At 53.5% G+C, this 57,671-nt stretch carries 47 protein-coding genes (1 of these 47 only partly in view); 29 read left to right on the forward strand and 18 right to left on the reverse strand.

Annotated features, from left to right (window positions below):
- Window positions 1-246: 246 nt before the first annotated feature.
- The 5 genes from L2097_RS18840 to gntU all read left to right on the forward strand — a co-directional run bounded on the left by L2097_RS18840 (window position 247) and on the right by gntU (window position 5,212).
- Window positions 247-1,284, forward strand: coding sequence for an oxidoreductase (locus tag L2097_RS18840; RefSeq protein WP_250353487.1), 1,038 nt, complete (start codon window positions 247-249; stop codon window positions 1,282-1,284).
- Window positions 1,285-1,407: 123 nt separating this feature from the next.
- The gene (locus tag L2097_RS18845) at window positions 1,408-2,103 is read left to right on the forward strand and encodes a pirin family protein (RefSeq protein WP_047372798.1); all 696 of its coding nucleotides are present in this window, start codon (window positions 1,408-1,410) and stop codon (window positions 2,101-2,103) included.
- Window positions 2,104-2,205: 102 nt separating this feature from the next.
- On the forward strand, window positions 2,206-3,201 hold the full coding sequence (gntR, locus tag L2097_RS18850) for a gluconate operon transcriptional repressor GntR (protein ID WP_047372799.1): 996 nt from the start codon (window positions 2,206-2,208) through the stop codon (window positions 3,199-3,201).
- Window positions 3,202-3,337: 136 nt separating this feature from the next.
- The gene (gene gntK, locus L2097_RS18855; RefSeq protein ID WP_250353488.1) at window positions 3,338-3,859 is read left to right on the forward strand and encodes a gluconokinase; all 522 of its coding nucleotides are present in this window, start codon (window positions 3,338-3,340) and stop codon (window positions 3,857-3,859) included.
- A 12-nt stretch (window positions 3,860-3,871) separates the two neighbouring features.
- Entirely contained in the window at window positions 3,872-5,212 is a 1,341-nt protein-coding gene (gntU, locus tag L2097_RS18860; protein WP_106672548.1) for a gluconate transporter, read from the forward strand.
- A gap of 228 nt (window positions 5,213-5,440) precedes the next feature.
- On the opposite strand, the gene L2097_RS18865 is transcribed toward gntU, so the two are convergent.
- Window positions 5,441-6,034, reverse strand: a complete 594-nt coding sequence (locus L2097_RS18865) for a YhgN family NAAT transporter (protein ID WP_041851355.1) — start codon at window positions 6,032-6,034, stop codon at window positions 5,441-5,443.
- A 162-nt stretch (window positions 6,035-6,196) separates the two neighbouring features.
- On the opposite strand from L2097_RS18865, the gene asd reads away from it, so the two are divergent.
- The 6 genes from asd to glgP all read left to right on the forward strand — a co-directional run bounded on the left by asd (window position 6,197) and on the right by glgP (window position 17,018).
- Window positions 6,197-7,303, forward strand: coding sequence for an aspartate-semialdehyde dehydrogenase (gene asd / locus L2097_RS18870; protein ID WP_047372802.1), 1,107 nt, complete (start codon window positions 6,197-6,199; stop codon window positions 7,301-7,303).
- 262 nt (window positions 7,304-7,565) lie between these two features.
- Complete coding sequence (gene glgB, locus L2097_RS18875; RefSeq protein ID WP_047372803.1) at window positions 7,566-9,749, forward strand: 1,4-alpha-glucan branching enzyme; 2,184 nt, start codon at window positions 7,566-7,568, stop codon at window positions 9,747-9,749.
- Window positions 9,749-11,725, forward strand: coding sequence for a glycogen debranching protein GlgX (gene glgX / locus L2097_RS18880; protein ID WP_250353489.1), 1,977 nt, complete (start codon window positions 9,749-9,751; stop codon window positions 11,723-11,725). The genes glgB and glgX overlap by 1 nt, the downstream gene beginning before the upstream one ends.
- A 14-nt stretch (window positions 11,726-11,739) precedes the next feature.
- On the forward strand, window positions 11,740-13,026 hold the full coding sequence (gene glgC / locus L2097_RS18885; protein WP_085006299.1) for a glucose-1-phosphate adenylyltransferase: 1,287 nt from the start codon (window positions 11,740-11,742) through the stop codon (window positions 13,024-13,026).
- Between the two features lie 91 nt (window positions 13,027-13,117).
- Entirely contained in the window at window positions 13,118-14,551 is a 1,434-nt protein-coding gene (glgA, locus tag L2097_RS18890) for a glycogen synthase GlgA (protein ID WP_047372806.1), read from the forward strand.
- A 19-nt stretch (window positions 14,552-14,570) separates the two neighbouring features.
- Window positions 14,571-17,018 carry a glycogen phosphorylase gene (gene glgP / locus L2097_RS18895; RefSeq protein ID WP_142517314.1) on the forward strand — a complete coding sequence of 816 codons (2,448 nt, stop codon included), beginning with the start codon at window positions 14,571-14,573 and terminating at the stop codon, window positions 17,016-17,018.
- A gap of 243 nt (window positions 17,019-17,261) precedes the next feature.
- Here glgP and glpD read toward each other — a convergent pair whose 3' ends face one another.
- Window positions 17,262-18,767: a glycerol-3-phosphate dehydrogenase gene (glpD, locus tag L2097_RS18900; RefSeq protein WP_250353490.1), complete on the reverse strand. Its 1,506-nt coding sequence runs from the start codon at window positions 18,765-18,767 to the stop codon at window positions 17,262-17,264.
- 241 nt (window positions 18,768-19,008) lie between these two features.
- On the opposite strand from glpD, the gene glpE reads away from it, so the two are divergent.
- From glpE to L2097_RS18915, 3 genes are read left to right on the forward strand one after another with little or no spacing between them, the layout of a single operon-like run.
- Window positions 19,009-19,338: a thiosulfate sulfurtransferase GlpE gene (gene glpE, locus L2097_RS18905; RefSeq protein WP_047372809.1), complete on the forward strand. Its 330-nt coding sequence runs from the start codon at window positions 19,009-19,011 to the stop codon at window positions 19,336-19,338.
- Window positions 19,339-19,397: 59 nt separating this feature from the next.
- Entirely contained in the window at window positions 19,398-20,228 is an 831-nt protein-coding gene (gene glpG / locus L2097_RS18910; RefSeq protein WP_085006295.1) for a rhomboid family intramembrane serine protease GlpG, read from the forward strand.
- A 17-nt stretch (window positions 20,229-20,245) separates the two neighbouring features.
- Window positions 20,246-21,004 carry a DeoR/GlpR family transcriptional regulator gene (locus L2097_RS18915; protein ID WP_047372811.1) on the forward strand — a complete coding sequence of 253 codons (759 nt, stop codon included), beginning with the start codon at window positions 20,246-20,248 and terminating at the stop codon, window positions 21,002-21,004.
- 40 nt (window positions 21,005-21,044) lie between these two features.
- On the opposite strand, the gene malT is transcribed toward L2097_RS18915, so the two are convergent.
- Both malT and L2097_RS18925 read right to left on the reverse strand, forming a co-directional pair.
- The gene (malT, locus tag L2097_RS18920) at window positions 21,045-23,750 is read right to left on the reverse strand and encodes an HTH-type transcriptional regulator MalT (RefSeq protein ID WP_047372812.1); all 2,706 of its coding nucleotides are present in this window, start codon (window positions 23,748-23,750) and stop codon (window positions 21,045-21,047) included.
- A 328-nt stretch (window positions 23,751-24,078) separates the two neighbouring features.
- Window positions 24,079-24,282, reverse strand: a complete 204-nt coding sequence (locus L2097_RS18925) for a hypothetical protein (protein ID WP_250353491.1) — start codon at window positions 24,280-24,282, stop codon at window positions 24,079-24,081.
- Between the two features lie 108 nt (window positions 24,283-24,390).
- Between L2097_RS18925 and malP the strand changes: the two genes are divergently transcribed.
- Window positions 24,391-26,784 carry a maltodextrin phosphorylase gene (malP, locus tag L2097_RS18930; RefSeq protein WP_047372814.1) on the forward strand — a complete coding sequence of 798 codons (2,394 nt, stop codon included), beginning with the start codon at window positions 24,391-24,393 and terminating at the stop codon, window positions 26,782-26,784.
- A 9-nt stretch (window positions 26,785-26,793) separates the two neighbouring features.
- On the forward strand, window positions 26,794-28,881 hold the full coding sequence (gene malQ, locus L2097_RS18935) for a 4-alpha-glucanotransferase (protein WP_085006291.1): 2,088 nt from the start codon (window positions 26,794-26,796) through the stop codon (window positions 28,879-28,881).
- Between the two features lie 58 nt (window positions 28,882-28,939).
- Here the strand turns inward: malQ and gntT are convergent, their stop codons facing one another.
- From gntT to gntX, 3 genes are all read right to left on the reverse strand, one after another.
- A complete protein-coding gene (gntT, locus tag L2097_RS18940; RefSeq protein ID WP_142517319.1) occupies window positions 28,940-30,256 on the reverse strand; it encodes a gluconate transporter in 1,317 nt (438 codons plus the stop codon).
- A gap of 332 nt (window positions 30,257-30,588) precedes the next feature.
- On the reverse strand, window positions 30,589-31,164 hold the full coding sequence (gene nfuA, locus L2097_RS18945) for a Fe-S biogenesis protein NfuA (RefSeq protein ID WP_041851371.1): 576 nt from the start codon (window positions 31,162-31,164) through the stop codon (window positions 30,589-30,591).
- Between the two features lie 58 nt (window positions 31,165-31,222).
- Window positions 31,223-31,906 (reverse strand): DNA utilization protein GntX, encoded by a 684-nt coding sequence (gntX, locus tag L2097_RS18950; RefSeq protein WP_250353492.1) that lies wholly within the window; start codon window positions 31,904-31,906, stop codon window positions 31,223-31,225.
- Between the two features lie 38 nt (window positions 31,907-31,944).
- Here gntX and bioH point away from each other — a divergent pair, with 38 nt between their 5' ends.
- Entirely contained in the window at window positions 31,945-32,718 is a 774-nt protein-coding gene (gene bioH / locus L2097_RS18955; RefSeq protein WP_250353493.1) for a pimeloyl-ACP methyl ester esterase BioH, read from the forward strand.
- Between the two features lie 117 nt (window positions 32,719-32,835).
- Entirely contained in the window at window positions 32,836-33,105 is a 270-nt protein-coding gene (locus L2097_RS18960; protein WP_047372818.1) for a YdgH/BhsA/McbA-like domain containing protein, read from the forward strand.
- A 28-nt stretch (window positions 33,106-33,133) separates the two neighbouring features.
- Here L2097_RS18960 and feoC read toward each other — a convergent pair whose 3' ends face one another.
- The 5 genes from feoC to greB all read right to left on the reverse strand — a co-directional run bounded on the left by feoC (window position 33,134) and on the right by greB (window position 39,353).
- Complete coding sequence (gene feoC / locus L2097_RS18965) at window positions 33,134-33,379, reverse strand: [Fe-S]-dependent transcriptional repressor FeoC (RefSeq protein ID WP_047372819.1); 246 nt, start codon at window positions 33,377-33,379, stop codon at window positions 33,134-33,136.
- 11 nt (window positions 33,380-33,390) lie between these two features.
- Window positions 33,391-35,709: a Fe(2+) transporter permease subunit FeoB gene (gene feoB, locus L2097_RS18970; RefSeq protein WP_047372820.1), complete on the reverse strand. Its 2,319-nt coding sequence runs from the start codon at window positions 35,707-35,709 to the stop codon at window positions 33,391-33,393.
- A 30-nt stretch (window positions 35,710-35,739) separates the two neighbouring features.
- The gene (feoA, locus tag L2097_RS18975; RefSeq protein ID WP_047372821.1) at window positions 35,740-35,967 is read right to left on the reverse strand and encodes a ferrous iron transporter A; all 228 of its coding nucleotides are present in this window, start codon (window positions 35,965-35,967) and stop codon (window positions 35,740-35,742) included.
- A gap of 483 nt (window positions 35,968-36,450) precedes the next feature.
- Window positions 36,451-38,781, reverse strand: a complete 2,331-nt coding sequence (locus L2097_RS18980) for a Tex family protein (RefSeq protein ID WP_250353494.1) — start codon at window positions 38,779-38,781, stop codon at window positions 36,451-36,453.
- Window positions 38,782-38,879: 98 nt separating this feature from the next.
- Complete coding sequence (gene greB, locus L2097_RS18985) at window positions 38,880-39,353, reverse strand: transcription elongation factor GreB (RefSeq protein ID WP_047372823.1); 474 nt, start codon at window positions 39,351-39,353, stop codon at window positions 38,880-38,882.
- Window positions 39,354-39,569: 216 nt separating this feature from the next.
- On the opposite strand from greB, the gene ompR reads away from it, so the two are divergent.
- Together ompR and envZ are read left to right on the forward strand one after the other, a co-directional pair.
- Complete coding sequence (ompR, locus tag L2097_RS18990) at window positions 39,570-40,289, forward strand: osmolarity response regulator transcription factor OmpR (protein WP_001157751.1); 720 nt, start codon at window positions 39,570-39,572, stop codon at window positions 40,287-40,289.
- Window positions 40,286-41,638, forward strand: a complete 1,353-nt coding sequence (envZ, locus tag L2097_RS18995; protein WP_047372824.1) for a two-component system sensor histidine kinase EnvZ — start codon at window positions 40,286-40,288, stop codon at window positions 41,636-41,638. Before ompR ends, envZ begins: the two co-directional genes overlap by 4 nt.
- A 47-nt stretch (window positions 41,639-41,685) precedes the next feature.
- Here the strand turns inward: envZ and pckA are convergent, their stop codons facing one another.
- The 5 genes from pckA to L2097_RS19020 all read right to left on the reverse strand — a co-directional run bounded on the left by pckA (window position 41,686) and on the right by L2097_RS19020 (window position 47,843).
- A complete protein-coding gene (pckA, locus tag L2097_RS19000) occupies window positions 41,686-43,305 on the reverse strand; it encodes a phosphoenolpyruvate carboxykinase (ATP) (RefSeq protein ID WP_047372825.1) in 1,620 nt (539 codons plus the stop codon).
- A gap of 350 nt (window positions 43,306-43,655) precedes the next feature.
- Complete coding sequence (gene hslO, locus L2097_RS19005) at window positions 43,656-44,534, reverse strand: Hsp33 family molecular chaperone HslO (RefSeq protein WP_047372826.1); 879 nt, start codon at window positions 44,532-44,534, stop codon at window positions 43,656-43,658.
- Between the two features lie 24 nt (window positions 44,535-44,558).
- The gene (gene hslR / locus L2097_RS19010; RefSeq protein WP_041851383.1) at window positions 44,559-44,960 is read right to left on the reverse strand and encodes a ribosome-associated heat shock protein Hsp15; all 402 of its coding nucleotides are present in this window, start codon (window positions 44,958-44,960) and stop codon (window positions 44,559-44,561) included.
- On the reverse strand, window positions 44,960-45,640 hold the full coding sequence (gene yrfG, locus L2097_RS19015) for a GMP/IMP nucleotidase (protein ID WP_047372827.1): 681 nt from the start codon (window positions 45,638-45,640) through the stop codon (window positions 44,960-44,962). The genes hslR and yrfG overlap by 1 nt, the downstream gene beginning before the upstream one ends.
- A 64-nt stretch (window positions 45,641-45,704) precedes the next feature.
- Window positions 45,705-47,843, reverse strand: coding sequence for an intracellular growth attenuator family protein (locus L2097_RS19020; RefSeq protein ID WP_250353495.1), 2,139 nt, complete (start codon window positions 47,841-47,843; stop codon window positions 45,705-45,707).
- A gap of 320 nt (window positions 47,844-48,163) precedes the next feature.
- On the opposite strand from L2097_RS19020, the gene nudE reads away from it, so the two are divergent.
- On the forward strand, window positions 48,164-48,724 hold the full coding sequence (nudE, locus tag L2097_RS19025; RefSeq protein WP_041851386.1) for an ADP compounds hydrolase NudE: 561 nt from the start codon (window positions 48,164-48,166) through the stop codon (window positions 48,722-48,724).
- A gap of 88 nt (window positions 48,725-48,812) precedes the next feature.
- Here nudE and mrcA read toward each other — a convergent pair whose 3' ends face one another.
- Complete coding sequence (gene mrcA, locus L2097_RS19030) at window positions 48,813-51,365, reverse strand: peptidoglycan glycosyltransferase/peptidoglycan DD-transpeptidase MrcA (protein WP_047372829.1); 2,553 nt, start codon at window positions 51,363-51,365, stop codon at window positions 48,813-48,815.
- A gap of 120 nt (window positions 51,366-51,485) precedes the next feature.
- On the opposite strand from mrcA, the gene L2097_RS19035 reads away from it, so the two are divergent.
- The 8 genes from L2097_RS19035 to damX all read left to right on the forward strand — a co-directional run.
- Window positions 51,486-52,271 (forward strand): type IV pilus biogenesis protein PilM, encoded by a 786-nt coding sequence (locus L2097_RS19035; RefSeq protein WP_250353496.1) that lies wholly within the window; start codon window positions 51,486-51,488, stop codon window positions 52,269-52,271.
- Window positions 52,271-52,810 (forward strand): PilN domain-containing protein, encoded by a 540-nt coding sequence (locus tag L2097_RS19040; RefSeq protein ID WP_250353497.1) that lies wholly within the window; start codon window positions 52,271-52,273, stop codon window positions 52,808-52,810. The genes L2097_RS19035 and L2097_RS19040 overlap by 1 nt, the downstream gene beginning before the upstream one ends.
- Window positions 52,794-53,258, forward strand: coding sequence for a HofO family protein (locus tag L2097_RS19045; protein WP_052958934.1), 465 nt, complete (start codon window positions 52,794-52,796; stop codon window positions 53,256-53,258). The genes L2097_RS19040 and L2097_RS19045 overlap by 17 nt, the downstream gene beginning before the upstream one ends.
- Window positions 53,245-53,601 (forward strand): HofP DNA utilization family protein, encoded by a 357-nt coding sequence (locus tag L2097_RS19050; RefSeq protein WP_223883568.1) that lies wholly within the window; start codon window positions 53,245-53,247, stop codon window positions 53,599-53,601. Before L2097_RS19045 ends, L2097_RS19050 begins: the two co-directional genes overlap by 14 nt.
- A 19-nt stretch (window positions 53,602-53,620) precedes the next feature.
- Entirely contained in the window at window positions 53,621-54,802 is a 1,182-nt protein-coding gene (gene hofQ / locus L2097_RS19055; protein WP_250353525.1) for a DNA uptake porin HofQ, read from the forward strand.
- A gap of 294 nt (window positions 54,803-55,096) precedes the next feature.
- Window positions 55,097-55,618 carry a shikimate kinase AroK gene (gene aroK / locus L2097_RS19060; RefSeq protein ID WP_035892101.1) on the forward strand — a complete coding sequence of 174 codons (522 nt, stop codon included), beginning with the start codon at window positions 55,097-55,099 and terminating at the stop codon, window positions 55,616-55,618.
- Between the two features lie 55 nt (window positions 55,619-55,673).
- On the forward strand, window positions 55,674-56,762 hold the full coding sequence (gene aroB, locus L2097_RS19065) for a 3-dehydroquinate synthase (RefSeq protein ID WP_047372833.1): 1,089 nt from the start codon (window positions 55,674-55,676) through the stop codon (window positions 56,760-56,762).
- A 90-nt stretch (window positions 56,763-56,852) separates the two neighbouring features.
- A protein-coding gene (gene damX, locus L2097_RS19070) for a cell division protein DamX (protein ID WP_250353498.1) crosses the window boundary here: on the forward strand, window positions 56,853-57,671 show its 5' portion. 498 nt of this gene lie beyond the right edge of the window; the window shows 819 of its 1,317 coding nt (coding positions 1-819); the start codon lies at window positions 56,853-56,855; its stop codon lies off the right edge, out of view.

The following is a 57,671-nucleotide window of genomic DNA, read 5'->3' on the forward strand; positions in this document are numbered from 1 at the left end:
CTGTTATCGCGAGAAACATCCTGCTTTTCGCGGCACTTTTATCAGCAATTTGGGCGAAGAGATCAAGATGTGGTAGGGGATTTTAAGAATGGAAGTGATTGTTTATTCTGCTTTTATAATTCCAGAATATAGATGGTAAGGTTGCAATGCTGTGGCTGAATATCTTGTTCATTGATGGCGGCGGTTTTTATCCGTGGGCGTCTTGCGCTAAGGTTTAAGGCTGCGACGCTAAACAAGGACAGCATTATGACTCTGCATTGCGCATTTATCGGCTTTGGTAAAAGTACCACCCGCTACCACCTCCCTTACGTTCTCAATCGCAAAGATACCTGGCATGTGGCGCATATCTTTCGCCGCCATGCGAAACCGGAAGAACAGCAGCCGCAGTATCAGCACATTCACTTCACCAGCGATCTTGATGAGGTTCTTAATGATCCGCAGGTCAGGCTGGTCATCGTTTGTACCCACGCGGACAGCCATTTTGAGTATGCGAAACGGGCGCTGGAAGCCGGGAAAAATGTGCTGGTTGAGAAGCCATTTACACCGACGATTGCCGAAGCAGTGACTCTCTTTGAACTGGCGAAAAGTAAAGGTCTGATCGTTACGCCGTATCAGAATCGCCGCTTTGACTCCTGTTTTTTGACGGCCAAAAAAGCCATTGAAAGCGGCAAGTTAGGCGAAATCGTTGAAGTAGAGAGCCATTTTGATTACTACCGCCCGGTTGCAGAAACGAAACCGGGTCTGCCGCAGGACGGGTCGTTCTATGGCCTTGGCGTGCATACGATGGATCAAATTATTTCACTGTTTGGTCGCCCGGACCATGTGGCATATGACATTCGTAGCCTGCGTAACAAGGCCAATCCGGATGATACCTTTGAAGCTCAGCTCTTTTATGGCGACCTGAAAGCTATCGTGAAAACCAGCTACCTGGTCAAAATCGACTATCCGAAGTTTATTGTCCATGGCCGCAAAGGATCATTCATCAAGTACGGCATCGACCAGCAGGAGACCAGCCTGAAGGCCAATATCATGCCCGGCGATGCGGGGTTTGCGGCAGATGACAGTGTCGGTGTGCTGGAGTATGTGAATGACGCAGGTGAAACGGTGCGTGAGGAACTGAAACCGGAAATCGGTGACTATGGCCGGGTCTATGATGCGCTCTATGCCACATTGACTGCCGGGGCGGATAATTACGTCAAGGAATCTGATGTTCTGACCAACCTGGAGATCCTGGAGCGTGCCTTTGAACAGGCCTCTCCCGCGACGGTAACCCTCGCAAAATGAGCGGTCTTCCGCTATCGGAAGTCATTCATAATTTTTGAACAGAGGAGTCAATTTTCACCCTCTATGATTGGTCAGCGATCGGGTCCACACTTACCCCATCGAAACGAACATGAGGGTGAAAACATGATTTACTTACGCAAAGCAAACGACCGTGGCCATGCAAATCATGGCTGGCTGGACTCCTGGCATACCTTTTCGTTTGCCAACTATTACGATGCAAACTTTATGGGTTTTTCTGCACTGCGCGTGATTAATGACGACGTGATTGACGCCGGGCAGGGGTTTGGTACTCATCCCCATAAAGATATGGAAATCCTGACATATGTACTGCAAGGCGCGGTTGAACATCAGGACAGCATGGGCAATAAAGAGCAGGTCCCGGCAGGCGAATTCCAGATAATGAGCGCAGGTACTGGCGTGCGGCACTCAGAGTACAACCCGAGCGCTACTGAACCGCTGCGTCTGTACCAGATCTGGATTATTCCGCAAGAAAATGGCATCACGCCGCGTTATGAACAGCGTCGCTTTGATGCAACGCAGGGCCGCCAACTGGTTCTGTCGCCGGACGCGCGTGATGGTTCGCTGAAAGTGCATCAGGACATGGAGCTTTATCGCTGGGCGCTGTTGAAAGATGAGCAGTCTGTGTATCAGGTTTCAGCAGACCGCAAAATCTGGATTCAGGTGGTGAAAGGCGAGGTTTCCATTAACGGAACGAAAGCGACCACCAGCGATGGCCTGGCTATCTGGGACGAGCAGGCTCTGTCCATTCATGCCGATAGCGACAGCGAAATTTTACTCTTCGACCTGCCGCCAGTTTGATCGGGCTTAAATAAATGACGCAACCTTCCGGTTAACACCAGAAGGTTGCGCTTTGTCCGTGATAAACTGGCCTGATGTTTCCCCGTTTATCAATTCAGGACGATGAAAAAGAAAAGACCCGTACTTCAGGATGTGGCCGATCGCGTTGGCGTGACCAAAATGACGGTCAGCCGATTTTTACGCAACCCGGAGCAGGTCTCCGTGGCGCTTCGGTCTAAAATAGCGGCTGCACTTGATGAACTGGGCTACATTCCGAATCGGGCTCCGGATATCCTCTCCAATGCCACCAGCCGTGCGGTTGGCGTGCTGCTTCCCTCTTTAACTAACCAGGTTTTCGCAGAGGTTCTGCGCGGTATCGAAAGCGTGACGGATGCGTTTGGCTATCAAACCATGCTGGCACACTTTGGCTATAAACCTGAACTGGAAGAAGAGCGGCTTGAATCCATGCTGTCATGGAATATCGACGGTCTTATCCTTACTGAACGTACGCATACCCCTCGCACGCTGAAAATGATTGAAGTGGCCGGTATCCCGGTGGTTGAACTGATGGACAGCAAATCGCCTTGTCTGGATATCGCCGTTGGCTTCGACAACTTTGAAGCGGCACGGCAGATGACGGCAGCCATTATTGAACGTGGTCATCGCCGGGTGGCCTACCTGGGCGCACGTCTCGACGAACGTACTATTATCAAACAGAAGGGGTATGAGCAGGCGATGCTTGATGCGGGTCTGACGCCATACAGCGTGATGGTAGAACAGTCCTCCTCCTATACCGCGGGCATTGAGCTCATGCGGCAGGCGCGTCGCGAATACTCGCAACTGGACGGAATTTTTTGTACCAACGACGACCTGGCGGTCGGCGCGGCGTTCGAATGCCAGCGTCTGGGACTCAAAATTCCTGATGATATGGCGATCGCCGGGTTCCACGGTCACGACATTGGCCAGGTAATGGAGCCGCGTCTTGCGAGCGTGCTTACGCCGCGTGAACGCATGGGGCGTATTGGCGCAGAACGCCTGCTGGCGCGCATTCGTGGTGAATCTGTTACGCCAAAATTGTTAGATTTAGGTTTCACATTGTCACCGGGTGGATCTATTTAGTCTGACAAATTTGAAGTAGCTCACACTTATTCACTTCTGGCACGAATGGTTATTGCTTATCCATTATCCCGGCAGGACAATGTTACCGATAACTGTTACCCGTAACAATTCACTTTGTACCTGTGGGAGCTACGCTTTGAGCACGACTAACCATGATCACCACGTCTATGTCCTGATGGGCGTATCTGGCAGTGGTAAATCCGCCGTCGCCAGTGAAGTGGCGCATCAACTCCATGCCGCGTTTCTTGACGGCGACTTCCTTCATCCACGCGCTAATATCATGAAAATGGCCGCAGGCGAGCCGTTGAATGACGATGACCGCGAACCCTGGTTGCAGGCGCTCAACGATGCGGCCTTTGCAATGCAGCGTACCAACAAAGTGTCGCTGATTGTCTGTTCGGCGCTGAAAAAGCGTTACCGCGACCTGCTCCGTGATGGTAACCCTAACCTCTCCTTTATCTACCTGAAAGGGGACTTCGATGTTATCGAAAGCCGCCTGAAAGCGCGTAAAGGACACTTCTTTAAAACGCAAATGCTGGTGACCCAGTTTGAAGCCCTGGAAGAGCCGGGTGCGGATGAGCGCGACGTGTTGATCGTCGATATTGACCAGCCACTGGACGGTGTTGTCGCCAGCACGATTGAAGTGATTAACAAATAAAGGCAGTTCGTTGTGAGTACATTGACGCTTGTTTTAACAGCAGTTGGCTCTGTGTTGCTGCTGCTGTTTTTAGTGATGAAAGCGCGTATGCATGCTTTCGTTGCTTTGATGGTGGTTTCTATTGGTGCAGGACTTTTTTCCGGTATGCCGTTAATCAAGATTGCGGCGACGATGGAAAAAGGGATGGGTGGGACGCTGGGCTTCCTTGCCATTGTGGTGGCTTTGGGAGCGATGTTCGGCAAAATTCTGCATGAGACCGGCGCGGTCGATCAGATAGCCGTGAAGATGCTCAAATCATTTGGTCACAACCGCGCGCATTTCGCGATTGGCCTGGCCGGTCTGATTTGCGCGCTGCCGCTGTTCTTTGAAGTGGCGGTCGTGCTGCTGATTAGCGTTGCCTTCTCTATGGCGCGTCATACCGGTACGAACCTTGTGAAGCTGGTGATTCCGCTGTTTGCGGGTGTAGCGGCGGCCGCAGCATTTCTGCTGCCGGGGCCTGCACCGATGCTGCTGGCTTCGCAGATGCACGCCGACTTTGGCTGGATGATCCTGATTGGGCTGTGCGCTGCCGTTCCAGGAATGCTGATTGCCGGGCCGCTGTGGGGCAACTTTATCAGCCGCTATGTTGAGCTGCATATCCCCGACGACGTCACTGAGCCGCATCTGGGCGAGGGTAAAATGCCGTCATTCGGCTTTAGCCTGTCGCTGATTCTGCTGCCGCTGGTGCTGGTAGGTCTGAAAACTATCGCAGCGCGTTTTGTTGCAGAAGGTTCAGATCTCTACAACTGGCTGGAGTTTATCGGTCACCCGTTCACCGCGATTCTGGTGGCGTGCCTGGTGGCGATTTATGGCCTGGCCATTCGTCAGGGCATGGCAAAAGATCGGGTCATGGAGATCTGCGGTCAGGCACTGCAGCCGGCGGGTATCATCCTGCTGGTGATTGGGGCTGGCGGTGTGTTCAAGCAGGTGCTGGTGGATTCGGGTGTTGGCCCGGCATTAGGTGAAGCGTTGACCGGTATGGGTCTGCCGATTGCGGTGACCTGTTTTGTGCTGGCCGCAGCGGTGCGCATTATTCAGGGGTCTGCGACTGTCGCCTGTTTAACCGCAGTGGGTCTGGTCATGCCGGTGATTGAACAATTGCATTTTTCCGGTGCGCAACTGGCGGCCCTGTCTATTTGTATCGCGGGTGGTTCCATTGTGGTCAGTCACGTGAACGATGCGGGATTCTGGCTGTTCGGTAAATTTACCGGCGCCACCGAAGCGCAGACGCTGAAAACCTGGACCTTAATGGAAACGATTCTGGGCACCACGGGTGCGATTGTCGGGATGATTGCGTTTACGTTGTTGAGTTAAGGTATTGCAGGGAGAGGTGCGGTTTGATGCCCTCACCCTTGTGGAGCGGTGCGGTTTGATGCCCTCACCCCAACCCTCTCCCACGGGGAGAGGGAGCAAACACCAAAAACGGCAACTAAGGTTGCCGTTTTGCTTTTACCTCCACGGGGAGAGGGAGCAAACACTAAAAAAGGCAACTTGTGTTGCCTTTTTGCTTTTGTTCCCGCCGCCGTTTTGCTTTTTGCCTTGCTAACCCTTCATCCACAAGCGGATGCCATCCAGGAACATCTGGGTTGCGAGCATCACCAGCACCAGTCCCATTAAACGCTCAAGCGCGTTCACCCCTTTTTCACCGAGCAGGCGCAGGAACAGCGATGATTGCAGCAATATCGCCACGGTACCGCCCCAGGCAATCAACAATGCAATAACCAGATGGCCCATCTGATTAGGGTACTGGTGTGAAAGCAGCATCAGGGTGGCAAGCAGTGTCGGCCCGGCCACCAGCGGAACCGCAAGCGGTACAATAAAAGGTTCTTCACCTGCGGGCAGACCCATACTGCTGCCGGACTCGCTGGGGAAAATCATTTTAATGGCGATCAGAAACAGGATGATGCCGCCGGAAATCGAAACGGTTTCGGCGCGCAGGTTGAGAAATGCCAGAATATTTTCGCCCGCGAAGAGGAAAACCAACATCAGCACCAGTGCGATGAGGAGCTCGCGAATCATGATTTTTCGGCGGCGCTTCGGCTCAGTGTGCTTAAGAACTGACATAAAAATCGGCAGGTTCCCGAGAGGGTCCATAATCAGGATCAACAACACTGCCACCGAAATGATTTCGCTCATTATCAATTACCCATATTGCCGCTGATAAGCGGTATTTCTGATGGCTTGCCCATCATTGATTAATTTCACTTGCGACTTTGCGTGCATTTTGTAAGGTGGACTATTAGCGCCAGTTGGATACTGGCTCGCACTAACAGCACACACCTTCGCAGGAAATACGCTATGAAAAATGTTGGTTTTATCGGTTGGCGCGGAATGGTCGGCTCCGTACTCATGCAACGCATGGTAGAAGAGCGCGACTTCGACGCCATTCGCCCGGTCTTCTTCTCTACTTCCCAGCTTGGTCAGGCAGCCCCGACGTTCGGCGGTAAGTCTACCGGTACGTTGCAGGACGCATTCGATCTGGAAGCACTGAAGGCCCTCGACATCATTGTCACCTGCCAGGGCGGCGATTATACCAACGAAATTTATCCAAAGCTTCGTGAAAGCGGTTGGCAGGGTTACTGGATCGATGCTGCCTCTTCCCTGCGTATGAAAGATGACGCCATCATTATTCTTGACCCGGTGAACCAGGCGGTGATTACCGACGGCCTGAACAAAGGCATCAAAACCTTCGTGGGCGGCAACTGTACTGTCAGCCTGATGCTGATGTCACTGGGCGGTCTGTTCGCCAACGATCTGGTGGAATGGGTTTCTGTGGCGACTTATCAGGCTGCTTCCGGCGGCGGTGCGCGTCATATGCGTGAATTGCTGGCGCAAATGGGGCAACTGCATGGTCACGTGGCGGCTGAGCTGGCAGACCCGGCTTCTGCCATCCTCGATATCGAACGTAAAGTTACCCAGCTCTCTCGCAGCGGCGAACTGCCCGTCGATAACTTCGGCGTGCCGCTGGCTGGTAGCCTGATCCCCTGGATCGACAAACAGCTGGATAACGGTCAAAGCCGTGAAGAGTGGAAAGGCCAGGCTGAAACCAACAAAATTCTCGCGACAACCACCACAATTCCGGTTGATGGCTTGTGTGTTCGCGTCGGCGCGCTGCGCTGCCACAGCCAGGCATTTACCATTAAATTGAAAAAAGATGTGTCTATCCCGACCATCGAAGAGCTGCTGGCGGCCCATAACCCATGGGCGAAAGTGGTACCGAACGACCGTGAAATCACCATGCGTGAACTGACGCCAGCTGCCGTAACAGGCACGCTGACCACCCCTGTAGGGCGTCTGCGTAAGCTGAATATGGGGTCGGACTTCCTCTCTGCATTTACCGTAGGGGACCAGCTCCTGTGGGGCGCAGCGGAGCCGCTACGCCGCGTATTACGCCAGCTCGCATAATCTTAATTTGTTTAAAAAGGGGTGCTTGTCACCCCTTTTTTTTGCGTATTAACGGAGTGTACGCAGATGTTGATATTTTTCTCGGGAGTCAGATAAAGCGTTGGCTATGCTTTAAGTGGGGTGTTTACGCATTCTGCCTGAAGGTAGGACGGAGCAGAGAGGATGCACATTATGTGCTGCGCCGTTCAGGTCAAAAAAAATGTCACAGCTGGGCGTATAACCTTGCCGGGAAAGGTGTGACATAAATAACAAGGATTAAACCATGTCTGTTTTTGTAGATAGAGACGTGATTAATGCGCTCATTGAAGGCCATTTTGCAGACCCCTTTTCCGTCCTCGGCATGCACCAGACGGAAGCCGGGCTGGAAGTCCGCGCATTATTACCTGACGCGACCGAGGTCTGGGTTATTGAACCCAAAACCGGGCGCAAAGTAGGCAATCTTGATTGCCTTGATTCACGCGGTTTCTTTAGTGGCGTTCTGCCGCGACGCAAAAACCCCTTTCGCTACCAGTTGGCCGTTATCTGGCATGGGCAGCAGAACCTTATCGACGATCCTTACCGCTTTGGTCCATTGATTCAGGATATGGACGCCTGGCTGCTTTCCGAAGGCACCCACCTGAGACCTTACGAAACGCTGGGCGCTCACGCAGATACAATGGACGGCGTGACCGGGACCCGCTTCTCTGTGTGGGCGCCAAATGCCCGCCGGGTTTCCGTCGTCGGGCAATTTAACTACTGGGATGGTCGCCGCCATCCCATGCGCCTGCGCCGTGAAAGTGGTATCTGGGAACTTTTCATTCCGGGTGCGCACAATGGGCAGCTCTATAAATTTGAGATGATTGATGCGCACGGCAAGCTGCGGATTAAATCTGATCCTTATGCTTTTGAAGCGCAGATGCGCCCGGAAACAGCATCCATGATCTGCGATCTGCCGGAAAAGATAGCGCAGACGCAAGAGCGTAAAAAGGCCAACGAATTTGATGCGCCCATCTCCATCTACGAGGTCCATCTGGGGTCATGGCGTCGCCACACGGACAATAATTTCTGGCTGAGCTACCGTGAGCTGGCGGACCAACTGGTGCCGTATGCAAAATGGATGGGCTTTACCCATCTGGAGTTGCTGCCCGTTAATGAGCATCCGTTTGACGGAAGCTGGGGTTATCAGCCAACGGGCCTCTATGCCCCGACGCGCCGTTTTGGCACCCGTGATGATTTTATCTACTTTATCAAAGCGGCTCATGCCGCTGGGTTGAATGTGATTCTGGACTGGGTACCAGGTCATTTCCCGTCCGATGACTTTGCTCTGGCCGAATTTGACGGCACCGCGCTCTATGAACACAGCGATCCGCGTGAAGGTTACCATCAGGACTGGAATACCCTGATTTATAACTATGGTCGCCGTGAAGTCAGCAACTATCTGGTGGGGAATGCGCTCTACTGGGTTGAGCGTTTTGGTATTGATGCCCTGCGCGTGGATGCCGTCGCCTCGATGATTTACCGCGATTACAGTCGTAAACAAGGCGAGTGGATCCCCAACGAATTTGGTGGGCGGGAAAATCTCGAAGCCATCGAGTTTTTGCGTAGCACCAACCGCATTCTTGGCGAGCAGGTTCCTGGCGCGGTGAGTATGGCGGAAGAGTCCACCGACTTTGCCGGCGTCTCGCGTCCGCCTTCGCTGGGCGGCCTGGGCTTCTGGTACAAGTGGAATCTCGGCTGGATGCACGACACGCTGGATTACATGAAGCTCGATCCGGTCTATCGCAAACACCATCACGACAAACTCACCTTTGGCATGCTCTACAACTACACGGAAAATTTCGTGTTGCCGCTGTCCCATGATGAAGTGGTGCATGGCAAGAAATCTATTCTTGACCGTATGCCCGGCGATGCGTGGCAGAAGTTTGCCAACCTGCGTGCTTACTACGCCTGGATGTGGGCTTTCCCCGGTAAAAAACTGCTGTTTATGGGTAACGAATTTGCGCAGGGGCGTGAGTGGAACCATGACAGTAGCCTCGACTGGCATCTGCTTGAAGGGGGCGATAACTGGCACCACGGCGTGCAGCGTCTGGTGCGGGATATGAACCACGTCTACCGTCATCACAAAGCGTTGCATGAGCTGGATTTTGACCCGTATGGCTTTGAATGGCTGGTGGTGGATGACCATGAAAACTCGGTGTTTGTCTTTGTGCGTCGCGATAAAGCCGGGAACGAAATCATTGTTGTCAGCAATTTCACCCCCGTACCGCGTCATAACTACCGCTTTGGTATCAACCAGCCGGGGCGCTGGCGTGAAGAATTAAATACGGATTCGATGCACTATCACGGCAGCAATACCGGCAATGGCGGTGGCGTGCACAGTGATGAAATCCCGATGAACGGCAGGGCGCAATCTCTCTCGGTGACGATTCCGCCGCTGGCAACCGTCTGGTTTGTGCGGGAGGGGTGATGACCAGGCTGACCGCAGGCAACGCGACACCACTCGGAGCCCATGTGGAGGAAAATGGCGTGAATTTCACGCTATTTTCGGCACATGCGGAGCGAGTGGAGCTGTGCATTTTTGATGACGAAGGCAACGAACAGCGTTTTGACTTACCCGCCCGTAGCGGCGATGTCTGGCACGGTTTCCTGGCGAATGCGTTGCCCGGTACGCGTTATGGCTATCGTGTACACGGCCCGTGGGAACCTGGTCAGGGGCATCGCTTTAACCCGGCGAAGCTACTTCTCGATCCCTGTGCGCGCCGTGTCGAAGGTGATGTGAAAGACAGCCCATTGTTGCACGGCGGCTATGATTCTCCTGATCCACATGACAGCGCGGCCATCGCGCCAAAAAGCGTGGTCGTGGATGACACGTTTGACTGGGAGAATGATGCCGCGCCACGCACGCCATGGGGTAATACAGTCATCTATGAAGCGCATGTCAAAGGGTTGACGTATCTGCACCCGGATTTGCCCGCTGAGATTCGCGGTACCTATAAAGCCCTTGGTCATCCGGTAATGATCAACTACTTCAAAACGCTGGGTATCACCGCGCTTGAGCTGATGCCGGTGGCGCATTTTATCAGTGAGCCGCGCCTGCAACGTCTGGGTTTAAGTAACTACTGGGGCTATAACCCGCTGGCGCTCTTTGCGCTTGACCCGCGTTATGCCACCTCTCCCGAGTCGGCCATCAATGAGTTGCGTGATGCGGTTAAGTCACTGCATCAAAACGGTATTGAGGTCATCCTTGATATCGTGCTGAACCACAGCGCTGAAATTGACCTTGATGGGCCAACCCTCTCCCTGCGCGGAATTGATAACCGTAGCTATTATTGGATCAGGGATGACGGCGATTACGAAAACTGGACCGGTTGCGGCAATACGTTAAACCTGAGTCATACAGGCGGCGTGGCTTATGCATACGCTTGCCTGAAATATTGGGTAGAGACTTTCCATATCGACGGCTTTCGTTTTGATTTGGCTACGATTATGGGCCGCACGCCGGCATTCAGCCAGCAGGCGCCGTTGTTTGAGGCAATCAAAAACTGTCCGTTGCTCTCCCAGGTGAAGCTTATCGCTGAACCGTGGGATATCGGCTGGGGCGGTTACCAGGTGGGGAATTTTCCGCCGTTGTTTGCCGAATGGAATGATCATTTTCGTGATGCAACGCGCCGTTTCTGGCTGGAGCAGTCACTCTCGCCTGGGGAGTTTGCCGGGCGCTTTGCCGCATCCAGCGATATGTTCCGTCGCGAAGGGCGTCTGCCCCATGCGTCGGTCAATCTGGTGACGGCGCATGACGGGTTCACATTGCGTGATTGCGTGAGTTTCAACCATAAGCATAACGAAGCGAATGGTGAGGAAAATCGCGACGGTACTAACAACAACCACAGTAATAATCATGGTATAGAAGGGCTAAGTAGCAGTTTTGATGTAACAGAAAGGAGGCGAGCAAGCGTCCATGCCCTGTTAACAACACTGCTATTGTCCCAGGGAACACCAATGTTGCTGGCCGGTGACGAGCATGGTCATAGCCAGCACGGTAATAACAACGCTTACTGTCAGGACAACGCGTTGACCTGGCTTGACTGGCAACACGCTAACAGTGGGCTGATGGCATTTACCGCCGCGTTGATTCACCTCCGCCAGCGTATTCCCGCATTAACCCGGGATGCATGGTGGGAAGAGGGGGATGGCAACGTGCGTTGGCTTAATAAGGAAGCGCAGCCTCTCAGTGTTGCGGAGTGGCAAAGCGGTGTCCACCGTCTGCAAATTCTGCTGTCCGATCGTGTACTGCTGGCGATTAACGGCACGCATGAAGTTGCAGAGATTGCGCTACCAGAAGGGGAATGGCGTGCTGTTCCTCCGTTTGCCGGTGAGGATAATCCGGTAGTGATGGCTGTCTGGCATGGGCCCGCGCACGGAGTATGCGTCTTTGAAAGGTCATAAAAAAGGAGTTAGTCATGGTTAGATTAGATAAGAACGATCCCTTAATGTTAGCGCGCCAGCTGCCATTAAAATCTGTAGCCCTGATACTTGCGGGAGGGCGCGGGACCCGCCTTAAAGATTTGACAAAAAAACGCGCCAAACCCGCGGTTCACTTCGGCGGTAAGTTCCGTATTATCGATTTCGCATTATCCAACTGCATTAACTCCGGTATTCGTCGTATTGGTGTGATCACGCAGTATCAATCCCACACGCTGGTGCAGCATATTCAGCGTGGCTGGTCCTTCTTCAACGAAGAGATGAACGAATTTGTCGATCTGTTGCCTGCTCAGCAGCGTGTGCATGGCGAGAGCTGGTATCGCGGCACCGCCGATGCGGTTACGCAGAACCTCGACATCATTCGCCGCTATGGTGCGGAGTACATCGTCATTCTGGCCGGCGACCATATCTATAAGCAGGACTATTCACGCATGCTTATCGATCATGTCGAAAAAGGTGCGCGTTGCACCGTGGCTTGTCTGCCGGTGCCCATTGAAGAGGCAAGTGCGTTTGGCGTCATGGCGGTGGATGAAAACGACAAAGTTATTGAGTTTGTCGAAAAACCCGCCAACCCGCCTTCAATGCCGAATGACAGCACAAAATCGCTCGCCAGCATGGGAATTTATGTTTTCGACGCTGAGTACCTTTATGAGTTGCTCGAAGAAGACGACAAGAATGAAAATTCCAGTCACGATTTCGGCAAAGATATCATCCCGCTGATAACCAAGTCTGGCATGGCTTATGCACATCCCTTCCCACTGTCCTGTGTGCATTCGGACCCTGAATCAGAACCCTACTGGCGTGACGTTGGAACCCTCGAAGCGTACTGGAAAGCAAACCTCGATCTCGCATCAGTTGTACCTGAACTGGACATGTATGACCGTAACTGGCCAATACGTACCTATAATGAATCTTTACCACCGGCGAAATTTGTTCAGGACAGATCGGGAAGTCACGGTATGACGCTGAACTCACTGGTTTCCGGTGGATGTGTGATATCCGGATCGGTAGTGGTGCAATCGGTATTGTTCTCACGGGTGCGTGTGAACTCGTTCTGCAATATCGACTCTGCGGTTCTTTTACCGGAGGTCTGGGTCGGACGCTCCTGTCGCTTGCGGCGTTGCGTTATTGACCGGGCCTGTGTCATCCCGGAAGGGACGATCATTGGTGAAAATGCCGAAGAAGACGCCCGTCGGTTCTACCGCTCCGAAGAGGGGATTGTACTGGTGACGCGCGAAATGCTGCGTAAGTTGCAACAAGAGTAACAGCATCGAGATAACCTTGCGCGGAAGGGGTCCGCGCGCTGTTTTTCCCGCTAGCGCCCGCTAAGTGTTAGCGGTTTTGACAGGAGCGATAATGCAGGTTTTACATGTATGTTCTGAGATGTTTCCGTTGCTGAAGACCGGTGGTCTGGCTGATGTTATTGGCGCATTGCCTGCGGCGCAAATTGCCGATGGCGTTGATACGCGCGTTTTGCTGCCTGCATTCCCGGATGTTCGTCGCGGTGTGACTGACGCTCAAGTGGTCACCCGGCGGGATACATTCGCTGGTCGTATTTCATTGCTGTTCGGACATTTCAACGGGGTGGGGATCTACTTAATCGATGCGCCGCATCTTTACGATCGTCCCGGGAGCCCGTACCACGATACTAATCTTTTTGCTTATACCGACAACGTACTGCGTTTCGCCTTGCTTGGCTGGGTTGGCGCTGAGATGGCCAGCGGGCTGGACCCGTTCTGGCGACCCGATATAGTCCATGCCCATGACTGGCATGCAGGGTTGGCGCCCGCTTATCTGGCGGCGAAGGGGCGCCCGGCAAAGTCGGTGTTCACGGTACATAACCTGGCTTATCAGGGGATGTATTACGCGCAACATATGAGTGAAATACAGCTGCCATCGTCGTTCTTTAATATGCATGGGCTGGAATTCAACGGACAGATCTCTTTCCTGAAAGCGGGGCTGTATTACGCGGATCATATTACGGCGGTCAGCCCGACGTATGCGCGCGAAATTACCGAGCCGCAGTTTGCCTATGGCATGGAGGGTTTGCTGCGTCAGCGGCAGGTTGAAGGGCGTCTGTCCGGTATTCTGAACGGCGTGGATGAAAAAATTTGGGATCCGGCAACAGACCTGCTGCTCTCTTCGCGTTATACGCGGGATACGCTGGAGGAAAAGGCGGAGAACAAACGCCAGCTACAGATCGCTATGGGGCTGAAAGTGAACGACAAAGCCCCGCTTTTCGCGGTGGTGAGTCGCTTAACCAGCCAGAAAGGGTTGGATTTGGTGCTGGAGGCATTACCCGGTTTGCTGGAGCAAGGCGGGCAACTGGCGCTACTTGGCGCGGGCGATCCGGTTCTGCAGGAGGGTTTCCTTGCGGCGGCCGCTGAGCATCCAGGGCAAGTCGGCGTGCAAATTGGGTATCACGAGGCGTTTTCACATCGCATTATGGGCGGGGCAGATGTCATTCTGGTCCCGAGCCGTTTTGAGCCGTGTGGGTTAACGCAACTTTATGGATTGAAGTACGGCACGTTGCCGTTAGTTCGTCGCACGGGCGGGCTGGCGGATACCGTGACCGATAGCTCATTGGAGAATTTGGCAGATGGAATCGCCAGTGGTTTTGTATTTGAAGACAGTAATGCCTGGTCGCTGCTTCGCGCGATTCGGCGTGCTTTCGTGTTGTGGTCCCGTCCCTCTCTCTGGCGCTTTGTTCAGCGTCAGGCGATGGGCATGGATTTTAGCTGGCAGGTCGCCGCGCAATCCTATCGCGATCTTTATTATCGGTTGAAATAGTTTTCCAGGAATCACTTGTATGAATGCACCTTTTACATATGCATCACCCACACTGAGCATCGAAGCGTTAAAACATTCGATTGCCTACAAGCTGATGTTTACCATTGGTAAAGATCCTGTCATCGCTAACAAACATGAGTGGCTGAACGCCACATTGTTTGCGGTGCGCGATCGCCTGGTAGAACGCTGGTTACGCTCCAACCGTGCGCAGCTCTCTCAGGAAATGCGCCAGGTTTACTACCTGTCGATGGAGTTTTTGATTGGCCGCACCCTATCCAATGCGCTGTTGTCGTTAGGTATTTATGACGATGTCAAAAATGCTCTGGAAGAGATGGGGCTGGATCTGGAAGAGCTGATCGACGAAGAAAATGACCCCGGCCTCGGCAACGGCGGTCTGGGCCGTCTGGCGGCCTGTTTCCTCGACTCTCTGGCGACACTGGGCTTACCGGGCCGGGGTTACGGTATTCGCTATGACTACGGCATGTTCAAGCAGAACATTGTCGATGGACGGCAAAAAGAGTCCCCGGACTACTGGCTGGAATACGGTAACCCATGGGAATTCAAACGCCATAACACGCGCTATAAAGTGCGTTTTGGCGGCCGTGTGCAGCAGGAAGGTAAAAAGTCCAATTGGCTGGAAACCGAAGAGATTTTGGCCGTGGCCTACGACCAAATTATTCCAGGCTACGATACCGACGCAACGAATACCCTGCGTTTGTGGAATGCGCAGGCGAGTAGCGAGATCAATCTGGGTAAATTTAACCAGGGCGATTATTTTGCGGCGGTGGAAGATAAAAACCACTCCGAAAACGTATCTCGCGTGCTCTATCCGGATGACTCGACCTATTCAGGCCGGGAATTGCGTCTTCGTCAGGAGTACTTCCTGGTGTCGGCAACCGTGCAGGATATTTTGAGCCGTCATTATCAGCTACACAAAACCTATAGCAACCTGGCAGAGAAAACCGCGATTCACCTGAATGACACCCATCCGGTGTTGTCGATTCCCGAATTAATGCGTCTGCTGATTGATGAACATAAATTCTCATGGGATGAAGCGTTCGAGGTGACCTGCCAGGTGTTCTCATACACCAACCATACGCTGATGAGCGAAGCGCTGGAAACCTGGCCGATAGAGATGCTCGGTAAGATCCTGCCGCGCCACCTGCAAATCATCTTCGAAATTAATGACTACTTCCTGAAAACTATTCAGGAACAGTACCCTAACGATATGGACTTGCTCAGTCGCGTGTCGATTATCGACGAATCGAACGGGCGTCGCGTGCGCATGGCATGGCTGGCCGTGGTGGTGAGCCATAAAGTAAATGGCGTGTCCGAACTGCATTCAAACCTGATGGTGCAGTCCCTGTTTGCCGATTTCGCCAAAATTTTCCCCATGCGCTTTACTAACGTGACCAACGGTGTAACACCGCGTCGCTGGCTGGCACTGGCGAATCCGTCGTTGTCTGGCGTGCTCGATGAGCATATTGGTCGCACCTGGCGTACCGATTTGAGCCAGCTCAGTGAGCTGGAGCAGCATATCGACTACCCGTTGGTGAATCAGGCGATTCGTCATGCCAAGCTGGAGAACAAAAAGCGCCTGGCGGCAGTCATAGGCCAGCAGCTTAATGTGGTGGTCAACCCGAAAGCGCTCTTCGATGTGCAAATCAAACGTATCCACGAATACAAGCGGCAACTGATGAATGTGTTGCACGTGATCACCCGCTACAACCGTATCAAAGCGGATCCGACAGCGGAGTGGGTACCGCGCGTTAATATCTTCGCCGGTAAAGCGGCCTCAGCGTACTACATGGCGAAGCACATCATTCATCTTATCAATGATGTGGCGGCGGTGATCAACAACGATCCACAGATTGGCGATAAGCTGAAAGTGGTCTTTATTCCCAACTACAGCGTAAGTCTCGCGCAGGTGATCATCCCGGCGGCAGATCTTTCTGAGCAGATTTCTCTGGCAGGGACTGAAGCATCCGGCACCAGTAACATGAAGTTTGCCCTGAACGGCGCGTTGACTATCGGTACGCTGGACGGCGCGAACGTGGAAATGCTCGAACATGTGGGGGCAGAGAACATCTTCATTTTTGGTAATACTGCGGAAGAGGTGGAAGCGCTGCGTCGTAAAGGCTATTCACCACGTGAATATTACGAAAAAGATGAGGAGCTGCATCAGGTGCTGACGCAAATCGCGACTGGCCTGTTCAATCCGCAGGATCCAGGCCGTTACCGTGACCTTGTGGACTCGCTGATTAACTTTGGCGACCATTATCAGGTGCTGGCCGATTACCGCAGCTACGTTGATTGCCAGGATAAGGTAGACGAACTCTATCTCACTCCTGAAGAGTGGACCACGAAGGCGATGCACAACATTGCCAATATGGGCTATTTCTCATCTGACAGAACGATTCAGGAATACGCCGAGCAGATCTGGCATATCGATCCGGTACGCCTGTAAGTCACTTTTGCTTTTGACATAAATACCGCACGGAGCCTCAGGGCTCCGTTTTTTTTCAGAAGATGAAAGGGATAAACCCTCCTGTCTGGTCTCTGTAGTGAGTCGACAAACAAGGATAAGGCGGCAGGGGATAGGTGCGGATGAGGGGAAGACTGTTTATGTTGAGGCACTGTGGGCTTTCATTGTAAGCCCCCGCTGCCGCGTCATAAAACCCCCGCTGAGCATCTCTCAGCGGGGGCACGATTACGAGGCCAGCGAGAGTTCTGCTTTGCTGTGGCGAGCCAGCCACTGGGCTACGCGGGACTGCTCGTCGGCATTGAGCCACATGCCCAGTTTGGTACGACGCCAGATGGCATCATCCAGACGGCGCACCCACTCATGCTCAACCAGGTAGCGCAGCTCGGCTTCGTACAGCTCGTGCCCGAAGTTTTCACCCAGGTCCTCGATGCTACTGGCTCCGGCCAGAATCAACTCGGTATTGCTGCCATAGGTCCGTGCGTAATGGCGAGCCAGCGATTCGCTAATGAACGGGTAACGGCGACGCAGTTTTGCAGCGTAATCATCACGATCGCCCGCCAGTTCACCGCCGGGTAACACACAGTTTTTGGTCCATGCGGGGCCGATACCTTCATAATAGGAGGCCAGTTTTTCCATCGCATGTTCAGCCAGCTTACGGTAGGTCGTGAGTTTGCCACCAAAGACGGAAAGCAGCGGCGCTTTGCCGTCCTGATCGTGAATATCCAGCGTGTAGTCGCGGGTGATTGCCTGCGGAGAATCCGACTCATCGTCACACAGCGGGCGCACACCGGAGTAAGTCCAGACAATGTCATTGCGCGTCAGTTGCTTTTTAAAGTGCGCGTTATAGACCTTCAACAGGTAATTCACTTCGCTTTCGTCGATTTCGACGTTTTTCGGGTCGCCTTTATATTCCACATCGGTGGTGCCGATGATAGAAAACTCATTCATCCACGGGATCACGAAGACGATACGTTTATCTTCGTTTTGCAGAATATACGCCTGCTTTTGTGAATGAACGCGTGGCACAACGATATGGCTGCCTTTAATCAGGCGAATACCATACGGAGACGGCAAATGCATCCCGTCATCAAAGAACTGCTTAACCCATGGGCCGGTGGCATTGACCAGACCGCGTGCTTGCCAGCTAAATTTTTCCCCGGTGTCGATATCTTCCGCTTCAACAATCCACAGTCCGTTTTCACGTTTTGCTGAGATGGCGCGGGTGCGGGTGCGCACTTCACCGCCTTTTTTGACAACCATCTGCGCATTCGCCAGTACCAGACGGGCATCATCGACCCAGCAGTCAGAATATTCGAAACCGCGCACGATTTCAGGTTTGAGGACCGATTCTGAGCCAAAACGCAAACTTTGCGATCCGGGTAAACTGGTGCGTTTCCCCAGATTATCGTACATAAAAAGACCGATGCGGATCATCCACGCCGGACGTAAATGGGGGCGATGCGGCAAGCGGAAGCGCATCGGGAAGGCAATGTGCGGTGCCATTTTCAGCAGCACTTCACGTTCGGCCAGCGCCTCGCTAACCAGACGAAATTCATAGTGTTCAAGGTAGCGCAGGCCACCGTGAATCAATTTTGAGCTGGCGCTGGAGGTCGCGCAAGCTAAGTCCTGGGCTTCCAGCATCAGCACGGATAAACCTCGCCCGGCGGCGTCCGCCGCGATACCGGCACCGTTGATGCCCCCGCCAATAACGATAAGATCTTTGGTTTCCATGCTGCCCTCACGCGCTTTCGTTAAAGCTCACAAATGTTCGATATCGCTCATAATAGCAAAAGATCGCGCTTTTGGTAACATCAGAAAAACAATTTAGAGTGATATACATAACATAATGGTGTTTCTCCACCAGGAGGACGTACACTAAGCGGTAAACTTATGCAGCCTGCTTTTTCCGCCCTGATGTATACGGGAAGAAGCAGGCGTACCACCTGTCATACGTAAAAGAAAAGAGATCAGAATGGATCATTTTGTCTGTATTAATGTTGAAGAGGCCCACCAGAAACTGCAGCTTAAGCAGGCGGTTCTGGTCGATATTCGTGACCCGCAAAGCTATGCGATTGGCCATACGCCGGGCGCTTTTCATTTAACAAACGATACGCTCGGGGCGTTTATGCGTGAAACCGACTTCGATACCCCGGTCATGGTGATGTGCTACCACGGCAATAGCAGTAAAGGTGCGGCACAATACCTGCTCCAGCAAGGTTATGATTCGGTATTCAGCGTTGATGGTGGCTTTGATGCCTGGCACCGTCACTTTCCAGCGGAAGTCACGCAGGGATCCCTTTAGAGAGTGATGAATCTGCCGCTATACTGTGCTCTTTTCCGGAGACAAAGCGACCGCCAGCCATGTTGATGATTACATCATTTACCAACCCGCGCGTCGCCCAGGCGTTTGTCGATTACATGCAAACACAGGGCGTCATTCTTACGATTCAACACCACTCGCAAAGCGATATCTGGCTGGCGGACGAAAGCCAGGCTGAGCGCGTGAAAGCTGAACTGGCGCGTTTTCTGGAAAATCCCACCGATCCACGTTATCTCGCCGCAAGCTGGCAATCCGGAGAGACAGGCAGCGGTTTGCACTACCGTGGATTTTCTCTGCGCGCGGCGCTGCGGGAGCGCGGTGGGCCGATTACCCTCTCTGTCTTCGCGGCTTGCGTGCTGGTCTTTATCCTGATGAGTATGTCTGACGATCAGACCGTGATGGTCTGGCTTGCCTGGCCCTATGACGCCTCGCTGAAATTTGAAGCCTGGCGCTACTTTAGCCATGCGCTAATGCACTTTTCGCTGGTTCATATCATCTTTAACCTGTTCTGGTGGTGGTATCTTGGCGGAGCCGTTGAAAAACGTCTGGGAAGCGGCAAGCTGGTGGTGATCACGCTTATCAGCGCGTTACTGAGCGGCTTTTTACAGTACAAACTGACGGGCCCCTGGTTTGGTGGTCTGTCAGGTGTGGTCTATGCATTGATTGGTTATGTGTGGCTACGTGGTGAGCGAGACCCGGAACGCCCGGTCTGGCTGCCCCGTGGACTGGTTATTTTTACGGTCGTGTTACTGGTTGCTGACTGGTTTGGCATCTCAGCAGTGGATACGGCTATCGGCGCCCACACCGGCGGGCTGGTGATTGGCCTTGCGATGGCGCTGGTAGATACATTGAATGCGCGAAAACGAACATAATTATCCAGAGACATTTCATGAAACAAACACAACGTCATGACGCGATCATTGAACTGGTTAAACTGCAGGGATATGTCAGCACGGAAGAACTGGTAGAGCAATTCTCGGTAAGCCCGCAGACGATTCGCCGCGATCTTAACGATCTGGCTGATCAAAACAAAATCCTGCGCCATCACGGGGGGGCTGCGCTACCTTCCAGCTCCGTCAACACCTCCTGGCATGACCGTAAGGCAACGCAAACGGCGGAGAAAGAACGGATTGCCCGTAAAGTGGCCAGCCAGATCCCGAACGGCGCAACGTTGTTTATTGATATTGGAACTACCCCGGAAGCCGTGGCGCACGCGCTGCTCGATCATAGCGATTTACGCGTGGTGACTAACAATCTCAATGTGGCAAACACGCTGCTGAAAAAAGAAGATTTCCGCGTCATCCTCGCGGGCGGCGAATTGCGTAGCCGGGACGGCGGCATTGTCGGCGAAGCTACGCTGGACTTTATCTCTCAGTTCCGTCTGGACTTTGGCATTCTTGGTATCAGTGGCATTGACGCTGATGGTTCGCTGCTTGAGTTTGACTATCATGAAGTCCGCACCAAACGGGCGATCATTGAAAACTCCCGCCATGCGATGTTGGTGGTGGATCACTCGAAGTTTGGACGTAACGCGATGGTTAATATGGGCAGTATCAGCATGGTGAATGCAGTGTACACCGATACTATGCCACCTGCGGGCGTCATGCAGGTGATCACCAGTAATAACATCCAGTTAGAGTTATGCTGAGAGAAAGTGTCGGGCGGCGTTGCGCCAGCCCGACCTGAACTCAGACGCCATAGCCCATCATTTTCAGCAGCCGCTGGGCATGCAACACAGCATCCTGACGGTGAGCAACCCCCAGCTTCTGATACAAATTACGGATATGCGTTTTAATGGTGGTCGCCGCTACGGCGAGCTCACCGGCGATCTGCTCATTACTATAGCCTGAGTAAATAAGCCCCAAAACCTGCCACTCTCGCTGGGTTAACGGACTGGTACGGATAAGTTCCGGCACTTCCGGATGGTTCAGTAAACGTTCAACGAAGTTCTCATCAAAATGGGCGAACTTATGCCGGTGATGTTGGTTGATGTCGCGCAGAATACGCTGCGCGCGGTGCTGGTCCAGCTCCGGCAATGTGTTGAGTTGAATAAGCTGACGCAATTGCTGCGCCATCGCCTCGCCCTCTATGACAAAATGGCTGATAAACCCGGTGCGGTTGGCAAGCTGCAGCGCCTCAAGTAGCACACGCTGTGCGTCGTTTTTGCGTCCGGACTGCCAGTACAGCTGATTCAGTAACAGCAGGTTGCGATTCAAATCGCTCATCAGGCGCAGACTGCGGGCGTTCTCGTTAAGCTCTTCGAGGACCATTTCGGCCGGATCGAAATCACCGAGCAGAATTTGCGCTCTGGCGATATTACGCCACTGCCCTTGCAGGAAATGGTTATTAGCGAACTCCGGTTTAGGCGTCTGGCGAAGCCACTGTGCTGCGGATTTGCGATCCCCTGTCATGTTCCAGTAAATCACCCGAACCTTATCGGCGTTCGATACCCAATCGCTGTGATACTGACCGTTACCCAGCAAGTTTTCCAGACGATGCAAATGCGCGCGCGCGTTATCCAAATCGCCTCTTGCCAGCGAGTTTTGAATCACCAGCGCCAGACACTGTAACTGTTGCTGCGGCTGGAAGGAGGCGAGAACCTCCATCCCCTGGCGGGCGGCGGCCTCAGATTCGTCAAGGCGTGCCCAGGCCCAGAGCAACTGCGAACGAATGCGCAGTAAGAATTCGTGCATCGGCAGTTGTTCAAGATGCTGTTCGCGCACCAGGACAAACCCTTTTTCCTGGGTCTCCCAGGCGGCCTGCAGGAAGCCTTGCGCAAAAAGAATTTCGCTTTGCTGAATCAGGCTCCATAAGGCGTAGTGCCACACGTCGTGGCGGCGCGCCATCTGTTCGGTTTGCTGCATTAACGCCAGGGAGTTGGTGAGTTGCCCTTTGCAGTGCAGCACTTCGCCATGTACCGATGTGGCGACAATACGGCTGTAGTAATTGGCGAGCGGCAGTTCGTCGAGAGCGACCATGGCCAGACGTTCCGCTTCGACGGCGTCACCATCATTGATCGCGACCTGCGCGCGCAACGCGTTGAAATCACCGTGCAGGGAAGCATCCATTCGGGTGGTCATCTCCTGCTCGGCACGGGCCAGCAAGGTATTCACTTCACTGTAGCGATGCTGGCTTTGCATCAGCCAGGCCTGTAGCAGAACCAGGCGAGGGTTTTCCAGCAGGCTTTCCCACGGCAGCGCTTTCAGCGATGCTTCCAGCAGGCTGAGTTCGCTGTGATTGAACAACCCCCAGGCGTGATGCAACAGGATATCCCGCAACATGATACCGTCGCCCGCGGCCAGTGCGTGATGAATGGCTTCGCTGGGGAAACCCTGTGCCATCCAGCTTTCTGCCGCCGCGCGATGAATTTCCGGTAGTTCAGTCGCCAGTTCCCACTGGCAGCGCTGGCGCAGGAAATTGCCGAACAGCGGGTGGTAGCTGAACCACTCGCCGGAGTCATCCATGCGCTGCAGGAATAGCCCCTGGCGCTCAATTTCTTCCAGCCGCATCTGACCATTTTCTTCGCCAGTGACACGGACAATCAGCGCATCGTTCATAGAGCGCAATAATGAGCTTTTCAGTAAGAACAGGCGCGTACTGGCATCCACATTATCCAGCACCTCATCCACAAGATAGTCGGACAGGTGGCTGGCGTTGATCCCCGCCAGACGGCGAGCGGATTGCTGCGCGGCGCTGTGATTCTGGCGTACGGAAAGGGCAATGAGTTGTAGCGCAGTGGCCCAGCCGGCAACGTCATCACACAGGCGGCTGCTCTCTGCCGCTTCGATGGGCGAGGTCAGGCGACAATCGAAAAATTGCTTCGCTTCCTGATGATTAAAGGCCAGTTGATGGCTGCCGATCTCCAGCAGCTGTTCACGTACGCGCAGGTTGGCGATGCCTAACTGCGGTAAATTGCGCGACAGCACAATCAGCGTCAGGTTTTCTGGCTGATGGCGCAAGAAGAAGCGCATGGCTTCATGAATTACCGGGTTGGTGATGAGGTGGTAGTCATCAATCACCAGATAGAGCGCGCGTTGCCACTCTGCCAGTTCAATAAACAACTGGGCAAAGAGGGAGGAGAGGCTGGCGTACTGGCGTTTTTGCGCCATCACCTCACTGCTGACGCAATGCCCACCGGTGGCTTGCTGAATGGCCGCAATGAAATAGCTGGCAAAACGTTCCTGTTGGTTGTCGCCTTCATCCAGCGAAAACCAGCCGACGTCATTTTTACCGGAAGCCCATTGAGAAATGAGCGTTGTTTTTCCGTACCCTGCCGGGCTAGTGATCAGCGCAAGCCGAAAATTGTTCGCGCCGGAAAGTTTAGCCAGCAGACGCTCACGAACGACAGTATGGTCGAGGCGTACCGGGCGACTTAATTTAGACGGAATCAACATAGTTATCACTTCACTGTGAGGACATAGGGGAAAAACGATTTTTTTTGCGCTTCGTAATTAATATAAATAAAGTCGGATAAATTCCGAATTATTGCAAGTTATGTCCGGATCTGACGATTGTGAATTTGCACTATGTCACATTTCTATTTGAGTTGTGAATAAAGAGACAGTACCTGTGGCGAAAGGGCATGCAGCCCGATTTGCAGTAAGGCGGTTCAAAATAAGGCGAAATAGTTTTGCATGTTTTGGGGGCTTTAGTGGAATATTTCCCAAAATGGCGACGTAATCGCACAAATAGCAAAAGGCGAAATTATCATTTAAGAAAATATTATTTACTCAAATTATGTTGATGACGGGAGTGATAATTTCCCTGAAACAATATTTCATATTTTTGACTTTGTCCCCCGTCATCCCCCCTGTAAGTGAACGATGCGTTAACGTGTTTTTTCACGCCCCGTGAGGCAGCAAATGCTTGAAAAATGCTTAAAAAAGCAGCTAAGTTAAGGTGGCAGAGATCACATTTTTCGCTCATCCCTGCTGCTCCTCCCCGTTGAATCCCTGGCAGGATGAGGACGTCATTTCATGAGCCTGGCACACTAGCGCTAACGTTGTTTTTTCAATTACAGGATCCGAATTCTCTATGTCAAAGCCCACGTTTAACAAAGCGCAATTTGAAGCGGCCCTGACGCGTCAGTGGCAGCATTTTGGCTTGCACGCCGCCCAGGAGATGACCTCTCGTCAGTGGTGGCAGGCCGTGAGCGGCGCGCTGGCGGAATTACTGGTGGCACAACCGCTGGCTAAGCCTGCGAAAAACCAGCGCCATGTGAACTACATTTCGATGGAATTTCTGATTGGCCGCCTGACGGGTAACAACCTGCTCAACCTCGGCTGGTATCAAGAGGTGAGCGATGTTCTGCAGGAAAGCGGTATCAATCTGAGCGATCTGCTGGAAGAAGAGACCGACCCGGCGCTGGGTAACGGTGGCTTAGGACGTCTGGCGGCTTGCTTCCTGGACTCTATGGCAACGGTAGGCCAGTCTGCTACCGGGTATGGCCTGAACTATCAGTACGGTTTGTTCCGTCAGTCTTTTGACGATGGTCAGCAGAAAGAGGCGCCAGATGACTGGCAGCGTCGCAGCTACCCCTGGTTCAGCCATAATGCGCAATTGAACGTGCAGGTGGGCATTGGCGGCAAAGTGAGTAAAGACGGACACTGGACACCGGGCTTTACGATTGTCGGCGAAGCCTGGGATTTACCGGTCCTGGGTTATCGTAACAGCGTGGCACAGCCGCTGCGCCTGTGGCAGGCGACCCATGCACACCCGTTCGATCTGACCAAATTCAACGACGGTGATTTTCTGCGTGCCGAGCAGCAGGGCATTGATGCAGAAAAACTGACCAAGGTGCTCTATCCGAATGACAACCACCAGGCGGGCAAGAAGCTGCGTCTGATGCAGCAATATTTCCAGTGTGCCTGCTCCGTGGCGGATATTCTGCGTCGTCACCATCTGGCCGGACGCAAAATCGCCCAGTTGCCTGACTTTGAAGTTATCCAGCTTAACGATACGCATCCGACTATTGCGATCCCGGAAATGCTGCGCGTACTGATTGATGAACATCAACTGAGCTGGGATGACGCCTGGGCTATTACCAGTAAAACCTTCGCCTACACCAACCATACGCTGATGCCGGAAGCGCTGGAGTGCTGGGATGAAAAACTGGTAAAAGCGCTGCTGCCTCGCCACATGCAAATCATCAAACAGATTAACGATCGCTTTAAGGTACTGGTTGAGCAAACCTGGCCTGGCGATGAGGACGTATGGGCGAAACTGGCGGTGGTGCACAACAAGCAGGTTCGTATGGCCAACATGTGCGTCGTTGGCGGCTTCGCGGTGAACGGCGTTGCGGCGCTGCACTCCGATTTAGTCGTCAAGGATCTGTTCCCGGAATATCACCAACTGTGGCCAACAAAATTCCACAATGTCACTAACGGTATTACGCCGCGTCGCTGGATCAAACAGTGCAACCCGGCGCTGGCGGCATTGCTGGATAAATCGCTGAAAAATGAGTGGGCGAACGATCTCGACCAGTTGATTAATCTGGAGAAATTTGCCGACGACGCGAAATTCCGCGCGCAATATCGTGCCATCAAACAGGAAAATAAGGTGCAACTCGCGGCCTTCGTCAAGGCGCGTACCGGCATTGAGATCAATCCGCATGCGCTGTTCGATATTCAAATCAAACGTCTGCATGAATACAAACGCCAACATCTGAACCTGCTGCATATTGTGGCGCTGTATAAAGAGATTCGCGAAAATCCGCAGGCAGACCGCGTACCACGCGTATTCCTCTTCGGCGCGAAGGCCGCGCCGGGCTATTACCTGGCAAAAAATATCATTTACGCCATCAATAAAGTGGCCGAGGTAATCAATAACGATAAGACGGTGGGCGATAAGCTGAAAGTGGTTTTCCTGCCGGATTATTGCGTCTCGGCGGCAGAACGTCTTATCCCGGCGGCAGATGTATCCGAACAAATTTCTACCGCAGGTAAAGAAGCTTCTGGTACCGGCAATATGAAACTGGCGCTGAACGGTGCGCTTACCGTCGGTACCCTTGACGGCGCTAACGTCGAGATTGCTGAGCAGGTTGGCGATGAAAACATCTTCATCTTCGGTCATACCGTGGAAGAGGTGAAGGCGCTGAAAGCCAAAGGCTACGATCCGGTGAAATGGCGTAAGAAAGATAAGCTGTTGGATGCGGTGCTCAAAGAACTCGAGAGTGGCAAGTACAGCGGGGGCGACAAACATGCGTTCGACCAGATGCTGCACAGCATCGGTAAGCAGGGCGGCGATCCTTATCTGGTTCTGGCGGATTTCGCCGCCTACGTCGACGCGCAAAAACGGGTAGATGCGCTCTATCGTGATGAAGACGCCTGGACCAGGGCTACAATATTGAATACCGCACGTTGCGGCATGTTCAGTTCGGATCGTTCGATCCGTGATTACCAAACCCGTATCTGGCAGGCAAAACGCTAAGGAAACGCCATAGTGAGCAAACGTCTTGATAATGCCGCGCTGGCGGCGGGAATTAGCCCGGATTACATCAATGCGCATGGCAAACCACAGTCTATTGGTGCGGAAACCAAACGACGTTTGCTTGACGCTATGCATGCCGTTACCGCGACGCCTGTCGCGGTAACGCCGGTCCCGAATGTACTGGTTCATACCCAGGGAAAGAAGAAGTCATTGCCGATTGAGGGAAACGGCACTTTCAACTGGATAATCACCACCGAAGATGGCCAGCAACATAAGGGCCAGGTCGACGCGGGGAAAAATCTCACCCTGCCAGCGAAGTTGCCGCAGGGATATCATACGCTGACCCTGCGTCAAGCTGAGCAGAGCTGGCATTGTCGCTTAATTGTCACTCCAAAGCGTTGTTATGAACCGCAGGCCCTGCTGGAAGGGAAAAAACTCTGGGGGGCTTGCGTACAGCTTTATACCTTGCGATCTGAACGTAACTGGGGGATCGGTGATTTTGGCGATCTGAAAGTTATGTTGGGCGAGGTGGGTCAGCGCGGTGGCGCGTTTATCGGTCTGAATCCCATTCATGCGCTTTATCCGGCCAATCCGGAAAGCGCCAGTCCGTACAGTCCCTCTTCTCGCCGCTGGCTGAATATCATTTATATCGATGTTAACGCGGTAGAAGATTTTCAGTTGAGCAAAGAAGCGCAGGCGTGGTGGAAACTCCCTACGACGCGCAAGGCGCTGGACGCCGCCCGCGATGCGGAGTTTGTCGATTACGCTGGCGTAACGGCCCTCAAACTGGCGGCATTACGCCTGGCCTGGTTGCAGTTTTCACAGCGTAAAGACGATGACGATTTACGCGCTGCGTTTCATGCCTTCGTGAAGGAAGAGGGGGAAAGTCTTTACTGGCAGGCGGCGTTTGATGCACTACATGCCAACCAGGTGAAAGAGGATCCGCTACGCTGGGGCTGGCCTGCCTGGCCGGCAGGCTTTCAGTCAACCGACAGCCCGGAGGTCAAAGCCTTTTGCGATAGCCATGCCGATGAAGTGAATTTTTACCTGTGGTTGCAGTGGCTGGCATATACGCAATTTGCCGAATGCTGGCAGGAGAGCCAGAGTCACCACATGCCAATTGGGTTGTACCGGGATCTTGCCGTGGGCGTTGCCGAAGGCGGTTCGGAAACCTGGTGCGATCGCGAGCTGTACTGCCTGAAAGCTTCTGTGGGCGCGCCGCCGGATATTCTCGGGCCGCTGGGGCAGAACTGGGGGTTGCCGCCCATGGACCCGCATATTATCGCCGCACGGGCGTACGAACCGTTTATCGAGTTGCTGCGCGCCAATATGAAAAGCTGCGGCGCGTTGCGTATCGATCATGTGATGTCGATGCTGCGCCTGTGGTGGATCCCGTATGGCGAAACGGCGGATCACGGGGCGTATGTGCAGTACCCGGTGGACGATCTGTTGTCGATCCTGGCACTGGAAAGTCAGCGTCATCAGTGCATGGTCATTGGCGAAGATTTGGGGACCGTTCCGGTGGAAATCGTCGGCAAGCTGCGCGACAGCGGCGTTTACTCCTACAAAGTCCTCTATTTTGAAAATGATCACGAGAAGCGCTACCGTTCCCCCAAAGCCTACCCGGCCCAGTCAATGGCGGTGGCGACGACTCATGATTTGCCGACGTTGCGGGGATACTGGGAAAGTGGCGACCTGACGCTGGGTAAGACCCTGGGTCTGTATCCGGATGAAGTGGTGCTGCGCGGGCTGTATCTCGATCGCGAACTGGCAAAACAAGGGCTACTGGATGCGCTTCACGCTCATGGCTGTTTGCCAAAACGGGTGGGGCATAAGGCTTCCCGTATGCCGATGAGTGCGGTGCTTAATCGTGGGATGCAGCGCTATATCGCTGACAGTAATAGTGCGTTACTGGGGCTACAGCCGGAAGACTGGCTGGACATGGCCGGGCCGGTGAACATTCCGGGCACCAGTTATCAGTACAAAAACTGGCGGCGTAAGCTCGCCGTGTCACTGGAGAAAATGTTTGCGGACGAGAACGTCAACAAGCTGATCAAAGACCTGGATAAACGCCGGAAAGCGGCAGCGAAGAAGTAAATACAACGAACCCGCCATTCGGCGGGTTCTCTTTTAACAGCCAGTTAAATGGTAGAACTTATACCACCATTCCCAGCAGCAGACAGCCAACCAGACCGCAGACGGAGATAATGGTCTCCAGTGCGGACCAGGACTTCATGGTCTCCCCGATGGTCAGGTTGAAGTATTCCTTGAACAGCCAGAAGCCAGGATCGTTCACGTGAGAGAAAATCACGCTACCGGAACCGACCGCGATGACCATCAGCTCTGGGCTTACGCCGGTAGTGGCAATCAGCGGTGCGACAATCCCGCCTGCGGTAATGGCTGCAACGGTTGCAGAACCCAGGGCGATACGCAGTACGGCGGCAATTGACCATGCCATAAAGATTGGCGAGATATTGGTTTCATGCATCAGTGACGCGATGTATTTATCCACGCCGCTATCCACCAGAACCTGCTTGAAGGCGCCGCCACCGCCGATGATCAGCAGCATCATGGCAATGATTTTGATTGAGCTGGTCAGCGTCTCGTTGATGTCGTCCATGGAACGACCACGGTTCAGGCCGAAGGTGAAGACCGCAATCAGCACCGCAATTAAAGTCGCCATCACCGGATCGCCGAAGAACTCAGCGTAAGGCAGAATCGCATGACCTTTCGGCAACAGCATCTCAGCTACCGCACGCAGGGCCATCAGCACCACTGGCACCAGAGAGGTCCAGACGCTGACGCCAAAGCCCGGCATTTCTTCTTCGGTAAATGTTTTCTTATTGTACAGACCTTCCGGAATCGGCTTGTCGATGCCTTTCAGGAAACGGGCGTAGACCGGGCCGGCCAGTATAACGGTCGGGATACCGAGCAGCGTACCGTAGAGCAGGGTTTTGCCCATATCCGCATGGAAAATAGTGGCGATAGCGGTCGGGCCAGGGTGCGGAGGCAGGAAGCCGTGGGTAACGGAAAGCGCGGCCGCCATCGGGACACCCACATACAGCAGTGGGATACGGGCTGCTGCTGCGATAGTGAAAACCAGCGGCAGTAACAGAACAAAGCCCACTTCATAGAACAGCGCGAACCCCACGGTGAAGCCGGTCAGTACGACGGCCCACTGAATGTGTTTTTCGCCAAATTTCGCAATCAGCGTGGTGGCGATGCGTTGTGCGCCGCCGCAGTCCGCCAGCATTTTACCCAGCATGGCGCCGAAGCCCATGATCAGCGCAAGGCTGCCCAGCGTTCCGCCCACACCGGCTTTGATAGATTTGATGACTGCGTCCAGAGGCATGCCCTGCATCATACCGACGGCGAGTGCCACCAGGATCAGGGCGATAAATCCGTTCAATTTGAAGCGGATCATTAATAACAACAACAAGACTACACCGATAGCAACGATGACTAATGGCATGATTTACCTGGCCTTAATTTGTTATGGGTAACGTCAGTTTTTCAGCGGTTATTACAGGTTTTAGCCCTGTAAAACGAAGCGCTGGAGTACCGATATGCCTTACATCCCCTTTTTAAAAGGATAGCCGGATGTTTTTTATATTTTGGGTACTGGCACAGATGATACGGGTAACATTCATCAAAAGAGAATCACCCGGTGGGTCAAAATTTGCGAAGTGAGATGCCGGTCATACTCCAGGCTGGAAATGAATGCAAAAAAGAGAGGCGTTTATACGTGGAGAGATACAGGTAACATGCTCTCCCGTATCGGGAGAGCATAAAGCAAGAAGGGGCTTAGTAGTAGGAGTGCTCGCCGCGCTGGTGTTCGGTGAGGTCGCGTACACCTTTCAGCTCCGGGAATTCGTTAAGCAGCTGCTTTTCGATCCCTTCTTTCAGCGTCACATCGACCATTGAACAACCGTTACAACCACCGCCAAACTGGAGGATAGCGTAACCTTCATCAGTAATTTCCATCAGCGTGACGCGGCCGCCGTGGCCTGCCAGTTGCGGGTTAATCTGCGATTGCAGCAGATATTCAACACGTTCCATCAGCGGCGCGTCTTCGGACACTTTACGCATCTTCGCGTTGGGGGCTTTCAGGGTAAGCTGGGAGCCCAACTGGTCAGTGACAAAATCAATTTCCGCATCTTCCAGGTACGGCGCACTCAATTCATCGACATAGGCGGTCAGTTGTTCAAATTTCAGGGCGGTGTCAGTTGCTTCCACTGCATCTGGCGGGCAATAAGAGACGCCGCATTCAGCGTTTGGCGTGCCTGGGTTAATCACAAATACGCGGATTTGTGTCCCTTCTTCCTGATTTGCCAGCAGTTTAGCAAAATGCGCTTGCGCAGCGTCAGAGATACGGATCATAGCAATGGCCTAATAGTTGACTATTTTACTTGGTTATAATACGCCCATCATCGAGGGTCTACAAGGTTCGACAAAGGCACCATACCTGAACAGACGCCGCGCCGTTGCGCAGGAGCAACCGACTTATTTCCCCGACAGTGCTGCCAGTCGTGACGACATCATCCACGATAACCATATGGAGTCCCTGTACGGGCAATTCAAGGCGAAAGGCATTTTTCAGGTTGCGCTTGCGTAACCGGGCGCTGAGATGATGTTGTATGGACGTTGCCCGAATGCGGACAATAGCACTCTGTTCATAGCGACAGCCAAGCCAGTGATTTAGGGCGCGACAGAGCAGGTCACTTTGGTTATATCCTCTGCGCCACTGGCGATGCCGATAGAGCGGTACGCTGATAAGCATATCGGGCTTTTGCCACATCGGCGCCCTGCGGGCATTAATGACCGCCAGTACCAGCAGGCGTGCCAGCGCTTTTGCCATTTCGGGACGTCGCACAAATTTGAACTGGTGCACCAGCATACTCAATGGCAATGCGTAATCGCTGACCGCCACCAGGCGCTGCCATGGCGGCGGTTTTTGCAGGCATCTGCCGCAAGGCAATGTCTGGCTCGCTGCAGGCAAAGCACAGCACGGGCAAACGGAAAGGGGAGCAACCACCGCCCGGGTGCAGCAGGAGCACAATCCCCAGTGCGTTATCGCCAGCGGCATTCGACATAGCCAGCACAAGCCCGGCACTGTTAGCATGTTCACCCTCCCTGTTTTAAGCAAGAGAACGATAACTGATGAACAACATCTGGTGGGAAACCAAAGGCGAAGGAAATTGCCATCTTGTGCTGCTGCACGGATGGGGGCTGAACGCGCAGGTCTGGGATTGCATTGTGCCGCAGCTAAGCTCGCAATTTACACTGCATCTGGTGGATCTGCCGGGTTACGGGCGCAGTAGCGGATTTTCGGCAATGACATTGCAGGAGATGGCAGAGCGCGTATTGGCGCAGGCGCCGCAGCGCGCCATCTGGCTGGGCTGGAGCCTCGGCGGGCTTGTCGCAAGCAAGATTGCGCTTCTTGCCCCTGAGCGTGTCAGCGGACTGGTGACGGTCGCATCATCCCCTTGTTTTAGCGCGATGGATGAATGGCCTGGCATCAAACCTGATGTGCTGGCCGGTTTCCAGCGACAGCTCAGCGAGGATTTTCAACGTACGGTCGAGCGTTTTCTGGCCCTGCAGACGATGGGTACGGATACGGCCCGTCAGGATGCGCGACAGCTTAAGCAGGCGGTATTGTCGCTACCAATGCCCTCGCCAGAGGTGCTGAACGGCGGGCTGGAGATTCTGAAAACAGAAGATCTGCGTGAAGCGCTGGTCGGGCTGGACATACCCTTCTTGCGGCTTTACGGACGCTTAGATGGGCTGGTTCCGCGTAAAATTGTCGCCACCCTGGATGCGTGCTGGCCGCAAAGCCAGTCGCTGATATTTCCGAAGGCCGCCCATGCGCCTTTTATTTCCCACCCTGAGGATTTCTGTAGCGCTTTGATGAATTTTAATAATTTCGCCAGGTAATTATTGCGCCACCTGGAAAAAATGCCGCTTAACGACAATACTCAGAGCGTTGCTGCGGTTGGCTTATCTTTTTTACCGCAGCATCACAATCTAAAAAACCCGAGGAGAATCAAGTCTATGAAACTTGTTACAGGTATTGTTACATCTCTGGTGATTGGCTCCCTGTCGTTTGGCGTGATGGCAGCAAAGGAACTCGAAAAAGATAAGGTCGCGGGTATGAATCTGACGAAAGTCGGGACGATTAGCACGTCAGATACCTCGGCACCGATGGACGCGAAAAAAGAGCTGTCGAAAAAAGCGGATGAGCTGGGCGGCAAATATTTCGTCGTGACCAGTGGTCAGAAAAATGAAAAAGACATCCATGCCACGGCGGATGTCTATAAGTAATGTGATGAGCGGGTCGTCTGACCCGCTATCAGCATCCTGTCAGTGACCACCATTCACGCTCACAGGCCGATTTTCCTTCCGGGCATTTTTTACACTCGCCGCTGAGACAGCCATCCGCCTCTTCCTGAATACGTACCGCTTTGCCCATGGCTTCCATGCGCGACAGCATGGCATCGGCCATGGGTCGGGAGAGATGCAGCGCATTACAGAGCTGGCTGATTTCCATCCGGCCCTGTAAAGCAAGCATATCGCGAACCTCAATTAACGATGCCATGTTTCATCTCCTCAGTGGCAGTCGCCCGCCGGGCTTTCACAGCAACTGGCCACGGTTTTACGGCTGGCCAGTAGATTGACATCCACGCGACTTCTGGCGCGACGCAGACCACCAATCACGACGACGTTGAACAGGATCACCGCAAGAATACAGGTGAGGCTGAAAACCGGGTGCTCATGAAAACTCACGATCTGATAGAACAGGGTGGCAAGTGAATACGCGATATTCAGCCCCCACAGTACGGAGAATCCCATCCAGCCACGGCTTGATTCACGGGCGATGGCACCCATGACGGAAATACATGGGGTATAAAGCAGAACGAAAATCAGGTAACTGTAGGCTGCCGCGGCGCTGCCGAATTTCTCACTCATGACGCCCATGGTACCTTCTGCCATCTCGCCGTCGCCTTTGCTGGCCTCAATCGGGTTTGCCAGGACGCTCAGGCTAAAGGTGTTTTTCAGGCTGGTCCAGGTCTCGTTGAGCGCGGCGATCAGTTCATCGCTGAGACGGTATTCTGCTGGATTGAAATCCGCTTTCTGAATATGTTCAGCGGTATAGAGAGAGTTCAGTGTCCCGACCACCACTTCTTTCGCCATGGCTCCCGTCACCAGACCAACAGTCGCCTGCCAGTGATCGCCGTGCACGCCAATCGGTTCCAGTATGGGAGTAAAGACGCGGCTGATTGATGCCAGCGCGGAATCGTTAATATTATCGACCGTTTTACCGCTCAACGAGAAGCTGTTGAGGGCACTGAGGAAAATGCTCACGACCACAATGACTTTACCGGCACGAAGCACAAACCCTTTCAGGCGCTGCCACGTCTGCAGCACCAGACTTTTCAGGTGTGGCACGTGGTAGACCGGCAGTTCCATAATGAACGGTGACGCTTCGCCGCGCATGATGGTGTGTTTCAGCATCAGGCCGGTAAGGATTGCCATCACAATGCCCAGCACGTACAGAGAAAAGACCAGTAACGCCCCCTGCTGGCCGAAGAAGGCCGCCGCAAAGACAGCGAAGATGGCCAGACGCGCACCGCAGGACATAAATGGCGCCATCATCATGGTCATCAGCCGTTCACGTGGCGCATCAAGGGTTCTTGCCCCCATCACCGAGGGGACATTACAGCCAAAACCGACAATCAGCGGCACGAAGGATTTACCCGGCAGCCCCAGCGCCTGCATCAGACGATCCATGACGAAGGCCGCACGTGCCATATAGCCGGAGTCTTCAAGGAACGAGAGAAACAGGTACATCATGCCGATTTGCGGTACCAGCGGCAGTACCGTGTTGATACCCCCACCCAGACCCTGGGCGAGGAAAACGGTCAGCCATTCCGGGAAATGCAGCGTGTAGCCCAGCCACTGGATACCGTGGACGAAAATCGCTACGGAGCCTGCATCAAAAATCGGCTGTAACGCGCCGCCAATGTTAATCGCGAGCAGGAACATCAGGTACATCACAAACAGGAAAATCGGCAAACCGAGGAAGCGGTTCAGAATGATACGATCGACGGCTGCCGTAAACTGGCTGGATTCCGCCGTCAGGGTGTTACTGACCGCCTCGCAAATCGCGGCAATGGTTTGATATCTGGCATCCGCGATATGCAACGCCGGATCATCGATTTCATCCTGCAGGCGTGCCAGCGAAATATCCAGCTTAAGGGCGGCGTCACCGGCGTAGGCGCGGCTGTAGATATCGCCTTCCAGCATTTGCAGGCCAAGCCAGCGACGTTGTTGCACGGGCATATCCGCGGCCATGCTTTGTGCCAGCGCATCCGCTTCGCGCGACAGCGGCTGCGCATAGTGCACAAGCTCGATTTGTCCGTTTTTCTGATGGCGATCCAGCGCGATTTTTAACGCGTCAATGCCGCGACCCCGTGTCGAGACCAGCGGAATGACCGGACAGCCGAGGCGAGCGGAGAGGGCGTCGATATCAATGCGGACTTTTTGTTTCTCGGCAATATCCAGCATATTCAGCGCCACCACGCACGGAATACCCAGTTCCAGCAACTGCAGCGTGAGATAGAGGTTACGCTCGAGGTTAGAGGCATCCACGACATTAATCAGGATGTCCGCATCGCCACTCAGAATGTAGTGACAGGCAATTTGCTCATCCAGTGAAGTCTGTGACGAGATAGTGGTCAGCGAGTAAGTCCCGGGCAAATCAACCAGCGTAACCTGATGGTCGGTGGTAGAGAATTGCCCCTCTTTACGCTCAACCGTCACACCCGCCCAGTTCCCAACGCGCTGGCGTGCACCAGTTAACTGATTGAATAATGTGGTCTTCCCGGAATTAGGATTACCAATTAATCCCACGGTCAATTTTTTCATTGTGCTTCTCTCTCTTTCATGGCCGGGCCATTAGCGGGAAACGGCTTCCAGTTCCAGAAATGCGAGATCTTTCTTACGCAGGACCAGATTAACGCGCCGGGTTTCAATGTGAACAGGATCACCAAGGGGAGCTACGCGCACGACATTAAATGATGAGCCGGGCAACATGCCTAATGAGAGGAGTTTCTGGCGCCACGCCGGGCTGATTTCGCGAGAGAACCCCGTTATTTTCCACGCACTGTCAGGAGAGAATTGCATAGGACCTACTTATATGTATCGCAAACAACATTCCCACCATGCGCCAGTAAAGCGCATGAAACCAGATAGTTAGCCAGCACAGCAATGAGTGTTACTCCACTCATACAATGATAATGAGAATAGTTTTTATCATCACTATTAAACCGCGATATTGCACAAAGCGGAATCAAAATCCGAGCCATTGTTGATGTGGCTCAATATTTATGGTGTTTTGCATTTCACGTTTGCAATAAGAAATAAGAAGCCGCGAAGGGATGTTTAATTTATTCCCCTAGCTTAAGGCTAAATTAATAATAAATATTTAAGAGATCATATTGTTAACTAAAATATAACCAATGGAAAATTGGTTAATAATTTTGAAAATTAATACAGCGATTATTCAAAGAGATACTGACGGTAAAGAAATAACGTAATGTATCTGTCTGTTCGGATTTGAACATCAGGAAAGGAGAGTGCCCCCTCCCGAAGGAGAGGGCGAAGGGCTTAACGTTTTTTCCCCATGGCGGCGGCCAGCGCATCCATCATCGCGCTGTTGCCGGCAGGCTGCGTATCGCGTCCACGTGGTTTAGCCGGACGGGCGGCAGGGCGATTACCTGCCTCGCGAGCGCCGCTGTTACCACGCCGTGAATTGCTCTCTCCAGGCTGCTCATCCAGGCGCATGGTCAGCGCAATACGTTTGCGTTGCAGGTCCACTTCCAGCACTTTAACTTTGACGATATCGCCCGCTTTCACCACGGTATGCGGATCTTCAACAAATTTATCGGCGAGCGAAGAGATGTGTACCAGACCATCCTGATGCACGCCAATATCCACAAAAGCACCGAAGTTGGTGACGTTGGTTACCGCACCTTCGAGTACCATACCCGGCAGCAGATCATTCATCGTTTCAACACCGTCAGCAAACTGCGCGGTTTTGAACTCCGGACGCGGGTCACGGCCCGGTTTTTCCAGCTCTTTGATGATGTCAGTGACGGTCGGTACGCCGAAACGTTCGTCGGTAAAGTCTGACGCTTTCAGGGATTTTAGCCCGTTGCTGTTGCCCATCAGATCGCGCAAAGACTGCTCCGTCGCCGCCAGAATACGTTCCACAACCGGGTAGGCTTCCGGATGCACGGTAGAGGCATCGAGCGGATTATCACCATGATTGATACGCAGGAAGCCCGCGCACTGCTCAAAGGCTTTTGGTCCCAGTCGGCTGACTTTTAACAGCTGTTGACGATTCTGGAACTGGCCGTTTTCATCACGCCAGGCGACGATATTTTGCGCCATCATGCGGGTTAAACCGGCAACGCGAGTCAGTAAGGGAACAGAAGCGGTGTTCAGGTCCACGCCGACGGCGTTCACACAGTCTTCGACTACCGCGTCCAGTTTGCGCGCCAGTTGAGTCTGGCTGACATCGTGCTGATACTGGCCGACACCAATCGATTTCGGATCGATTTTCACCAGTTCTGCCAGCGGATCCTGCAAACGACGGGCGATAGAGACCGCGCCTCGCAGGGAAACATCAAGTTCCGGGAACTCCTGCGCCGCCAGCTCGGAGGCGGAATAAACGGATGCGCCGGCCTCGCTGACAATCACCTTCTGGGCGGTCACTTTCGGGAACTGCTTCTGCACGTCCAGGAAGAAACGTTCGGTTTCACGCGATGCTGTTCCGTTACCGATAGCGACCAGTTCAACGTTGTGTTTTTCGCACAGTGCGGCGACCGCCACAGCGGCTTTTGCTGCCTGGCCGGTATGGGGGTAAATGGTGTCAGTGGCGACCAGCTTGCCAGTGCCATCGACAACGGCGACTTTCACGCCAGTACGCAGACCCGGATCGAGACCCATGGTCGCGCGCAGCCCCGCTGGGGCGGCCATCAGAAGGTCATGCAGATTGCGAGCGAAGACGTTGATCGCCTCGTCTTCCGCGCGCTCACGCACGGTGCCCATCAGTTCGGTTTCCAGATGCATCAGCACTTTAATACGCCAGGTCCAGCTGACAACACCTTTGCGCCAGCTGTCTGCCGGGGCGTTGTTCAGGCGCAGGCCGAGGTGATCCTGAATAATTTGTTCGCAATGGCTCTCTTTTGGCGGCTCATCAAACTGCGGATCGGCATTCAGAGAGAGCTGCAAGACCCCTTCGTTGCGGCCACGGAACATAGCCAGCGCGCGGTGCGACGGTACGGTCGAGATCGGTTCGTGGTGATCGAAATAGTCACGGAATTTTGCGCCTTCCTCTTCCTTACCACCGATCACTGTGGCAACCAGGTGGGCGTTTTTCCACAGATAATCACGCACTTTCGCCAGCAACTGTGCATCTTCGGCAAAGCGCTCCATCAGAATGTAGCGTGCGCCATCCAGTGCAGCTTTGGTATCGGCAACGCCTTTGTCGGCATCGAGGTATTTTGCAGCTTCGCTTTCCGGGTCGTGTGAAGGGTCGTTCCACAGCAAATCCGCCAGCGGCTCCAGGCCTGCTTCAATGGCGATTTGCCCACGGGTACGGCGCTTAGGTTTGTACGGTAAATACAAATCTTCGAGTTCGGTTTTACTGAGCGTGCCGTTGATGGCTTTACTCAATTCATCGGTGAGCTTACCCTGCTCGCCAATCGACTTCAGGATGGCCTGGCGGCGTTCTTCCAGCTCACGCAAATAACCCAGGCGAGTTTCCAGATTACGCAACTGCGTGTCATCCAGACCGCCGGTGACTTCTTTACGATAACGCGCGATAAACGGCACGGTGTTCCCTTCATCAAGCAGACGAACGGCAGCTTCTACCTGTTCGGATCTGGCCTGAAGTTCACCCGCAATAATGCGGCAGAGCGAATCATTCATCATTTCAATATCATCTTCTGAACAAAATCAGGGGATAGTTATACGGATTGAGACAGAAAAATGCCAGTCACGCCGGGGGCTCCCGGATAGTTCCTGGTGCGTTACTTCACATACTCGATTTCATTAACGTACCAGGTGGCTTCCCCGCCGGGCGTCTGTACCAGTGCGACATCGCCTACCTCTTTTTTCAGCAGCGCGCGCGCCATGGGGGAGTCGATGGAGATGTAGTCTTTGCGGCCAAAAATTTCGTCGTAACCTACAATGCGAAAACGTAATGTATTGCCATCGTCATTTTCGATTTCCACCCAGGCACCGAAGAAAACTTTGCCTTCCTGCTGGGGTGAGTAATCGACAATTTTCAGGTTTTCCAGGCATTTCGTCAGATAGCGAACGCGGCGGTCTATCTCACGCAGACGCTTTTTATTGTACTGGTAGTCGGCATTTTCACTGCGATCGCCGAGGCTTGCCGCCCAGGTGACTTTTTTGGTGACTTCCGGGCGCTCCTGACGCCAGAGAAAATCCAGTTCCTGCTTTAGCTTGTCGTAGCCTTCTCGGGTGATCAGGGGCGTTTTCATTTCGTGGCCTTATTTTTTCTCTGATTTCTTTACAAATCACCGCCCCTTAAGGTGCGGATTAATCATCATTTCTGTGATGCAATGTGCATATAAGCTGCTGTTAAATATGCTTTGTAACAATTTCGACTAGAATTTATACCAGATTTAGCTGGTCCTCGACGCGCACTTTTTTAGAATACGCACTCATAATTGTCGGAACCTTTGGGAGTAAAAACAATGCAAGAGAATTATAAGATTCTGGTAGTGGATGACGATATGCGCCTGCGCGCGCTGCTTGAGCGTTACCTTACCGAGCAGGGCTTCCAGGTTCGTAGCGTCGCTAACGCGGAGCAAATGGACCGCCTGCTGACCCGCGAATCATTCCACTTGATGGTTCTCGACTTAATGCTGCCGGGTGAAGATGGCCTGTCCATCTGCCGCCGCCTGCGTAGCCAGAGTAACCCGATGCCGATCATTATGGTGACGGCGAAAGGGGAAGAAGTTGACCGTATCGTTGGCCTCGAGATTGGTGCCGATGACTACATTCCAAAACCGTTCAACCCGCGTGAACTGCTGGCGCGTATTCGTGCGGTACTGCGTCGTCAGGCAAATGAATTACCTGGCGCGCCTTCGCAGGAGGAAGCGGTCATCGCCTTCGGTAAATTTAAACTTAACCTCGGGACCCGCGAGATGTTCCGCGAAGATGAGCCGATGCCGCTGACCAGCGGTGAGTTCGCCGTGCTGAAAGCGCTGGTGAGCCATCCGCGTGAGCCGCTGTCGCGCGATAAGTTGATGAACCTGGCGCGTGGTCGTGAATACTCTGCGATGGAGCGTTCTATCGACGTGCAAATCTCCCGCCTGCGTCGCATGGTGGAAGAGGATCCGGCTCATCCACGTTACATTCAGACCGTTTGGGGTCTGGGCTACGTCTTTGTGCCGGACGGTTCTAAAGCATGAGGCGAATGCGCTTCTCACCGCGCAGTTCTTTTGCCCGCACGCTGTTGTTGATCGTCACATTGCTGTTCGTCAGCCTTGTGACGACCTACCTCGTGGTGCTGAATTTCGCGATTTTGCCCAGCCTTCAGCAGTTTAATAAGGTGCTCGCCTACGAAGTTCGTATGCTGATGACCGATAAACTGCAACTGGAGGACGGCACACAGCTGGTGGTTCCTCCGGCGTTTCGCCGCGAAATTTATCGCGAACTCGGCATCTCGCTCTATTCCAACGAAGCCGCAGAAGACGCAGGCCTGCGTTGGGCGCAGCATTATGAATTTTTAAGCCAGCAGATGGCGCAGCAACTGGGTGGTCCGACGGAAGTCCGCGTTGAGGTTAACAAGAGTTCTCCCGTTGTCTGGCTGAAAACCTGGCTGTCGCCCAATATCTGGGTGCGTGTGCCGTTGACGGAGATTCACCAGGGCGACTTCTCTCCACTGTTCCGCTATACGCTGGCTATTATGCTCCTGGCGATAGGGGGCGCATGGCTGTTTATCCGAATACAGAACCGACCGCTGGTGGACCTGGAACATGCTGCGCTAAAAGTAGGGAAAGGGCATATTCCTCCGCCGTTGCGTGAATACGGTGCCTCCGAAGTGCGTTCTGTGACGCGCGCCTTTAACCAGATGGCGTCCGGGGTCAAGCAACTGGCGGATGACCGCACGCTGCTGATGGCGGGGGTTAGCCATGACTTACGTACGCCGCTCACGCGCATTCGTCTGGCCACAGAGATGATGGCCGAAGAAGATGGTTACCTGGCAGAGTCGATCAATAAAGATATCGAAGAGTGCAATGCCATCATCGAGCAGTTTATCGACTACCTGCGCACCGGGCAGGAGATGCCGATGGAAATCGCCGAATTAAACGCGGTACTGGGCGAAGTGGTGGCGGCTGAGAGTGGCTATGAGCGTGAGATTGATACGGCGCTTAATGACAGCGAAATCCTGGTTCGTATGCATCCACTTTCAATTAAGCGTGCCGTTGCCAATATGGTGGTGAACGCTGCCCGTTACGGCAATGGCTGGATCAAGGTCAGTAGCGGTACGGAGCTTAATCGTGCCTGGTTCCAGGTGGAGGATGATGGTCCCGGCATCAAGCCGGAGCAGCGCAAACATCTGTTCCAGCCGTTTGTCCGTGGCGACAGTGCGCGTAGTACCAGCGGTACCGGCCTTGGGTTGGCGATTGTGCAGCGTATTGTCGATAACCATAATGGATTACTGGAACTTGGTACCAGTGAGCGGGGCGGCTTGTCAATCCGCGCCTGGCTGCCGGTTCCCGTTACCCGTCTGAACACGCAGACGAAAGACAGCTAACAGAAAACCCGCCGTTCGGCGGGTTTTGTTTGGCTTGTGTTGGAAAGTTACAGCTTCGGTCCGGCACTCACCAGTGCGGCGCCCGCAGGGGTATCCGTATACTTCTCAAAGTTACTGACGAACAGTTTAGCCAACTGCGTTGCCTTCTCCTGCCACTGTTCCGGTGATGCGTAGGTATTACGCGGGTCGAGGATTTTTGTCTCCACGCCGGGCAAGGATGTGGGGATTGCCAGGTTAAACATCGGCAGGGTGAAGGTTTCGGCGTTATCCAGTTCACCATTCAGAATCGCATCGATAATCGCACGCGTATCTTTAATGGAGATACGTTTGCCGGTACCGTTCCAGCCCGTGTTTACCAGGTATGCCTGCGCCCCGACGGCCTGCATGCGTTTCACCAGCACTTCTGCATACTGTGTGGGGTGCAGCGACAGGAATGCCGCGCCAAAGCAGGCAGAGAAGGTCGGTGTAGGCTCCGTTACACCACGCTCCGTGCCCGCCAGTTTTGCCGTAAACCCGGACAAGAAGTGGTACTGCGTCTGGTTTGCGGTAAGGCGGGACACTGGCGGCAACACGCCAAATGCGTCTGCGGTCAGGAAGATGACTTTTGTTGCATGCCCGGCTTTTGAAACGGGCTTAACGATGTTGTCGATGTGATAGATCGGATATGACACACGGGTATTTTCTGTTTTCGAGGCATCGTCATAATCGATGCTGCCGTCGGCGCGTACGCTAACGTTTTCCAGCAGAGCGTCCCGACGGATGGCGTGGAAAATATCCGGTTCCGCTTCCTCTGACAATCTGATGGTTTTGGCGTAGCACCCACCTTCGAAGTTGAAGACGCCATCGTCGTCCCAGCCATGTTCATCATCGCCAATCAGGCGGCGTTTCGGGTCGGTGGACAGGGTGGTTTTCCCGGTACCGGACAGCCCAAAGAAAATGGCGACGTCGCCTTTCTCCCCGACGTTTGCCGAGCAGTGCATTGATGCGATACCTTTCAGCGGCAAAAGGTAGTTCATCATGGAGAACATCCCTTTTTTCATTTCGCCGCCGTACCAGGTGCCGCCAATCAGTTGGATGCGTTCGGTCAGGTTAAATGCAACGAAGTTCTCTGAATTCATTCCCTGTTCTTTCCATAACGGGTTGGTACATTTCGCCCCGTTCATAACAATAAAATCAGGTTTAAACTCAGCGAGTTCTTCGTTTGTCGGACGGATAAACATGTTCTTCACGAAGTGCGCCTGCCAGGCAACTTCGGTGACGAAGCGAACGGAAAGACGGGTATCCGGGTTGGCGCCACAGAAAGCGTCAATAATAAACAGTCGCTTACCGGAGAGTTGTTGCGTAACCAGCCCTTTCAGGTGTTGCCAGACTTCGGGCGAGAGCGGTTTGTTGTCGTTCTTGCCTTTGCCTTTATCAGACCACCAGACGGTGTCACGGGTGGTGTCATCACGGACAATGTATTTATCTTTTGGCGAACGGCCGGTGAATATACCGGTGTCGACGGCGACCGCACCAGAATTCGTCAATACTCCGCGCTCGTATCCTTCCAGGTCTGGACGGAGCTCTTCCTGATACAGCGTATCGTAGTCGGGGTTATAGACGATCTCCTGAACATCGTTGATACCATAAGCCTTGAGATCTTGCGGGGTTAATTCGTTAACGCGCATGTCACTACTCCTTAGCCAATATGTACTGCCTGAAATTGTAGGGGTGTTGCTCATTCCCTGACCGCGACGGGGCTCATAGATTTACGTATCCCGACAAACCCTGAATCGCGGAAAACGCTGTGACATGGGTCACGTGGCGACACAGTTTCTGGCAATAATAGCCAGAATAATCGAGAAAATGTCACTAAAGCGACGTAAAGCGATATTTTTAACGGCAGCTTTGTGACTGTAATCGCTTTCATGAAAGTAAATTACGTAAGACTTTCAGAAAACATTTTAGCGGAAACGTGACGCGCTATGCAAAAGTGCCACCATTAAGGCGGCACTTTTACTGGCGATTAAGGAAGGTCTTAATGTACCTGTGGGTCGGCAGGGGAAGCGTTGTTACGGATTTCAGCAATGTCCATGGCATTGAACAGATAGTGATTACCGCAGTAGTCGCAATGCATGTCGATCTCGCCTTCTTCGGCAATGATGCTGTCAACTTCTTCATCTGGCAGGGTTTTTAACGCGCCAGCGCAACGTTCGCGGGAACAGGTACATTTAAATTCCACATCCTGCGGGTCGTACAGAGTCACTTCTTCTTCGTGGTATAAACGCCACAGAACATCCTGCGCAGGGAGCGTAAGCAGCTCTTCTGCTTTGATCGTTTCAGTCAGCGTCGCCAGGTGTTCAAAATCCACCGCCTGCGTATCCTGAGCGGGTAAAACCTGCAGCAACATACCACCTGCGGCCGGAGCGCCATCCACATCCCCCGTACGGATGAACAAACGGGTGGGCAGCTGTTCAGAACGCAGGAAGTAATCTTCCAGGCAGGCTGCCAGCGTATCGCCTTCCAGACCAACGACACCCTGATAACGTTCACCTTCTTCAGGGGTAATGGTAATGACCAGGTAGCCATTGCCAACCAACGTTTTCAGATCAGCATCGTCAGCAATATCGCCCTGCACGCGCGCGACGCCGCGCATCTGCTGGCGGTTGTTGCCGTTAATGACAGCCAGGCTCATTGGGCCATCGCCCTGTAGCTGAACGGTAATGTCGCCCGCAAATTTCAGGGTGGCAGTCAGCAGACTGGTCGCGACCAGCAGTTCGCCAAGAATGGTTTTAACGGGCTGCGGATAGCTATGGTTTTCCAGGATCTGCTTCCAGGTTTCGGAGACAGTTACCAGTTCGCCACGCACGGCATAGTTTTCGAACAGATAACGGTGTAATTGGTCATGTTGAGCCATAGTTTTCTCTCTTGCGGGTGCGCGTTACTCGCTGTCACCGTATTTAAATTTCATCAGGTCGCGGCGTTCTTTTTTATCCGGACGGCGATCGGGGTGCGGCATTGTAAGCGCATTCATCTTCCGTGCCAGCGCCATTTTTTCGCGCTTCGCTACGCTTTCCGCAGTCTCTTCATACATTTCGACGGCTTCTGCGGCGGGGCGGCGTTGTTCGGTAATCGCTTTAATAATCACCGTTCGTTCGTCATTACCCTGCCTGAGCGTCAGTGTGGCGTTCAGTTCGACGATTTTACTCGGCTTGCTGCGCTGGCCGTTGTAATGCACTTTGCCGCCTTCGATCATCTCGCGGGCTAATGCGCGTGTTTTATAGAAACGCGCGGCCCACAGCCATTTATCGAGGCGAACATCGGGTGCTGACTGTTCTTTCATTACCCCTCCTTCACGCTCAGTGAGGGAATCAGATGGCGATAATCATTCATGCCGGGATGACGTAGATAACTTTTCTCCGCCAGACCTGAATCCGGGTTGGTTACGCCAAGGCAGTAACGAATGCCAAATTTTGCGGCGGCATCCAGAATGGGTTCACTGTCGTCAATGAACAGCGTTCTTTCGGCGTTTAAGCCCGTCTCTTGCGCCACGGCTTGCCACAAACGCTGATCCTCTTTCGGATAACCAAATGTGTGGGTGGAAAGTAATAAATCAAGGTGCGATGCCAGCCCGGTATGCTCAAGTTTCACCGCGAGGTTATGCGGATGCGCATTGGTCAACAGAATGCGTCGCTTACCGCTTTTTTGCAGCGCATCAAGAAAAGGAACGGTATCTTCACGCAGCACAGCGCGCGGTCCCTGCTGCGTGGTCATCGCGCAGATATCCAGTCCTAAGCGTTCGCTCCAGTAATCCAGACAATACCAGTTTAGCGTATGCTGCACGGCATGATATTCCTGACGAAGAATGGCCTGAGCTTCTGCGGGCGTAATGCCTTTCTTTGCGCCAAACGTCTCCGGCACCAGTTTTTGCCAGAAATAATTATCAAAGGCGAGATCGAGCAGCGTACCGTCCATGTCCAGCAGAACGGTATCCACGCTCTGCCAGTCGATATCAAAATGCATAAGAAACTCCAGCCAGAAATAACGATGCGCGACAGGTTAACATACCCGGCGCGCATGACATTTATCAGGTCAGGCTATCGGGTGCGGGGATAAGCCCGGGGTTCAGGCAATTTTCGTAGTATTGCTGAATTTCAGCCAGGCGCGTGCGGTTTCGATGGTAGCGGCGTAACGCCTGGACGCCGTTATAAACGCAGCAGACAATCATCGCCAGAAGCAGAAACGCGGTACTGACATAGCGCCAGAGCCCGGTTGTGCTATCTGGCATACGGTGCAGGCTGATATGACGAGTACCGTTGGCGTCGGTTGAGATATTGGTGATGATGCCTTCGGCGGTGAAAGGCGTTTGCATCAGCATCTCTGCCAGACGCTGGAACTCTGCCCACTGTTCGGCTGCCGGGTAGTCGTATAACGCGACGCCAGGATAGGGCTGATCTACCAGCTCGCTACCTTCTTCACTGATAATCAGGAAGCCGCCAGGCGCCGGGCTGTTAAGCGCCTGTGCCGCGCGGGTCGTTTCGCGCAAAATAAAAGGTGCGGTAGAGGTCGTGACCAGGTTATCCAGCGATTCTGCGCTAACCGGGCGCAGCAACACATTCACGCCAGTGAGTTTACCTGTACTGGCGCGTGACGTCAGGGTATCCCAGTCCTTACTGTTCCCCAGGTTAACCAGCGCGTTTTTAAGGCGCAGGCAGTCATCTTCTGCCGAACAGAGATCCTGTGTTTTCAACACAATCTCAGAAAAGTCATCCAGCAAGACCATGCCTGATTTCTGAATTGCTGTCCGCAGTGCCGGACTGACGCGAGAGCCGTCATCCTGTTTCGGATGCAACTGGCGATTGACGGCTTCCACCAGCGCTGTCGCTTTGGTGACGGTTTCGGATTCCGGTAAGGGTAGCGGCGGCGCATCGTTCCAGATAATTTGTGAACAGTCGAACGGCGCAAACGGCGAGCTCTGGCGTGCGTTCCAGTTGGTCGACGAATGGATGCTACACATGCCGGTACCGTGGATCTTTAGCGAGTCACCGATACGAAGACCTGCTTCTTCAAGCTGGCTAACTTTTGTCGCCTCGATGGTCTGTGCACCTTTAATCCATGAAAGGGTAAATTTGATCGGCATATCCAGCGGAACCCACATCAGCAGCATGATCAGGACCAACATCGCTCCAGCTGAAATGACGGCGCTGCGCACCCAATGCTGGAGAGGGAAGTTCTTCACCTCATCATGGAGCGATAAAAACCGCCCTTGTCGGACTACGTGACGATCAAGATAGATATCAATGTCACTTTGTTGCCCCAGATCCTGGGCGATAAAAGGCTGCCAGTGGCGCGGGTAGATCAGATCAATAATGCCTAAGGAGATGTTATTGATCTGTTCCTGATTATTCTCACCAAAAAGGCCCCAACGTTTGGGCGTGCCGCGCAGGCAGTGGATTTCGCGCAGCGCGTTTTGCGCAGGTGGCGCAAAGATGCCCCAGAGCCCGGCCGCAAGCAGCATGATCCCGGCTATGGCAAGCCAGGGGACAAAGACGTCGGGGGTGACCAGGCAGAAAAAGAACAGTAAAAACGATGTGGAAATCAGCAATGCCTCGCGCATGCCATCCGGGCGGCTCAATGCATACTCTTCCACCGTTTCATGACGAATATTAAGAAGCTCGATTTGCTCCGTCTCTTCGCCGCGGATAGCCGAGTGCGACGATGAAACCTGTTCCGGCATCAGACTGTGTTCTTCCGGACGGTATTCATTCAATGCGTGACCATTAAGCGAAATGACCAGCGGTAGGGTGTCGGTACGGATGAGCTCAACGCTGTTTTCGTCGTTGATGTACTGTTCCCAGAACGGCGGCAGATGTACTTCCACCGAATCAAGGTAGTAGCGCCATTTGTTCGGGGCATCGGTCGTAATGCCGTAGCGGGTAATCGCACGGGTGACACTGATGACGGTATTACTTTGCGCGTTGAGCGTGAGAGAGATCGGAGCTGCCGTCGCACCGGTCGGACCTGGTACCTGACGGGTACGGGAGAGCGATTCCAGATAGCTTTCAACAGCGCTGCGCTCATCAGGAGTTAATTTGCGGGTTGTCGCGCCAGCGAAGGCTTGCAGATGTGGCAGACGGTATCGCCTTTGCGATCGCGTTCTGTAAAACCACCCAACAAGGCATACGCAGGCCAGCATAGCAGCGAAATAAATCAAAATGGTGCTCATGCTTTCCCCATCTTACTTTTACTAGCAGGTGTAGTCAGTTGCACCCTTTCCCGTAAATTCAATGAATATGGCTGGAGCGTTATCGGGCAAATCGTTAGTCTAATAGGTGAGCGCCTGACAACATGCAAAATAGTAGCAAAGCCGTAATAGAGCGAATATCAGCAAATTCTTAGTTTTATTTCAACCTCTTGACTTTTAGGTTTATTTGGGAAATAGCTTCTGCTAAGTTACAGGAATGTAAATGAGGCGCGAAGAACATTGCCGAAACAGTGTCGCATGTCGCACAATAATGCCAGTAATCTCTGGAAAGACCGATAATAATGAGCGAATCATTGCAAAAACCCACCATTCTTAACGTTGAAACCGTCGCATCTTCACGACTTTTTAACGTCGAAAGCGTGGACCTGGAATTCAGCAACGGCGTACGTCGTGTCTATGAGCGTATGCGTCCCTCGTCACGTGAAGCGGTGATGATCGTGCCTATTGTAGACGATCATATCATTCTTATTCGCGAATATGCTGTGGGTACCGAATCTTATGAGCTGGGATTTTCCAAGGGGTTAATCGATCCTGGTGAAAATATGTATGAGGCGGCCAACCGCGAGCTTAAAGAAGAGGTAGGTTTCGGCGCGAAAGAATTGACGTTCCTGAAAAAACTCAGCATGGCTCCGTCTTATTTCTCCAGCAAAATGAATATTATGGTTGCTGAGGATTTATACCCTGAGTCGCTGCCCGGTGATGAGCCTGAGCCGTTACCCCAGGTGCGCTGGCCGCTGGCCCATTTGATGGATTTGCTGGAAGAGCCTGATTTTAATGAAGCCCGCAATGTCAGTGCACTGTTCTTGTTAAGAGAGTGGCTGAAAGGGCAGGGCCGGTTATAAAAAAAGCGCGTAAGCGCTTTTTTTATGTCGGTCAGAACAGTGACTGGCCCGGATAAGACGTTTTGCGCCCCATCCGGGAAACCGTTTATCAGAACAATTCGTGCGTCTCGCCATTATCAATAATGGTGGTCCCCACTTCGTGCACGGCCTGCTGTGTCGGCTGCGTCCCGTCAATAAAGTACTCCTGACGGCTGCTGCCTCCACTCGCCAGTTGCCCTGTGCTCCGGTCGATATTTACCGTCACAATTCCTGGCGGTGGCGTGAGCGGTTGCTCCGGAACGCCATTGAGAACAACCTGCATGTAAGCATCCCATGCTGGCTGCGCACTCTTCGCGCCGCCTTCGTAACCCGAGATCTGATCTTTGATTGCGCCTGACGCGGAGGTGCGTCCCAGATCGCGACGATGGTCATCGAAACCGATCCAGACCGATGTCACCACGCCCGGGCCATAACCGGAGAACCAGGCATCTTTTGAGCTGTTTGTAGTCCCGGTTTTACCACCGATATCATTACGTTTGAGATCCCGGCCTGCCCGCCAGCCTGTGCCTTGCCAGCCAGGCTCACCGAAGATGTTACTGTTAAGCGCGCTCTTAATTAAAAACGAAAGCGGCGTGCTGATGACGTGCGGTGCATACTCCTGGCCGCCACTCTTCACCACCAGATCCTGATTGGCTTGCTCCAGCTGCGGCATCGGTACGGAAGGATTCTGCTGCTCCTGAGAGATAGCCACGTTTTCCATATCTTTGTTTTCCAGCACGTCTGATTTCGGTGTATCCCCGTAAATCACCGGAATATTACATTCTGCGCAGGCTACTTTGGGTCGGGTTTCGAACAGAACATTACCCTGATCGTTCTCAATTTTGGTGATGAAATACGGATCGATGAGGAATCCGCCGTTCGCCATGACCGAGTAGCCGCGGGCCACCTGCATTGGGGTGAAAGAGGCGGAGCCCAGCGCCAGCGACTCCGTATGGACGATGTTTTGTGCCGGGAAACCGAATCGCTGTAAATACTCAGCGGCGTAGTCGACTCCCATTGCACGCATAGCGCGTACCATCACCACGTTCTTCGACTGCCCAAGCCCCTGGCGCAGGCGAATTGGCCCGGCATACTCATCGGGTGAGTTTTTCGGACGCCAGTCGGAACCTGCCCCGGCATCCCAGCGGGAGATAGGTACATCGTTCAGAATACTGGCCAGCGTCAGGCCTTTGTCCATCGCCGCGGTATAAAGGAATGGTTTGATGTTAGAGCCAACCTGGCGCAGCGCCTGGGTGGCACGGTTAAATTTGCTCTGATTGAAATCAAAGCCACCCACCAGCGCCAGGACCGCGCCATCGTGTGGGTTGATGGAGACCAGGGCGGAGTTAACATCCGGCACCTGTGCCAGCCACCAGCCTTCGTTGACCATGCGAACCCAAATCTGTTGTCCTGCCAGAACGACATCGGTCACTTTGCGTGGAGTGGGGCCTTGTGCGGTGTCAGAACGATAAGGGCGTGCCCAGCGCATACCGTCCATATGCAATGATACGGAGGTGCCGTCACCCAGCATCGCGGTGGCTTCTTGCGCGTTGGCGGCTGTGACAACAGCCGGTTCCAGCGGTCCATAGGTCGGCAACGCTTTTAAGGTATCGGTGATTTTTTTGCTATCCCAGGCGCTTTCGCCCGGTTTCCACAGCACATTGGACGGGCCGCGATAACCATGACGCATATCGTAATCCATCACGTTATTGCGCACGGCGTCCTGCGCGGCAAGTTGCACTTTACGGGTGATGGTGGTGTAAACACGATAACCGTCTTCATAGGCTTTATCGCCATAGCGATTCACCATCTCCTGGCGCACCATTTCCGAGAGGTACGGCGCCGAGAAGGCAATCTCCGGTGCATGGTAATCCGCATCAATCGCTTCGCCACGCGCCTGGTCATACTGCGTCTGGCTGATGTAGCCCTCGCTCAGCATACGGGCCAGCACCACATTACGGCGGGCCGTTGCGCGATCAAGTGAATAGAGCGGGTTAAAGGTGGACGGCGCTTTTGGCAGCCCGGCAATGACTGCCATTTCACTCAGGGTGAGCTGGTCAACCGGTTTTCCAAAGTAGACCTGTGCCGCCGCACCCACGCCATAAGCACGATAACCGAGGTAAATCTTATTGAGATAAAGCTCGAGGATCTCGTCTTTATTCAGCAACTGCTCAATACGAATAGCCAGGAACACTTCCTTGATTTTACGCATCAGCGTGCGTTCCGGGCTCAGGAAAAAGTTACGTGCGAGCTGTTGGGTGATGGTGCTGGCGCCCTGTGAGGCATGACCAGAGAAAAGCGCCACGCTGGCCGCGCGGAAAATCCCCACCGGATCAACGCCATGGTGTTCATAGAAGCGGCTGTCTTCTGTGGCAACAAACGCTTTGACCATTTCTGGCGGTATCTGACTTAAGGTCAGCGGAATGCGGCGTTTTTCGCCGTACTGCGCAATCAACTCGCCGTCGGCACTATAGACCTGCATCGGGATTTGTAGTCGCACGTCTTTCAGCGTGGCGACGTCAGGTAGCTGCGGCTCAATGAATTTGTACAACCCATAAATCGAGCCTGCTCCCAGCAGAATGCAACACACTGCAAGGATCAATAAATACTTTACGAACTTCACCGGAGGATTCCCATTTAGTTTCATTTGGGCAGTTTATAAACAACCGCGCGGTAGTATAAATGCAAGCCTGATGCATTGATATAGCCGTTATCTTTCCTGGCGATAAGGAGGTCGCGATTTATGGCATTCGGGCACTGGCAGATTGGACTGCATATTCAGCAAGATAGCGTTTTCAGCGTTGCGTTAACCCCGGCCAGAGCCGGGTGGGCGCTACGCCGTTGGTGGCATATCCCGTTACCATTGGGCACAGTTGAAAACGGGCAGCTTAAAGCGCCACAACAGTTATTGACGACGCTCTCACCGTGGCGAAAATCATTACCGCAGCGCCATCGGGTACGACTGGCATTTCCGGCTGCGCGTACATTGCAGCGTAAGCTCCCTCGCCCGGCAATGGCCTTACGGGAAAACGAACTGGCAAGCTGGGTTTCTCACGCCATGGCGCGTGAACTTGAAATGGCCGTGGCAGAGTTACGTTTTGACTACACCGAAGATGCACTGGCGCAGGCCTATAGCGTGACGGCGGCGCAGCATAAAGAAGTGGCCGAAATGCTGGAACTGGCAACGTCCCTGCACCTGAATCTGGCCTCCCTGACGCCTGATGCCTGCGCATTACAGCACCTCGTCCCTTTTTTACCGCCTCCGGCACATTGCCTTATTTGGGAAGACGACGCGCAATGGCTGTGGGCAACACGCACCGGATGGGGACGTCGGTCGCGTGAAGATCAGCCCACCATAAACCAGCTAAGTGCGAGCCTCGGGCTGGATATTACCGACATTGCGCTATGTACAGCGGCAGCGCCCGATTTTGATCCCTGGTGCGCCATTGTGCAGAGGCAACCGCCTCTGCCGAAAAATGGTATGCGTTTCGCGGTAGCGATTGGCCTGGCCCTGGGAGCGGTACGCTAATGGAACAGATGATCAACCTGCTTCCCTGGCGAGAGCAGCGGCAGCAGGCATGTCGACGTTTCTGGGGGCGACTGCTGGTGTCCATTGTGGGCATGACGGCGCTAGCCATTGTGCTGTTTCATACAAAGACGGGTCAGGACAAACAGATCGCTACGTTGTGGCTGCAATCCGACGGGCAGATGTTGTCGGCCCTGAAGGCAAAACAACCGCATTTTCAGGCGTTACGCCAGTTGTGGTTAAAACAGCAGGCCAGAATGCAGCGTCATAGCCATACCCGCCAATGGCAGCAGCGGCTGGCTGGACTGGCGGAAAGAATGCCTGACAGCGCCTGGCTTACGGAAATGCATTTTCAACAAGGGCAATTCAGCGTATCGGGGCTTGCCAGAACTTTTCAGTCATTAAGCGAACTGGAGCAGGCGCTTGAAATGACAGACGGTTTTCGTCTTCGCCAAGCCGGTTCAACTGAGCGGGACGCGCAGGGGCGCTGGCAGTTTCACTATCAGCTTAATAAGGAAGATGAACATGCCGCGCAGCCTTGATCTCTGGTACGCCCTCTCGCCCGGAGCCAGGGCCGGGTACGGGCTGTTGCTTATGGTTTTTCTCCTGCTTGCGGTGTGGTGGTGGCAGATTAAGCCCATAACACGTGAACAAACGGCACGAGAGCAACAGCGTCTTGTACAGCAGTCGGCGCTACAGGCCAGTTGGCGGGATATCCTGGCCCTTAAACCCCCGGAGATAGCGCATTCGCAGGCGGATGTCCCAACGGCTTTTTCACCTCTGGATTTTCATACTCCTGACGCCCAACTGATTCGCTGGCGTCCTGGCGAACGGGGGGGCGAGATGGTGCTGGAGGCGCAGTGGGTATCGATTCCACGTATGTTTCCCTGGCTTGCAGAACGGCAGATGCTCGCACCGGCTTTTTCCATCACCGTACAGGAACATGCGCTGCATTTTGTGCTCCAGGTGGAGAGCGATGATGGCGACTAAACGCATCACAGTGGCATGTTTGCTGGTACTGATGCTGGCGGGGATGCGCGATCCTTTCCAGCCTCCCCTCGATCGCTGTATGACCAGCCAGCTTGAACTTTGGCATTACCAGGGCGTGGTGATCATGGCTGAGGCCGCGACAGGGATCGTGCGCGATCCTGCCGGGAGATGGCGACGCGTGCAGAAAGGAGACTCGCTTTTGGGCGGCTGGCGTGTGGTGGATTTTGATAAAGAAGAGATGCGCATCGCGACAGGAGAGGGTTGTGAACCCGCGCGCTGGCAGTGGAAACGAGAAGGATCTCAAAATGAAAAGAACAGCAATCGTAGCTCTTTGTCTCAGTAACGTTGCGGCGAGCGTGGCAATGCCTGCACCTGTGACATTAATGGTGGATGATGTTCCTGTCACTCAAGTCTTACAGGCGCTTGCTGAGCAGGAAAAACATAACCTGGTGATCTCGCCGGATGTCAGCGGGACACTCTCCTTGCATCTGGTCGATGTGCCCTGGAAGCAGGCATTAAACACGGTGATTTCCAGCGCCGGACTAACACTACGCCGCGAGGGCAATATCCTGTATGTGCATTCCGCTAACTGGCAGCAACAACAATACGACGCACGTGAAGCGGCACTGGAAAAGCAAAAACAGAATCTGCCGCTGGAAGGGCGTAGCCTGACGCTGCGTTACGCGCAGGCCAGTGAAGTGGCAAAGGCTGGCGAAAAACTCCTTGGGCCGAAAGGTACGATCACCGTGGATACCCGCCTTAACCGGCTGGTGCTCCGCGATCATAAGGCCTCGCTAAACATGCTGGAAAAGTGGGTTGCGCAGATGGATTTGCCCGTCGAACAGGTTGAGCTGGCGGCGCATATTGTCACCATAAATGAGAAGAGTTTGCGTGAGCTCGGGGTGAAATGGGGGCTGGGGGAGGCGACAAAGTCCGGTAAACGCGGTCAGGTATCATCGCTTTCCAGCGATCTATCGGTTGAAAGCGCCACTACCCGGGTCGGTTTTAATATAGGCAGCATTAACGGGCGGTTACTGGATATTGAATTGTCAGCGCTGGAACAAAAACAGCAACTGGAGATCATCGCCAGCCCGCGACTACTGGCATCCCATATGCAGCCTGCCAGCATTAAACAAGGTAGTGAAATCCCTTATCAGGTTTCCAGCGGCGAAAGCGGTGCGACGTCGGTGGAATTTAAAGAAGCGGTTCTGGGTATGGAAGTGACGCCCACCGTGCTACCTGATAATCGTGTGCGTCTGAAGCTGCGTATTACCCAGAACGTGCCGGGCCAGACGCTCCAGCAGGCAAATGGCGAAGTACTGGCAATTGATAAACAAGAAATTGAAACGCAGGTCGAAATAAAAAGCGGAGACACCCTGGCGCTCGGCGGCATTTTCTCGCAAAAGCATAAACTCGGTTCCGACAGTGTACCAATTTTAGGGGGGATACCCTGGTTCGGCCGACTGTTTCGTCATGATGGTAAAGATAATGAGCGCCGTGAACTGGTGGTCTTTATTACACCACGACTCGTCCCGGTACGCTGATCGATACCTGTTCTGTATCGCTTTTTCTGCCGAACTCGCTACAGGTGTTTGACGTGAGAGATGATTTAGCTTACAAGGAGTACCGATTTGAGCGTCAGCAATCTCCGTCTTACCATAAGTAGTGTTAACGTCTGGTCGGCGATTTATTCAGTTGCCAAACCAGTCTCAGTACTGAGATAATTTTTGGTCTGACTCTCGCACTATCGCATATGAGGTTTCAGTTCATGTCCGGCTTCGCACGGTGTCAACGGAGCGGATTTATCATCAACGAATAGTCTTAGTAGTACCGAAAAAATGGCAGAGAAACGCAATATCTTTCTGGTTGGGCCTATGGGTGCCGGCAAAAGCACTATTGGGCGTCAGTTAGCTCAACAACTCAATATGGAATTTTACGATTCTGATCAAGAGATTGAGAAACGAACCGGAGCTGATGTGGGCTGGGTCTTCGATGTAGAAGGTGAAGAAGGTTTCCGCGATCGCGAAGAAAAAATCATCAACGAGCTAACGGAAAAACAGGGAATTGTACTGGCAACCGGTGGTGGCTCTGTGAAGTCTCGCGAAACCCGTAATCGTCTCTCCGCCCGCGGCGTAGTGGTTTATCTGGAAACCACTATCGAGAAGCAGCTGGCTCGTACTCAACGTGACAAAAAACGTCCGCTTTTACAGGTGGAAACGCCGCCGCGTGAAGTGCTGGAAGCGCTGGCTGATGAACGCAATCCGCTGTATGAAGAGATTGCCGACGTTACCATTCGCACTGACGATCAGAGCGCGAAAGTCGTCGCAAACCAGATTATTCACATGCTGGAAAGCAATTAATTCTGGCGTAATACACAGGCCTGCGGGTTTAAGCAAATAAGGTGGATGTCGCGTCATGGAGAGGATCACAGTCACTCTGGGGGATCGTAGTTACCCTATCACCATCGCGGCTGGTTTGTTCGACGATCCAGCTTCCTTCTCGCCCCTGAAATCCGGTGACCAGGTCATGCTGGTCACTAATGAAACGCTGGCTCCGCTCTATCTCGACAAGATTCGCCATGTACTTGAAACGGCCGGTATCAAAGTCGATAGCGTGGTTTTACCCGATGGCGAGCAGTACAAAAGCCTGACGGTGCTGGACTCGGTCTTCACTGCGCTTTTGCAAAAACCTCACGGTCGGGACACAACACTTGTCGCGCTGGGTGGTGGTGTAGTGGGCGATCTGACCGGTTTTGCCGCAGCCAGCTATCAGCGTGGCGTGCGTTTTATCCAGGTTCCCACGACGTTGCTTTCGCAGGTCGACTCTTCTGTTGGCGGCAAAACGGCGGTAAACCATCCACTTGGCAAAAACATGATTGGCGCGTTCTACCAGCCAGCCTCGGTGGTGGTGGATCTCGACTGTCTGAAAACACTGCCCGCGCGCGAACTTTCCTCTGGTCTCGCCGAAGTTATCAAATACGGCATCATCCTTGATGGCGCATTTTTTGACTGGCTTGAGCAAAATCTGGACGCGCTGTTGCGTCTGGACGGCCCGGCAATGGCGTACTGTATTCGCCGTTGTTGTGAGCTGAAAGCCGAAGTTGTGGCGGCTGACGAGCGGGAAACAGGCTTACGTGCTTTACTGAATTTGGGCCATACCTTCGGTCATGCTATTGAGGCCGAAATGGGATACGGCAACTGGTTGCATGGTGAAGCTGTCGCTGCCGGAATGGTGATGGCCGCGCGTGCCTCCGAGCGTCTTGGGCAGTTCAGCAAAGATGATACCCAGCGCATCATTACCCTGCTTGAGCGTGCAGGTCTGCCGGTTCACGGACCGAAGGAAATGACCGCCCAGGCATATATCCCGCACATGCTGCGTGACAAGAAAGTTCTGGCCGGCGAGCTACGTTTAGTGCTTCCGCTGGCAATAGGGAAAAGCGAAGTTCGTGGCGGAGTGTCACAAGACGTTGTACTTGGCGCTATTGCTGATTGTCAGCAGGCGTAATTTATTAGAAAGGTCTTGCTGCGCGTGCGTGGCGTTTAACTTCGGGCGAATGCAATTGTTGGTAGCATGAGCCTTTGAGTGGGGTGTTAAATGGATGAATTCAAACCAGAAGACGAGCTGAAACCCGATCCCAGCGATCGTCGTACTGGTCGTTCTCGTCAATCTTCTGAACGTGTTGATGAGCCGCAGATCAATTTTGATGATGTTGAACTTGATGCTGACGAGCGTCGCCCTTCGAGAACACGTAAGACGCGCGATGAACGCGAAGAATACGCAGAAGAAGATTATGAAGCGGAAGAAAACTCACTGGACGAGGAGCGCGCAGAGCGTCGCCCACGTAAGCGCAAAAAAGCCGCCGCCGCAAAACCTGCTTCGCGTCAGTATGTGATGATGGGGGTCGGTGTTCTGGTACTGCTACTGCTGATTGTCGGTATCGGTTCCGCATTGAAAGCCCCTTCCAGCAACAGTACTGCTCAACCAAGTGCATCTGACAGCAAAAATATCGACCTTTCGGGGAACGGTGCGGCTGCCGATCAGGCTAATGCCACTCAGCCTGCGCCGGGCTCCACTTCTGCAGAACAGACTGCGGGTGCTGCACAGCCGACGACAGGCACTACATCGCAGGATGTTTCCCTGCCGCCCATCTCTTCTACGCCTTCTCAAAGCCAGGCGCCTGCAACCACAGGCACTCAGCAGCGTCTTGAAGTGCAGGGTGATTTGAACACTGCGCTGACTTCGCCGCAAAACCAGGCGCAAATCAACAACGCGGTAGCAAACAGCACGCTGCCGACGGAACCTGCAACCGTTGCGCCAGTGCGTAACGGCGGTGGGAATGCGGCTCATAGCGCAGCTACCGCAGAAAACCATACGGCAACGACTCGCCCGGAACACAAACAAGCGGTTATCGAA

The organism is Citrobacter sp. MNAZ 1397 (assembly GCF_023613995.1).
Lineage (GTDB): Bacteria > Pseudomonadota > Gammaproteobacteria > Enterobacterales > Enterobacteriaceae > Phytobacter > Phytobacter ursingii.

What these genes read in the sequence shown, in the direction of transcription:
- L2097_RS18840 (WP_250353487.1), top strand. Translation starts at nt 247, where the DNA reads ATGACTCTGCATTGCGCATTTATCGGCTTTGGTAAAAGTACCACCCGC.
- L2097_RS18845 (WP_047372798.1), top strand. Translation starts at nt 1,408, where the DNA reads ATGATTTACTTACGCAAAGCAAACGACCGTGGCCATGCAAATCATGGC.
- gntR (WP_047372799.1), top strand. Translation starts at nt 2,206, where the DNA reads ATGAAAAAGAAAAGACCCGTACTTCAGGATGTGGCCGATCGCGTTGGC.
- L2097_RS18865 (WP_041851355.1), bottom strand. Translation starts at nt 6,034, where the DNA reads ATGAGCGAAATCATTTCGGTGGCAGTGTTGTTGATCCTGATTATGGAC.
- asd (WP_047372802.1), top strand. Translation starts at nt 6,197, where the DNA reads ATGAAAAATGTTGGTTTTATCGGTTGGCGCGGAATGGTCGGCTCCGTA.
- glgB (WP_047372803.1), top strand. Translation starts at nt 7,566, where the DNA reads ATGTCTGTTTTTGTAGATAGAGACGTGATTAATGCGCTCATTGAAGGC.
- glgX (WP_250353489.1), top strand. Translation starts at nt 9,749, where the DNA reads ATGACCAGGCTGACCGCAGGCAACGCGACACCACTCGGAGCCCATGTG.
- glgC (WP_085006299.1), top strand. Translation starts at nt 11,740, where the DNA reads ATGGTTAGATTAGATAAGAACGATCCCTTAATGTTAGCGCGCCAGCTG.
- glgA (WP_047372806.1), top strand. Translation starts at nt 13,118, where the DNA reads ATGCAGGTTTTACATGTATGTTCTGAGATGTTTCCGTTGCTGAAGACC.
- glgP (WP_142517314.1), top strand. Translation starts at nt 14,571, where the DNA reads ATGAATGCACCTTTTACATATGCATCACCCACACTGAGCATCGAAGCG.
- glpD (WP_250353490.1), bottom strand. Translation starts at nt 18,767, where the DNA reads ATGGAAACCAAAGATCTTATCGTTATTGGCGGGGGCATCAACGGTGCC.
- glpE (WP_047372809.1), top strand. Translation starts at nt 19,009, where the DNA reads ATGGATCATTTTGTCTGTATTAATGTTGAAGAGGCCCACCAGAAACTG.
- glpG (WP_085006295.1), top strand. Translation starts at nt 19,398, where the DNA reads ATGTTGATGATTACATCATTTACCAACCCGCGCGTCGCCCAGGCGTTT.
- L2097_RS18915 (WP_047372811.1), top strand. Translation starts at nt 20,246, where the DNA reads ATGAAACAAACACAACGTCATGACGCGATCATTGAACTGGTTAAACTG.
- malT (WP_047372812.1), bottom strand. Translation starts at nt 23,750, where the DNA reads ATGTTGATTCCGTCTAAATTAAGTCGCCCGGTACGCCTCGACCATACT.
- L2097_RS18925 (WP_250353491.1), bottom strand. Translation starts at nt 24,282, where the DNA reads ATGAGCGAAAAATGTGATCTCTGCCACCTTAACTTAGCTGCTTTTTTA.
- malP (WP_047372814.1), top strand. Translation starts at nt 24,391, where the DNA reads ATGTCAAAGCCCACGTTTAACAAAGCGCAATTTGAAGCGGCCCTGACG.
- gntT (WP_142517319.1), bottom strand. Translation starts at nt 30,256, where the DNA reads ATGCCATTAGTCATCGTTGCTATCGGTGTAGTCTTGTTGTTGTTATTA.
- nfuA (WP_041851371.1), bottom strand. Translation starts at nt 31,164, where the DNA reads ATGATCCGTATCTCTGACGCTGCGCAAGCGCATTTTGCTAAACTGCTG.
- gntX (WP_250353492.1), bottom strand. Translation starts at nt 31,906, where the DNA reads ATGCTAACAGTGCCGGGCTTGTGCTGGCTATGTCGAATGCCGCTGGCG.
- bioH (WP_250353493.1), top strand. Translation starts at nt 31,945, where the DNA reads ATGAACAACATCTGGTGGGAAACCAAAGGCGAAGGAAATTGCCATCTT.
- L2097_RS18960 (WP_047372818.1), top strand. Translation starts at nt 32,836, where the DNA reads ATGAAACTTGTTACAGGTATTGTTACATCTCTGGTGATTGGCTCCCTG.
- feoC (WP_047372819.1), bottom strand. Translation starts at nt 33,379, where the DNA reads ATGGCATCGTTAATTGAGGTTCGCGATATGCTTGCTTTACAGGGCCGG.
- feoB (WP_047372820.1), bottom strand. Translation starts at nt 35,709, where the DNA reads ATGAAAAAATTGACCGTGGGATTAATTGGTAATCCTAATTCCGGGAAG.
- feoA (WP_047372821.1), bottom strand. Translation starts at nt 35,967, where the DNA reads ATGCAATTCTCTCCTGACAGTGCGTGGAAAATAACGGGGTTCTCTCGC.
- L2097_RS18980 (WP_250353494.1), bottom strand. Translation starts at nt 38,781, where the DNA reads ATGATGAATGATTCGCTCTGCCGCATTATTGCGGGTGAACTTCAGGCC.
- greB (WP_047372823.1), bottom strand. Translation starts at nt 39,353, where the DNA reads ATGAAAACGCCCCTGATCACCCGAGAAGGCTACGACAAGCTAAAGCAG.
- ompR (WP_001157751.1), top strand. Translation starts at nt 39,570, where the DNA reads ATGCAAGAGAATTATAAGATTCTGGTAGTGGATGACGATATGCGCCTG.
- envZ (WP_047372824.1), top strand. Translation starts at nt 40,286, where the DNA reads ATGAGGCGAATGCGCTTCTCACCGCGCAGTTCTTTTGCCCGCACGCTG.
- pckA (WP_047372825.1), bottom strand. Translation starts at nt 43,305, where the DNA reads ATGCGCGTTAACGAATTAACCCCGCAAGATCTCAAGGCTTATGGTATC.
- hslO (WP_047372826.1), bottom strand. Translation starts at nt 44,534, where the DNA reads ATGGCTCAACATGACCAATTACACCGTTATCTGTTCGAAAACTATGCC.
- hslR (WP_041851383.1), bottom strand. Translation starts at nt 44,960, where the DNA reads ATGAAAGAACAGTCAGCACCCGATGTTCGCCTCGATAAATGGCTGTGG.
- yrfG (WP_047372827.1), bottom strand. Translation starts at nt 45,640, where the DNA reads ATGCATTTTGATATCGACTGGCAGAGCGTGGATACCGTTCTGCTGGAC.
- L2097_RS19020 (WP_250353495.1), bottom strand. Translation starts at nt 47,843, where the DNA reads ATGAGCACCATTTTGATTTATTTCGCTGCTATGCTGGCCTGCGTATGC.
- nudE (WP_041851386.1), top strand. Translation starts at nt 48,164, where the DNA reads ATGAGCGAATCATTGCAAAAACCCACCATTCTTAACGTTGAAACCGTC.
- L2097_RS19035 (WP_250353496.1), top strand. Translation starts at nt 51,486, where the DNA reads ATGGCATTCGGGCACTGGCAGATTGGACTGCATATTCAGCAAGATAGC.
- L2097_RS19040 (WP_250353497.1), top strand. Translation starts at nt 52,271, where the DNA reads ATGGAACAGATGATCAACCTGCTTCCCTGGCGAGAGCAGCGGCAGCAG.
- L2097_RS19045 (WP_052958934.1), top strand. Translation starts at nt 52,794, where the DNA reads ATGCCGCGCAGCCTTGATCTCTGGTACGCCCTCTCGCCCGGAGCCAGG.
- L2097_RS19050 (WP_223883568.1), top strand. Translation starts at nt 53,245, where the DNA reads ATGATGGCGACTAAACGCATCACAGTGGCATGTTTGCTGGTACTGATG.
- hofQ (WP_250353525.1), top strand. Translation starts at nt 53,621, where the DNA reads ATGCCTGCACCTGTGACATTAATGGTGGATGATGTTCCTGTCACTCAA.
- aroK (WP_035892101.1), top strand. Translation starts at nt 55,097, where the DNA reads ATGGCAGAGAAACGCAATATCTTTCTGGTTGGGCCTATGGGTGCCGGC.
- aroB (WP_047372833.1), top strand. Translation starts at nt 55,674, where the DNA reads ATGGAGAGGATCACAGTCACTCTGGGGGATCGTAGTTACCCTATCACC.